The sequence below is a fragment of the Clostridium sp. DJ247 genome (genome assembly GCF_014231265.1).
Genome location: NZ_JABAIW010000030.1, coordinates 1 through 57,671, shown reverse-complemented (window position 1 = coordinate 57,671; position 57,671 = coordinate 1). Strand labels below are relative to the sequence as shown.

Sequence of the window (57,671 nt, the reverse complement as noted above, 5' to 3'; positions counted from 1 at the left end):
TAAATGATAAGTATGGATTTATAAATACTAAGGGAGATATTGTTATAACTGCAAAATATGATTGGGCTGAAAATTTTTATGAAGGATTGGCAGCAGTAGCTGTTGAAGATAAATATGGTTTTATAGATAAACATGGAACTGAAATAATTCATGTAAAGTTTGATAGTGTAGGTGATATTAGCGAAGATTTAATATCAGTAGAAGTAAATGGTAAATGGGGATATATAGATAAAGAATGTAAATTTATCATAGAACCTATTTTTGATGAAGTATCGGTATTTAATAATGGAATTGCAAAGGTTTTGTTTGAAAATAGAACCAGATATATAAACAAAAATGGAGAGTATATCTGGAAAATTTAATAATAGGAATATTAGAACCGCTTTAAAATTGAATTTTAACAATTTTTAGGCGGTCTTTTATATTCATTAGTTTTTTTATATTATATTATCTTTTCAGTAGTAAAAGTATTTTTAGCTATATATCCTGCTAAAAATAGTTAAATTTGATTGTATTAATACAGCAAGAATGAATAAAGTTCACTGGAAATAATTTTTTGTTTCATAGAATAAGTTGACACGAGTAAAATGTTGTGATAAAATTTCAATAAATTATTTGACTGAGAAAAGCAGTTAAATATTCAAAATTTGAGAATGATGACGAAGATAAAACTATTTTAGGTCTAATTCCAGAGGATCGGACAAGCTAAAAACCGGGTTAAGCTCATAGCAATAATCACTTCAGAGTTGTATGACTGAAATTTATAAGTCATAACGTAGTATTGCGTTAACGGACCGTGGTTTAGTAGAAGTAGAAAAGGGCTATTATCTTAAGGTAATAGTGAAGTAGAGTGGTACAGTGTTGAAGGGCCTCTACGTGTATTCTAATGCACGTAGAGTTTTTTACTCTACTAGTTTTTACAAAGGGGGGCAACATGTTTGAAAATTATGATGCATATATATGAATATGGTATTATAATTTTATGAAACTACTAGACGGAGTACATGCCTAGTGGAAGTTATCATAGGGCTATTCATTGGTAGTCTTATATCAAGCAACGTTTAAAAGAAAATAATAACATAAAGGAGAGAATTTAATATGAAAAGAAAGTTATCCTTGCTTTTAGCAACATTATTTGTAACAGGCTCATTAGCAGGCTGTGGCAAAAGCACAAGTGAATCTGCTAAGTCAGATAAAATAAAGGTAGGATTAAACTATGAGCTATCAGGAGCGCTAGCTACATATGGACAAGCTTTAGTAGAGGGAATTGATCTTGCTTTTGAAGAAATAAATAAAAACGGTGGAGTTTTAGGTAAACAAATAGAAGCAATTAAAGTAGATAACAAATCAGAAAATGCTGAATCAGCTAACGTAGCTACAAAGCTTGCTACAAGAAATAAGGTAGTTGCTATGTTAGGAGCTGCTACTTCTGGAAATACAAAAGCAGCTGCCCCAATTGCTGTACAAAACAAAGTTCCTTTAATATCAGCTTCTGCTACTGCAGATGATGTTACAGTAGACAGCAATGGTAAGGTAAGAGAATATGTATTTAAGACTTGTTTCAGTGATTCCTTCCAAGGGGTTGATATGGCTAATTTTGCATATAGCGACTTAGGCAAAAAGAATGCAGCTTTACTTGTAGATAGTACTAGTGATTATAGTAAAGGTCTTTCAAAAAGCTTTACTGAAACTTATAAGAAACTTGGTGGCAATATTGTAACAGAACAAGCATATCAGGCAAAGGATACAGATTTTAAAGCAGTTTTAACAAAAATTAAAGGAACAAATCCTGATGTAGTATTTCTTCCTGGATATTATGAAGAGGTTGGCTTAATTGTTAAACAAGCCAGAGAATTAGGACTTAATGTGCCTATACTTGGCGGAGATGGTTATGATTCACCAAAGCTTTTAGAATTAGCAGGAAAAAGTGCTTTAAATGATGTTTACTATTCAAACCACTATTCTTCAAAAGATACTGCACCAGAAGTAGTGAAATTTAAGGAAGCTTTTAAAGCTAAGTATAATAAAGAACCAGATGCGTTCAACGCTCTTGGATATGATATGGCATATTTATTAGCAGATGCTATAAAGAGAAGCGGAGAAGCAGACCCTGTTAAAATTAAAGACGCTCTTGCATCAACTAAAGATTTTAAAGGAGTTACAGGTACAGTTACTATAGATAGCAAACATAACCCTATAAAATCAATAACTATACTTAAAATGATGAATGGTGAACAGACATTCTTAAAGAAGTTAGCACCACAATAATATTATTTGGGTAGAGGTCTCTCTACCCAAATTTATAATTTTACCCCAAAAGTATTAATTGAAATTCAGTGAGTCTTTAATTTAATATGGATGAATAATTTTTAACTTGTCTTTATAATTGAGCTAATAGATATATTTTTAAGGAGGAAGTGAAAAAAGTGCAACAGTTTTTACAGCAACTTATTAATGGCCTTTCTTTAGGAAGCATATATGCACTAATTGCTTTAGGCTATACTATGGTATATGGGATAATAAATCTAATAAATTTCGCTCATGGTGATATATATATGCTTGGGGCCTACATAGGATTTGCGGTTACAACATCTCTTCATCTAGGTTTTTTTCCAGCATTAATTATATCAATGCTGTTGTGTGCGGTTCTTGGTATTTTAATTGAAAAAGTAGCGTATAAACCTATAAGAAATTCTACTAGAATAGCAGCATTAATAACTGCAATAAGTGTTTCTTTATTTTTAGAGTATGGAACTATGTATTTTGTAAAAGCAGAGACTAGAACTTTTCCACAGGTACTGGAAAATAAAAGTTTAAAATTATTTAATGGGTCAGTAATTTTAAATACTACCGATATTTATATTATATTAATAACAGTTATCTTAATGATAGTACTTCAATACGTAATACACAAAACAAAAGTTGGTAAGGCTATGAGAGCAGTAGCTATGGATAAAGAAGCTGCTCAATATATGGGTATAAGTGTTGACAAAACTGTGTCCTTCACATTTGCCATTGGATCTGCTCTTGCTGGTGCAGCAGGAGTACTAGTAGGAGTATATTATAATTCTATAAATCCTCTTATGGGAGTTGTTCCAGGACTTAAAGCTTTTATAGCAGCTGTAATTGGTGGTATAGGTGTTATACCAGGAGCTGTATTTGGAGGATATTTCCTTGGTATGACTGAAACTATGGTTAGTGCTTATGGAGGCTCTTTATATAAAGATGGTGTGGCTTTCGCAATTCTAATACTAATACTGTTAATAAAACCTAATGGACTTTTAGGTCGTAATGTAAAAGAAAAGGTATAGGAGGGTTAGCATGAAAATACTAAATAAAAATAATATAATTGGGGCATTCATGGTAGTTTTCCTATATATATTAGGACAGGTATTAATAAATGCGGAAATCGTAGATTCATATATTTTACTTAATATAGTAGTGATTGGAATAAATATAATACTAGCAGTAAGTCTTAATCTTATTACAGGTTTCACTGGTCAATTTTCTCTAGGACATGCAGCTTTTATGGCCGTTGGAGCGTACGTATCAGCTGTGGTTACAGCAAAGTTTGGTATGACCTTTGCTGCAGGAATTATTTTAGGAGCAGTGGTTGCTGCTCTAGCGGGTATTATTATAGGAATTCCTACATTAAGATTAAAAGGTGATTATTTAGCTATAGCCACTTTAGGCTTTGGAGAAATTGTAAGAATTGTAATTCTAAATAATGATTATGTAGGAGGAGCTAGTGGTCTAAATGATATTCCTCAGAATACTACTTGGACATGGCTCTATTTTGTTACTGCAGCAACAATTATATTAATAAGAAATTTTATAAATTCTAAAAGTGGTAGAGCTTGTATATCTATCAGAGAAAATGAAATTGCCGCAGAAGCTATGGGAGTAAATACTACTTTTTATAAAGTACTTGCTTTTAGTGTCGGTGCTTTCTTTGCAGGAACAGCTGGTGCTTTATATTCTGGCTATTTTTACTTTATAAAACCAGATGCTTTTGGATTTATGAAGTCCATAGATATACTTGTAATTGTAGTTTTTGGCGGTATGGGAAGTATTATGGGGTCAGTGGTAGGAGCTATAGCCCTCTCTTTAATATCTTTAGTACTCCAAAGCGTACCAGAACTTAGAATGGTAATTTACTCAGTTATATTGTTTGTTATAATGGTTTATAGGCCTCAGGGACTTATGGGGAACTATAAATTAAAATTATTTAAGAAAGGGGAGACTCCAAAATGTTAGCACTGAAGGTAAATAACTTGTCTAGATTTTTTGGTGGAGTAAAAGCTGTATCTGGTGTTAATATGAACATAGAACATGGAGAAATAATAGGTTTAATTGGACCAAATGGTGCAGGGAAAACCACCCTTTTTAACTTGCTTACAGGTATATATGATCCAACAGAAGGAGATATAGTTTATAATCTTGAAAAAGAAACTTCTATAAAAAATATGAAACCTTATGAAATAGCTGCTTCTGGTGTATCAAGAACATTTCAAAATATAAGGCTTTTTAACGATATGACTGTAGGGGAAAATGTAAGAGTAGGATTTCATAAAAACACTAAATATGGACTTTTCTCCTCCTTTTTTAGATTACCTGCTTTCTATAAAGAAGAGAAGGCCGCTGATGAAAAGGTAATGGAGTTACTTAAGGTTTTCAATCTTGCAGATAAGAAAGATGAATTAGCAAAAAATTTACCTTATGGAGAACAAAGAAGATTGGAGATAGCAAGAGCCCTTGCATCAAACCCAAAGGTTCTTCTTCTTGATGAACCAGCTGCAGGTATGAATCCTAATGAAACCAAAGAACTTACAGATCTTATAATGTGGATAAGAGATAAATTCAACATTACTGTTATCCTTATAGAACATGATATGTCTCTTGTAATGTCTGTATGCAGCAGAATATACGTATTAGAGTATGGACAACTTATTGCGGAAGGAACTCCAGAAGAAATAAAGAATGATCCTAAGGTTATAAAAGCCTATCTTGGAGGTGAAGAAGAGGAATGCTAGAATTAGTTGATGTAAATGTATATTATGGAGCTATTCATGCGTTAAAAGGAATAAATTTAACAGTAAATCAAGGTGAAATTGTCACATTAATAGGAGCTAACGGGGCGGGAAAAAGCACAACACTTAAAACTATTTCTGGAGCTTTGAAACCAAAGAATGGCAAAGTTATATTTAAAGATAACGAAATAAATAAAATAAAAGCGCATGATGTTGTAACTCTTGGAATATCCCATGTACCAGAAGGAAGAAGAGTTTTTATGAATATGTCTGTTATGGAAAATTTAGAGATGGGGGCATATTCTAGAAAAGATAAACTTGAGATTAAAAAAGATTATGATAAAATATTTGAAATGTTTCCAAGGCTTTTAGAGCGTAAATGGCAAATGGCAGGAACTCTTTCAGGTGGAGAACAACAAATGCTTGCTATGGGACGTGCATTAATGGCAAGACCTAAGTTACTTCTTCTAGATGAGCCATCTATGGGACTTGCACCTTTAATAGTTAAACAGATTTTTTCTATAGTAAAAGATATAAATGAAAAGGGTACTACAGTTTTATTGGTAGAGCAAAATGCACTTATGGCACTTAAGATTGCCCACAGAGCCTATGTAATACAAAATGGATGCATTGAAATGGAAGGAAATGCTAGTGAACTTTTAAATGATGATAATGTAAAAAATGCATATCTTGGAGCGTAAAGTAACTCTAGTGTTTGAATAAACCCTTTCAGCGTAAAGCTGGATGGGTTTATTTTTATATAACCATGCCCGAAATTTAATAATTTCAATTTTAAATTGCATTATTTCCATATATACTAACATAATATAATAAAATTAATAGAGAATTATATAAAGGAGAAATATATATGAGCGTAGAAATGAAACAAAAAAGAATAAAGGTTGCTATGAAGGATGAAAAAGCGGACTTAGTTATTAAAAATGCTAATATAGTTAATGTATTTACAAAAGAAATAGTTAAGGCGGATATAGCAGTTTCTATGGATCAAATTGTTGGAATAGGAAGCTACAGTGGTGCTAATGAAATTGACGCTGAAGGAAAGTTTGTTTGTCCTGGTCTTATTGATAGTCATGTGCATATTGAATCTTCTATGGTTACTCCATCTGAGTTTGCTAAGGCAGTGCTTCCACATGGAACAACCACTATTATTGCGGATCCTCATGAAATAGCTAATGTATGTGGAGTTAACGGTATTAACTTTATGTTAAATCAGTCAAAATCACTGCCTTTAAATTCTTATTTTATGATGCCGTCCTGTGTTCCAAGTACACCCTTTGAAAATAATGGTGCAGATTTAAGTGCTGAATTAATCGAAGCTTTTTTATCTAATGATAGAGTACTTGGTTTGGGTGAAGTGATGGACTACCCATCTGTAATTAGTGGTAATGAAGCAATGTTGAAAAAAATAGACTTATTTGATAACAAAATCATTGATGGGCATTCCCCTAATTTAACTGGAGCTAAACTTAATGCCTATCGTGCTGCAGGAATTTTAACAGACCATGAATGTTCAACTATAGAGGAAGTAATAGAACATCTTAGATTAGGCATGTATGTACAAATAAGAGAAGGTTCTGCAGCTAAAAATCTAAATAATATTGTGAAGGGATTATTAGCAAATAATATAGGCTTTGATAGATGTATATTTTGTACTGATGATAAGCATCTAGAAGATATAAGAGAATATGGACATATAAGTTATAATGTAAAAAAATCAATATCCTGTGGAGTTGATCCAATTGAGGCTATATGCATGGCTACTATTAATTCAGCTCAATGCTATAAGCTCAAGAGACTTGGTGCCGTTGCACCTGGATATTCAGCTGATCTAATACTATTAAACAGTCTTGAAGATTTTGATATTGATAAAGTGCTATATCGTGGGAAAACCGTATATGAAAATAAAAAATTATGTATAGATATTTCATCAAAAATAGAAGATAGGAATGTTTTTAATACGGTAAGAATTCCAAGCATTACTACAGATGACTTAAAAATAAATTTAAAAAGCAATAAAGCTACAATTATACGGTTAACATCCAATGAACTTATAACGCAAAAGGAAGTTTCAGAAGTTAAAGTTGTTGATGGAGTCTTTGTACAAGATGAACATTTTTCAAAGATTGCTGTTGTAGAAAGGCATAAAGCAACAAAAAATATAGGTCTTGGCATAGTAAGCAACTTTAATATTAAAAATGGAGCTATAGCAAGTACCGTAGCGCACGATTCACATAATCTTATTGTTATAGGGGATAACGATGAGGATATGCTAATTGCAATAGAAGAACTAAAGAGAGTAAATGGTGGGTACACAGTTGTAAGTAATGGAAAGATAATGGGTACACTAGAGCTGCCAGTAGCAGGGCTTATGAGTGATAACACTGCAGAGTTTGTGGAATATACTCTAAAAAACATGCTTGAACAAGCTAAAAGCCTTGGAATTAATGAGAAAATAGATCCGTTTATTACTTTATCATTTCTAGCATTACCGGTTATCCCAGAAATTAGAGTTACAGATCAAGGGTTGTTTGATGTTACACAGTTTAAATTTATAGAATACTAGATTTAAATTTATATTAATATAAGGAATAGGAGTAAAACCTATTCCTTATATTTTTTTGTTTAACTGGGTTTAAATTAAATACAGGCAGAGAAAGTTAGAGTGGAATAAAAACTAACATATAGAGAAAAATAAATATAATTATTTATAATAAGAACAAGGCTAACACAAAATAGAGAGTATGTACTTATAAACAATAAAAGTTCAGTGTTTGTATAAGTGTAATTTGTAGGAGGAGGCAGCCAGTAAAATGGAAGGACCAACAAATGAGTTTCCAAGTAATACGACAACATCCAATCAAAATGACAATTCTATAATAAATCAAATACTTAGCGGTAATTTAACAAATGATGTTCAACAATTGAAAATAATTTTTGATAAAACCTTCGATGTGGTGTACAGGGAAATTGAAATTGGCGGCTCAAAAAAAGGAGTGCTCATTTTCATAGATGGACTTGTGAATATCGAATTGATTGACTCAGATATATTAAAACCTTTGCTGAATTATGGCAAAACTGCAATACAACCTGAAAATATTCAGGTAGGTCAAATACAAAGTTTTCTCCAAAATCAAGTAATTACAACATCAAATATAAAATTAGGTATAAATATTCAGGATGTTGTAGAATGTATACTCTCAGGGGATACTGTTTTATTGATTGATGGAGAACAGCAAGCAATTTCTATGAATTTAAGAAAATTTGATAAGAGGAATGTAGAAGAACCCACAGTAGAACCTCTTATTCGAGGACCGCGTGATGGATTTACGGAAGATTTACGTACTAATATAAGTTTGATAAGAAGAAGGTTAAAAACCTACAAGTTAAAAATGGAGAATATGAAGGTTGGGCGTTTGTCAAAAACTGATATAGTAATTACTTATCTAGACGGTATTGTAAAAGATTCTTTGGTGGAGGAAGTACGACAAAGAATCTCTCGAATTGACATAGATGCAATACTTGAAAGTGGATATATTGAAGAACTCATAGAAGACAATTCCTTTTCAATTTTTTCTCAATTTGGAGTTACAGAAAGACCTGATAGACTGGCTGCTGGCTTACTTGAAGGGCATGTGGGGATTCTTGTAGATAACACACCTATGGCACTAATTACCCCAGAGACCTTTGTTGAAATGATGGAAGCCACTGAAGATTATTATGGTAACTATATATCAGCTTCATTTATTAGATTTATACGTTATTTGTTCTTAGGGATAGCGTTGCTTTTACCTTCTTTTTATATTGCTCTCTTAACCTTTCACCAAGTAATGGTAGCCAGACCTTTATTGCTTAGTATAGCTTCTTCGCGGGAAGGTGTGCCCTTTCCATTATTTGTTGAAAGTTTGCTTATGGAGATTTTTTTCGAAGGATTACAAGAAGCCAGTACTCGTTTGCCACGAGTGGCGGGGCAGACCGTGAGTATTGTTGGTGGATTGGTCATAGGTCAGGCTGCTGTACAGGCTGGTATTGTGTCAGCAGCAACGGTTATCGTTGTTTCAATTACAGGTATTGCAATTTTTATTATTCCCAGATTTAATTTAACACCAACTATCCGTATGCTTCGTTTCTTTATGATAATCCTTAGCGGTGCATTGGGGTTATATGGAATATTTATAGGACTTCTTATAATCTTGATCCATATGGTTAAACTTCGTTCTTTTGGTATTCCTTTTTTATCACCAGTGACTCCTTTAAGTTTATCTATTATTAAAGATACTCTTGTGCGAGCACCTTGGTGGGCTATGATTTCTAGGCCTGAATTCATGGAAACTAAAGATTCTCAACGCATGAAGAAAACTTTGCGTCCCCGTACTCCTAAACGTAATAAGTAGATTTTATTTATAACTAGGAAGGAGGATGTTTATGAGAAAGAAAGATATCTATAAAAAGAAGAAGTGAAAAATATAAATAATTTACTGAATGTTATTGCTAATGTAATCTATAGTATTGTGAACAAGTTAAAATTTATAGGTATCAAACTCATGCATATTTTTAAAAATTGTGTCTATAAATATGATCTATGGATATGCTTATAAATATATTGTGGTATAATTTTAACAGTAAGTTATTTATAAACAGAGGTGAAGTCATTGATAAATAAAGCTTTAAGAGCTCTACAGAAATACTATGGATACAAAGAATTTAGGAAAGCTCAAAAATCTGTAGTAGAAAGTATATTAAATGGAAATGATACTTTGGCTATAATGCCAACAGGTGGAGGAAAATCTATTTGTTATCAGATTCCAGCATTATTGTTTGATGGAATAACCCTTGTAATATCTCCGCTAATTTCTTTGATGAAGGATCAAGTAGATAACATAAAGGACTTAGGAATAGGTGCAGCATATATAAATAGTTCACTTTCACAAAGTGATATTTTAGAAATACTGTCTAAATTAAAATCAAATGAAATAAAAATCTTATATGTGGCTCCAGAAAGATTGGAATCATTAGAATTTTGTGAGTTAATGAAATCATTAAATATATCACAGTTAGCTGTAGATGAAGCACACTGTGTCTCACAATGGGGGCATGATTTTAGAACAAGCTATAGATATATATCAAAATTCATAAAAAGTATGCCTAAAAGACCTGTAATTACAGCTTTTACTGCTACAGCTACAGAGGAAGTAAGAGAAGATATTGTAAGACTCATTGAATTAAATAATCCTAGCATTTTTGTTTCAGGCTTTGATAGAGAAAATTTAAAGATTAATGCGTTAAAGGTGGGAGATAGATTTGGATATATACTTAACTACATAAAGGAAAATAAGGAGCAATCAGGTATTATATATGTTTCCACAAGAAAAGAAGTGGATAACCTTTATGATAAGTTAAATAAGGAAGGCATATCTGTTACTAAGTATCATGCAGGTTTATCTGATAACGAAAGAAAAAGTAATCAAGAAGATTTTGTTTATGATAGAGTAAATCTTATAATTGCTACTAATGCTTTTGGAATGGGTATAGACAAATCTAATGTGAGATATGTAATACATTATAATATGCCTAGAAATATTGAAGGATATTATCAAGAAATAGGGAGAGCAGGTCGTGATGGAGAAGTAAGTGAATGTATACTAATGTTTTCACCACAGGACGTAATTACACAAAAATATTTAATAGAAACTAGTATACAATCACCTGATAGAAAAAATAATGAATACAAAAAGCTTCAATATATGATTGATTTTGTTCATTTTAATGGATGTTTAAGAAAGTATATACTAAATTATTTTGGTGAAAATGTAGAGTATGAAGAGTGTGGAAACTGCAGCAACTGCATGAATGAAGGAGAATATGTTGATAAAACTATAGATGCTCAGAAGGTGTTATCCTGTATCTATAGAATGAAGAGAGATTTTGGGGTAAATATGATAGTTGATGTTCTAAGAGGGTCAACCCAAAAAAAGGTTTTACAGTATAAATTCAATGAACTATCTACTTATGGTATAGTAAAGAATTATACAAAAGATGAATTAGCAAGTTTTATAAGTACATTAATAGCTCATGGGTATATTTCCTTAAGAGAAGGAGAATATCCAACGGTTGTATTAAATGATAGGTCTGTAAAAGTTTTAAAAGGTGAAGAAAAGGTGATACTAAAAGAAGCTACTAAGGCTAAAAAGATATCAGCTAATAATGATTTATTTGAACAGTTAAGAGCAGTAAGACGAGAAATAGCATCGGCTGAGGGAGTACCCCCTTACTTTATCTTTGGTGACGCTACTTTAAAGGATATGAGTACAAGATATCCAGTAACTAAAGAACAAATTCTTGATATTTCAGGAGTTGGAGAATTAAAACTTCAAAAGTATGGTGAAAGATTTATTGAAGCTATAAAGAAATATGTGGATGAAAATAATATTGAAACTAATTGGACTACAAATAAAAAATCTAAAACATCCGCTCATATTGAAGAGGTAAATACTCACAGTGAAAAGCTTAAGACTCATGAAATAACCATAAATATGATAAAACAGGGAATAAGTATAATTGAAATTGCTAAACGTAGAGGATATACTGTATCTACAATAATAGGACATATGGCTAAGTACTTAGGGGAAGGTGACTCCATAGATTTCAGTGTTGACTTTCAGGAGCTTTTTAATAAAGAACAGGAAGATAAAGTTATAGAAGCTATCGAAAAGGTTGGAAGTGAAAGGTTATTACCCATTAAGCAGTTAGTTCCAGATGAAATTACCTATGATATTATAAGGGCAGTAATATTAAAAAATTATGTTTTAAATTGAGAAACATAGTAATTTGTATTTCTATAATGTTAGGAAAGGGATGAATATGAATAGAGAATTTAAGTTCAGAGCCTGGAGTATAAGAGAAAATAAGTTTTATTACCATATACAAAATATAGTTGAAATGGAAGAATATTTTAAAGAAAAAGATAAATTTGTGGTAACACAGTACACAGGATTGAGAGATAAAAGTAATAGAGAAATATACGAAGGGGATATTATTGCAATAAATAATGAAACAAGTTCTGTAAAGTTACCTGTTAAGTTTGGAAAATATGCTTTTAGAAAATATATTGGGGAATGTGGAGAATTTAGCGATTCAAATGAAATATATGGTTTTTATGTAGAGAATGAGTATTTATATATTCAAATGATTAATAAAAATGTAATTATAGTAGGAAACATATTTGAGAATCAGAAAAAATAGCTCGTAAGTTTAATACCAGCTACTTTTTAGAGAACAACATAAATTAATAATTTGGAGAACTATGATTTATTAGTATATTATTAATTATATCCACATTATAGAATTTTAAACATACCAGTATAGATACCCACAGCTTAAATTTAACTTATACGTAGGAATATGCTGCCAAAACTGAAGGCACATTTAAAAACTTTTTATCAGTCTTAGTGAAGTGTTTTTGAAAATATTAGGAGCTTTGATATGGTTGAAAGCCTGAATGGCTTTCAACCAGCGACTTATCAATGGTAATTGATAAGTTGGTCCGGACTGAGGTACGAGTTTATCAAAGCTTCTTAGATTTATAATGAAACTACTCTTCCTTCCGTCAGAGTAGTAAGCGATTCGCACAAAATCTCAGATTTTGGCTCTCTGCTTAAACACGAACTTTAGACTGATTAAAAGTTTTTAACGTGCTGAAGTTTGGAAGCATATTCCGGAGTATAAGTTAAATTCGGGCATGGCTATCTATAGTGAAAGTGTTATAATCTCTTTCCCACAATGATTAAATCTCTTTCAATGCCATCAAGTTCAGCTACATTAGGTAATATTCCCCAATCACTAAATCCGAAACTGTGAAACAATTTTAGGCTTGGTAGGTTATGACCGAATATAAACCCTAGTAAGGTTTTTAATCCTAATTCAGGGCACGTATCAATAGCTTTTTGAAGAACAATACGTCCTAGACCCATTCCTCTAAAATTTTCAGAAATATAGATACTCAATTCCGCAGTAGCATTATAAGCTGGTCTACCATAAAAGGACTGAAAACTGAACCACCCACAAATTTCACCTTTATATTCAATTACCCAAAGAGGTCTAAACTTTGGACTATGTTCGTAAAACCATTTTTCTTTACTTTTAACAGTTGCTGGCTCTAAGTCAGCTGTTACCATTCTACTTGGAATTGTAGAATTATAGATTTCCACCATTTTAGGTAAATCTTCTATTAAAGCATCTCTATAAGTAATATCATGTTTATTAAACATAAATTTTCCCCCTAACGTATAAACAATATTTAAACCCTAGTTATTATAAAGTGAAACTTGAATCAGATGGGATTTGTCTTACGACTCCAGGGACGTAACCGCTCTTTACTCCCAATTAAGCAGAGAGCCAAAATCTATGATTTTGATATGGTCGCTTACTCTGTGAGTACTCATCTGACCTAATGAAGATGAGTTTCATATAAAAATGGGAGTATTAGAGCGGGTAGTCATCGGATAAATAGTAAATGTATAATTATTATAACTATAATATTGTACTATAAACTTGTATTGGGACCTAAAGTCAAATTTTATAGATAGGAGTGTTTCAGTTTTAGAAATATAATAAATTACTTACCAAAGCTTAATAGAGGTAGTATCGCATACTTACCTCTCTATATCAAGAATTATGATTTTTTTGGAGCTAAAATCATAATCATATTATTACCTTCTAGTCTAGGTGGTTTTTCAATAGTTCCTATATCACCTATTTTAGAAATAAATATGTCAAATACCTTATTTCCTACACTAGTATAGTTGTTTTGTCTCCCTCTAAATCTTATGGAAACCTTAACTTTGTTCTCGTTAGATAGGAACTTCTTGGCATTATTAGCTTTTATATTTATATCATGTTCTTCAATATTAGGACTTAATCTTATTTCTTTAATATCAACAACTTTTTGATTCTTCTTATTCTCTTTTTCTTTTTTAGCTTGTTCATAAAGAAATTTACTGTAGTCCATTATTTTACATACAGGTGGATTAGCTGTTGGTGAAATCATAACCAAATCCAAGTCTTTTTCTCTAGCGAGATTTAAAGCTTCTCTAGTATTAATAATTTGACTACCTTCTTCACCGAGCAATCTAATTTCCCTTTCCCTTATACTTTCATTTAAATTAAAATCTTTATTAATAACACAACACCTCCGAATTTTTTGCTTAAAATTATAAATTATATATAATATATTAGTATTTAACATTCTAAAACGTTTTTATTCTATTAACAAATAATTTATGATTTATTTTAAAATATTAGTACGATTTTATTATTAGCTTGTTTAATCTTAACATTATTTTTACAAGAAGTCCAATATTTTTTCTTTCCAAATAGATTATAGAATACATAATAAAGTGAAACTTGAATCAGATGGGGTTTGTCTTACGACCCTAGGGAAGTTTCTTATAGCCGATTACCATGGTTAAACTGCCCGTTAAATGCCATTTAGGCATTTTTACCCCCCACCTGATTCTTAGTTGAACGAATCCAGAGATGTAGCAGCTCTTTACTCCCACTTAAGCAGAGAGCCAAAATCTGTGATTTTGTGCGAATCGGTTAAGCAGACATACAAAATCTGTGATTTTGATATGGTCGCTTACTCTTTAAGTACTCCTCTGAAGAGGAGTTTCCTATAAATATATGAGTATTAGAGCGGGTAGTTATCGGATAAATTTGTTTTGACTATAATTATAGTATCCAAACTACTTGAAAATGTATACTAAAAATTAAATAAATGCTATATAATTAAAAAAAAATTGTTATTTTTAAATTATTGTGATATACTAATAGAATAATTTAAAAAAACACTTTTGATGTAAAAATAATATGTCAATAATAATGTGTTTATCTTTAGGAGGACAATTAATGAAAATTGGAACAGTAAAATGGTTTAATTCAGAAAAAGGATTTGGTTTTATAACAGCTGAAGGAGAAAATGATGTTTTTGTTCACTTCACTGCAATCCAAGGAAATGAGGCTAGAAAGAGCCTTGAAGAAGGAGAAAAAGTTCAATTTGAAGTGGAAAAAGGACCTAAGGGTCTTCAAGCTACTAATGTTGTAAAACTGTAAATGTTTAGCCATATTAAATTTTAAGAATTTTAATATACAGCAAATGTTATGCCACCTTCATAAAGGTGGTTTTTTATCTCACTTAAACAGTATAGGTTCATATAGCAAGTACTATGCTTAAAATCACGTCTTCATAAGTCAAAAACTAATTAATACTACAGATGAATTATCTTAACAAAATGTTGGTAAGTTAGAACTGCATAGCGTATAAATTGAATTTCAACATGTAGTATTAAATTAAGGATAGATAAAAAAGAATAATTAAAAGGAGAATATTTATAGTGAAAAAAAATTATAAGATGAAAAGGACAATATCAATAAAACAGTTTATTGCAGAATTTGGAGAGAATTTTTCCAAACACATGAAGAAAAGACTTTTAGAACTTGAAGTAAGGACTGTATTAGTGAGAAGAGAACATAGCTATATACTAGACTTAAAACATGTGGAGCACACAAAATACTGTTGTAATTTGGATGATTGTTCAGTTAAACAAGAAAAAGAATATGCATATGGGCAATTTATAGTTATTGATGGAATATTATATTTTTCAGAAAGATGCATGGAAAATAATGAAGTAATGCAGGCACCGATTGTAAACACTATATATAGTCATCTAGATAGTGAAAATATAATTTTGGATGAGGAGAATAGTGGGAAAGTTATAGATGATAGTAATATTGATTTTGTTATAGATAATATACTAACAGTATGTCCAGAGGTATCTGAAGCTTATATGAATATTGTGCAGGAAATGATTTCACGATCAGAAACTAAGTCAAAAAATACTGTTTATAGTAAGGTTTATAAATAATGCTTTGTGAATAGTATATTTATAATATGATTTTTTATTAACTTAAGCATAACAATTTAATATACTAAAGTATATTTTCAATAAAAATAAATTGTGCTTTAACAAATAATAAGATATATTTTAAAGTGTGAATAAAATAAATTTTATTTCTTGTAGAGAAGTTGCAGAGTATAATTTGCAAAATCAAAGTTGTTTCAAATATTAGAGTTATAATAAAATTAGAAAACTGACGAATCTTTTATTTACAATTCTTGAACTCACTATTTCAATATTCTAATTTAATTCCTAATTTTTAAAATTTTCTTCAAGGTTTATACTAAGTACTTTTTTAATAGTATACTTTTATTTTGTAGCATTTCTATAGGGATTATTTAGAGGTATTTAAATGAACGTTGAAGAAATATTCGTAACTACAGAAGAGGTTATAAAAGAATGTTTAGCTGAATGTCTAGAAAAATAATGTTAAAAAGATATTATTTTCATTTTAGTTGTTGCATATTATTTATATAACTGTTATACTCTTAATGTGATCAATAAGGATTTAATAAGATTATAGACATTTCCTCTTAATAAGAAGTTATGTAAATCAGTTTAAATCTTAACTATAAAAAGGAGGAATGTTGAAATGGCAGATAAGACTTTAGTTTGTAAAGATTGTGGAAAAGAATTTGTTTTTACAGAAGGCGAGCAAGCTTTCTATAAAGAAAAAGGTTTTGAAAATGAGCCACAAAGATGTGCTGATTGCAGAAGAGCTAGAAAACAACAAAACAACAATAGAGAATTCAGAAGATAATTCTATTTGTGGATAAACTCTATGAGAGATAACTCTTATAGGGTTTTTTTATTGTTATTAATTTTGTGGAATTTATAGGTTAAACTAAAAATATATGTTGTTGAAATATAACAATACTTAGAAATGTTTTTATTAGTGTATATATTTGAATATAGGGTTAAAACTTTATATAGTACACATAAATAACAGTTTAATTTGTAATGAAGTAGATTAAATAATTTATTATGAGTTTTTATAATAAACAAATAATATTATTCAAAAGAAATAATTAATTGAAAGAAGGAATGTTAATGGAAAATAAAAAGTTTTATGATTTAGGTCTAAATGAAAACATATTGAAGGCTATAGATGATATGGGATTTGAAGAACCCTCAAAAATTCAGGCTGAGGTAATACCTATTCTCCTAGAAGGTCATGACGTTATTGGTCAGGCACAGACAGGTACCGGAAAAACTCTTGCTTTTGGAGCTCCGGTTTTAAATAATATAGGTGAATTAGGTGGAAAAATAAGCAGTATAGTATTAACGCCTACAAGAGAATTAGCAATTCAGGTAAACGATGAATTGAATCGTATAGCTAAGTATACAAGAGTAAAGCTGCTGCCTGTGTATGGTGGTCAGCCCATTGAAAGACAAATCAAAGCTCTAAAAAAAGGAATAGATATAGTAGTTGGAACTCCAGGTAGAGTATTAGATTTGATAAGAAGAAAGGTTATTAATCTTAGTGCTATTAGATTTTTTATACTTGATGAAGCTGATGAAATGCTAAACATGGGATTTATTGATGATATAGAAGAAATTATTAAAAACTGTAATAAGGATAGACAGACATTATTATTTTCAGCAACCATGCCAAATGAAATTAAAAAATTAGCTAAAGGATATATGAAACCTGATAGTAAGCATGTATCAATTGTAAAAAATGAAATGACAGTAGCTACTGTGTCTCAATATTATTATGAAATTAAACAAAAGGATAGATTTGAATGCTTATGTAGAATATTAGATGCTGAAGAACCTACTGCAGCCATAATTTTCTGCAAGACAAAACGTGGTGTAGATGAATTAGTAGATACTATGCAGGCAAGAGGCTATAATGTAGAAGGCATGCATGGAGATATGAGCCAAAATCACAGATCAAACACTTTAAAAAGATTCAAAGAAGGTAATTTAGATTTCTTAGTAGCTACTGATGTTGCAGCAAGAGGTATTGATGTTGAAAATGTATCTCATGTTATTAATTATGATCTTCCGCAGGATATAGAATCTTATGTTCATAGAATTGGTAGAACTGGAAGAGCTAAGAGAGAAGGAGTTGCGTATACTCTTGTTACCGCTAGAGAATATATGACTCTTAAACAGATTGAAAAATATACAAAAAGTAAAATAAAAAGAAAAGAAATCCCAACAGTTGATGAGATATTTTTATCAAAATATAAGAGTATAGTTGTGAAAATAAAGGAAACACTTGAAACTGAAGACTATAAAAAGTTTGTTCCTTTGGCGGCAGAATTGGATGAAGAATTCAATTTAGTTGATGTAGCAGCTGCTTTATTAAAAATGATTTACGAAAAAGAAATAAGCTACGATTATACAGAAAATCTTATAGGATCAACATCTAATTTTACAAGATTATTTATCACCGTAGGACGTATGGATAGGCTTAACCCTAAACAGCTAATCCAGTTTTTAAATGATAATGTTACCAGTAGTAGAGTAGATATAGGTAACATAGATATTCTTGAAAAGTTTTCATTTATTGATGTAAATGAGGATTCCGTTGATTCCATATTAAAGTATTGCCAAGGTAAAAATTTATGTGGAAGAAAAGTTAAAATTGAGATATCTAAAAAAAGATAAGGATATAAGGTTAACGAGGTTGTCTACAGGAAACCTATGTCTATAGAATATAATAACCACCAGTATGACGTCATATATACCAGTCTGGTGGTTATATGTTATTAATTACTGAAAATCTATGGTTATATATTTAGAATTATTTAGTTCGTCATTATAGCTAACCCAACTAAATTTTCCACCTCTTTTTAAAGCATCATAAGCTTTACTAACGCACTGTTCTACATCATAGATATTTCCATCATAATTTAAAATTTTTATACTTACACTAGTAGTACTATTACCAAGAGCATTCTTTATAGTCTTATAAAATTCACTATAATTTTTAACTACAGTTATAATGTTTCCAGATTCATCTTTTTCAACTAAGTTTAAATTATTAAAGTTATACTGAGTATTTATGCATTTAGGATATTTACTTCTATCCCATCTATGATTTTTACTAATCTGTTCATCTGTAACGTTAAAATAAGAATGCCTAAGATGATTTGAACCATCACGGGTAGTAGGATCATCCCAAGTTGTATCTAGGTGATAATATTCACCACCTATTTTAACTATATTCCAAGCATGGCTAATCCAATTTTTACTGTCATTAGCATCACCAATTACTAGTATAGATTCAATACCAACGGCTTTCAATAGCATGTCCATAGCTTCTGCATATCCTTGACATACACCAATGCCTTTTATTAAGATACCATAAGCTGTATTAGATTCTTTGGGCATATTACCTGTATAGAATCTGTTATCGTATTTAGAGTTATTTATTATATAATCATGAAGAGCTGCCTCTTTTTCATAATCTCTCATGCCCGGTTTAATTACACTATTTACAATTTGTTGAATCTTTTCATGTACTATCTTGTCTTTACTCTTCAGATTTTCTTTACTGTCAATGTACTCAAAATTTATTATTAACTTAATAGGAATAGAAAATTTTACTGTACTTGAAGCTTTTATACAAATACCATTTAATTCAGGAGTACTCTCTAAAATTTTATTAAATACATCAAGGTTATATATTTTCTTATTATAATTTTTTATTCTAAGAGTTATGCTGCTATCATAGTTACTCATAGCTTTCTTAACTGCATTATAATAATCATCATAATTACTAATAATTGTATTATTTACTTCAGCACTATTGTTAGTTGATGAATTGTTAACAGATTTGGATATTTTTCCATTAACACTATAAGATAAAAAAGAAAAAGTTAATATTGAAAGTATAGTAATTCCTAAAAAAATTTTAAAAGGTTTATTATTAAACATAGTATCTCCCTTTTCTTATATCAGCTTTAAATTTTTAAAATTATTTTAACTTGTCAGCTTTGCAAAGACTTAAGAATAGAGCAATCCCTGTTGAATCTATAATAGATTATTTAAAGCAAATATTACAAATAAAACGTAGTTATACTAATAGTATTCAATATTATTAGTATCATAGTTTATAAATAAACACAATGGCAATGTAAATACAATTGGGGAATTTTATGTAAAGCTCCTTATTGGAAAGGTTAAGAATGTATTAAAATTAATTTATAACAAAATATATTGATTATTAATTACTGTTTTGTTATAATAAGGTTAAGTGAATATGGAACTTCTTATCAAGAGAGACTGAGGGATTGGCCCTATGACGTCCAGCAACCTGAACTTTGTTTCAAGGTGCTAATTCCAACAGGTGGTGGTAACCTGAAAGATAAGGAACTAGAATGATATAATCTTCTTGTAGCTTATCTACAGGAAGATTTTTTATATTTGTATATGTAAGAAGTTCCCCATATAATATCAATTTAGTGAAAGGAGAATAAAAATGGGTATGGATAGTGTTATAAATCATTTTTTAAGCAGGGGACTTGAATGCTCAGTTACAAAATTCTTAAATAATGAAAGTGAACTTTATAATGAACATAAGGAAAGAACATTGGAAACAGAGTGTGTTGGAAAAACTTTAGCTTTTAAAGTAAGAAATGATAGCATATTAATTGTAGTATCAGAAGATTTGAAAATAAGCAGTAATAAGTATGAAAATTATTTTAAAGTGAAACCGAAAATATTAACTAATAATGAAACTATAGATATAACAGGGCATCCTTTGGAAGGGCTAAGTCCCTTGGGGCTAAAAAAACCACTAAAAGTTTATATTGATGTTTCTTTGAAAAAGATTAGTTATATATATATATGTGCTGGATTGAAAAACTTTGTTGTAAAAGTTGCACCTAGAGAGTTGATGGATTTAACTGATGGACAATGGCTTGATATTTGTCAACATGAAAATAGTTATGCCTACCATTAAGGTGGCAGCTTATTTAATAAATAAAAAATATATAGTAGTAGGAGTGTAATCTAAATGATAGAAAACATAAAATATAAAAATTTAATCAACTATTTGAAAAAATTAGAAAGTGTAGTTGTGGCTTTTTCAGGTGGTGTTGATAGTACCTTTGTAGCTAAAGTAGCAAAAGAGGCTTTGGGAGATAAAGCATTAGCTTTAACCGTAGTGGCACCTTATATACCTAAATGGGAAATTGAAGAAGCAAAGATTGCAGCAAAAGAAATAGGTATAAAGCATGAACTTTTAGAAGTTCCTGTAATTATAGATGAAATAAAATTTAATCCATCTGATAGATGCTATTTATGCAAAACAGCTGTTTTTACAAAAATAAAAGAAAAAGCAGCTGAAGAAAATTTTAAATATGTAGTAGATGGAACTAATGCAGATGACACTAAGGATTATAGACCTGGACTTAGAGCTTTAAAAGAACTTGATATAAAAAGTCCACTTTTGGAGAATGGTATAGTAAAGGCTGAGATTAGAGAGTTTTCCAAGGAATTAGATTTAAAAACTTGGGATAAACCATCTTATGCTTGCTTGTTGTCTAGGATCCCATATGACGTGGAAATAAAGATAGAAGAGCTAGATAGGGTAGAAAGGGCAGAAAAATATCTTATTGATTTAGGCTTTAGAGCAGTAAGAGTTAGAAGTCATAATAACTTAGCAAGAATCGAAGTTCCAAAGGAAAACATAGTAAAACTTTTCAATAATGATTTGTTTGAAACTATATCAAAACAATTGAAGAGCTTTGGATTTAAATATGTTACATTAGATTTGGAAGGATATAGAACTGGAAGTTTAAATGAAGTATTGGAATTAAATAAATAACTATAGATAACCATGCCCGAAATTTAACTTATACCACCGAATATGATACCAAACTTCAGCACGTTAAAAATTTTTAAAGTACCATCAATTTTGGCAGCATATTCCTACGTATAAGTTAAATTTAAGTTGATGATATCTATAATACTACAATCTTCTTTATATTTACAAATAAGTATTATATACTGGAGATGCGGTAGAAATAAAGTGAAACTAAGTAGCTAGTAAAATATATTCCCTTTAAGTAGACAACAGTTTATGGTGGCTACTTAAAGGGTAAATTTCTGCGTTTTAAAACATATTTAAGATGAAATGATGTGTTTATAAATTGTAGAATATTCAATATTTAATTATAACAATTTCAGATTTATCTAGCTAATTCATCATTATCTATAATATAAGCCTAATTGTATAAATTCTCTATATGAATACTACTATTTTTTTCCTTAATAGCTTTAATAATCATTGAAATATCTCTATCTGAAAAGCAGCCAAGTGGAATTCTTAGGGTTTTAGGAGTAGCTTTTAAGCAACCTAATCTTTCTTTTATAACTACATAGCCAAATAATTCTCTATAACCCTGTGACTTGCATATAGATTCTATGCACATTATATCAAGTATCTGTATTCCGAAGGGTCCCCTAAAAATTAAGTTATCAGGTGTTAACTCTATATAGATTCGTTTAATCTTAAAAGCTACTATTATTATTAGGAAGTAGCATGAAATTATAATTGGAGTTAAAAGAAAAAGAGCTAAGGGAAATACTAACAGTGAATCTAATATCATCTCATTTTCTATTATTGCAGCAGCTAGTGGTAAGCAAACAACAGGTATAACTATAAATATACAGAGAAAAATAGAAATTAAATACTCAATAAATTGCTTAGGGTAAAAGATACTTGGTTCTTTATTTTTAGTAAACGTTATCTTTTCTTCCATAGATAGTCTCCTTTCAAATAATATTATTGGAGAATATGTGATCAAAAGCTAAGATTAGTAAATATCATGCATGTTTAACTTTAAGTTTTATTATTTAGCTAGGTTTATAAAAGTATTATAAGAATATGTTATAATGTACAATTGCTATGTTTAAGAATTGATTACTAAATATAATATATGAAAAGCTCTTTGCACTATTATAGTATGGAAGGATGTTTATTCTGTTGCGTAAATTTTATTCATTAATATTTTAATTTGAACAATATTAAAAATGATTTGTTCAATATATAGTTAACATAAAAATATTAGAAGTACTGTACTCTTTACCTCCTTGGATTTTAATTAAGCTCCTAATATAGGTCTATTCAATTAAAACAGATATTATTCCAAGTTCTTTAAATAATACATCTCAATACAATGTCTAAAGGTATAATAAAAATATTAGTTTCATGATATCATCTCCTCTCGATTATTGTTAACTTATAATAATATTTTGGTAATGATTAAAGTATGCAGTCATGAAAATATATTGTCAGGATAATGTTACTTAATTTTGAAAAATTATAATAAAATGGTATAATTTAATAAAAACTTATGGTAATATATTGTAAAATTTAATTAAATACTATGTATAGTAGGATTCTTTCAAAGGAAGGTGAAACCATGTATTTAACTCCTAGAGAAATGGAAAAGTTAATGCTGCATTATGCTGGAGAGCTAGCAAAAAAGAGGAAAGATAGAGGACTTAAGCTTAACTACCCTGAAGCAGTAGCTCTGATATGTTCGGAGCTTATGGAAGCTGCAAGAGATGGTAAAACTGTTACTGAGCTTATGCAATATGGAACTCAGATACTTAAGGAAGAGGATGTTATGGAAGGCATAGCTGAAATGGTGGAGGAAGTTCAAATTGAAGCTACTTTTCCAGATGGAACAAAACTAGTAACTGTTCATAATCCAATAAGGTAGGTGTTAATGATGATACCAGGAGAAATTATTGTTAAAGACAGAGATATTGTATGTAATGTGGGGAGAAAAACAGCAAATATAATAGTGGCTAATACTGGAGATAGACCTGTTCAAGTTGGTTCACATTTTCATTTTTTTGAAGTAAATAAATGTCTTAAATTTGATAGAGAAAAATCCTATGGAATGAGGTTGGATATAGTATCAGGGACTGCTGTACGCTTTGAGCCAGGCGAAGAAAAAGATGTAGTGCTTGTAGAACTAGGTGGCAAGAACACTGTACATGGTTTAAATAACTTAACAGCAGGTCCAGCTACTGAAGATAACAAAAAAACAAGTATTTTAAAGGCTGCAGAACATAAATTTAAAGGGGTGAGCAAAGATGAGCTTTAAAATTTCTGCAAGAGACTATGCTAATATGTATGGACCTACTGTAGGAGATAAAGTTAGGCTTGCTGATTCAGAGCTTATTATTGAAGTAGAAAAAGACTATACTGTTTACGGTGATGAGTGTAAGTTCGGTGGAGGAAAAAACTTAAGAGATGGCATGGGACAGTCAGGTATATCTTTAAGATCGGAAGGAGTACTTGATTTAGTTATAACAAATGCTTTAGTTGTGGATTATACAGGTATTTTTAAGGCTGATATAGGTATAAAAAATGGTAAGATTGTAGGAATAGGCAAAGCAGGAAATCCTGATATTATGGAAAATGTTGATTCTAATATGATTGTGGGGGCTTCTACAGAGGCTTTAGCGGGAGAAGGTCTTATACTTACAGCTGGGGGTATTGATACTCATATTCATTTTATATCACCTCAACAAATAGAAACAGCTTTATACAGTGGGATTACTACCATGATAGGTGGTGGAACAGGGCCGGCAGATGGTACTAATGCAACTACCTGTACACCAGGTGCTTTTTATATGGAAAGAATGCTTGAAGCAGCTGAAGCCTTTCCAATGAATTTAGGATTTCTTGGAAAAGGAAACTCCTCTTCAGAGGAAGCTTTAAAAGAGCAAGTAGAAGCAGGAGCATTAGGGTTAAAGCTGCATGAAGATTGGGGAAGTACTCCGAAAGCCATAGATACATGTCTCAAAGTAGCTGATGAATACGATGTGCAGGTAGCTATACACACAGATACATTAAATGAAGCAGGTTTTGTTGAAGATACTATAGAAGCTATTAATGGAAGAACCATACATACCTATCACACGGAGGGTGCAGGTGGAGGTCACGCACCCGATATAATGAAGATTGCGTCCTTTTCTAATATACTTCCATCTTCAACAAATCCAACAAGACCATATACTGTTAACACTATAGATGAGCATCTTGACATGCTTATGGTATGTCACCACTTAGACAGCAAAGTTCCTGAAGATGTTGCTTTTGCAGACTCAAGAATAAGGCCTGAAACTATAGCTGCAGAAGATATACTTCATGATTTAGGAGTTTTTAGTATGTTAAGTTCAGACTCACAAGCTATGGGAAGAGTGGGAGAGGTTATCATAAGAACTTGGCAAACTGCAGATAAAATGAAAAAACAGAGAGGTTTTTTACCTGAGGATAAAGGTGGAAATGATAATTTCAGAGTAAAGAGATATGTAGCAAAGTATACTATAAATCCTGCCATAACTCATGGAATATCAAAGCATGTAGGTTCTATAGAGGTAGGAAAATTTGCAGATCTAGTGCTATGGAAGCCTTCTATGTTTGGTGTTAAGCCTGAGATGATAATAAAAGGTGGAGTAATAGCAGCAAGTAAGATGGGGGATGCCAATGCATCTATTCCAACTCCTCAGCCTATTATTTATAGAAATATGTTTGGTGCCTTTGGAAAAGCAAAATATAATACCTGCATTACCTTTGTATCCAAGGTTTCTTTAGAGAATGGGAACATCGGTAAGCTGGGATTAAATAAAATAATTCTTCCAGTGGAGAACTGCAGGAACATAGGCAAGAAGGATATGATCTTTAACTCAGAAACACCGAATATTGATGTAAATCCTGAAAACTATGAAGTCAGAGTAAATGGAGAACATATCACCTGTAAGCCTATTAAGGAAGCTGCACTAGCTCAAAGATACTTTTTATTTTAAGTTAAATTTCAAGCCTAGAACCATATATAGGTACGGAACTTTTAAATTAAATTTATTCCACATAGGATATTACTAGATTAAGCCACTAATAAATAGTTTAAGAAAGTCTAAGCCTCAAATTAGCAGAAAAGCTAAGAACTTTGATAAACTCGCTTAGGCTCAAACAGTATCAAAGTACTAAGCTTTTCTACTAATTTAAGACTAAGACTTTCTAATAAACTATTTAAATGTGGAAGAATCTGGTAATATCCTATGCTCCATAAATTAAATTTAAAAGTTCCACATCTATAGGGTGGATTAAGTTTATAGAGAGGATTTGTTTAACATGATAGTGGAAAGCATTTTAGGGCATTTGAATGATTTTGATGTATATGGTAGAGAAGTAGATTATGTTGATGTAGAGTGGTATGAGGTAAGTAAAAAAGTATTGAAGAAAGATAGTAAGGCGGGAAAAGAGATTGGTATTAAGCAAAAAGGAGAACAGAGGCTAAATCATAACGATGTGCTGTATTATGATTCAGAAGAGATAGTTATAGTAAATATACCTGAATGCGAAGCTATCCTTATAAAACCTAAAACTATAGAGGAGATGGGAAGAGTATGTTATGAAATAGGGAATAAACATGTACAGCTATTTTTGCATGATAATGAAGTAAGAGTACCCTATGAAGAGCCTCTCATGAAATTATTAGATAAAAAAGGATTTAATCCTAAAAAAGTTACTGCAAGGTTAACTAATGGATTAGAGTGTCATAGCCATGAACACTAGAACAGAATTTCTTACGCTACTTCAAATATCAGATTCTATATTTCCTATTGGTTCATACACTCAATCCAATGGACTTGAAACTTATGTACAAAAGGGAATAATTAAGGATGTTGAAACCTCTAAAAAATACCTTGAAAAAATGCTGCTTCATAATATGAAATATGGGGACATTTTAGCTGTTAAATTGTCTTATGAGGCAGCCAAAAATAAAGATTTATATTATATAACTACTATAGATAACTGGGTTTCTAGTTCAAAAACACCAAGAGAAATTAAAGAAGGTAGTACTAAATTGTGTTTTAGGTTCATAAAGCTTGTTGAAAAATTAAAACCTACGGAAATTATTGAAGAATATGAAAATTTTATTAAGGTAAAAAAGTGTTGTGGTCAGCATAGTGTTGCCTTTGGTATATTTGCAGCAGAGTGTGGTATAGAAAAAAAGGAAACTTTGATGGCATATGTGTATAATCAAGCATCCTGTATAGTCAACAACTGTGCAAAGCTTATCCCATTAGGACAAATGGAAGGGCAAAAAATACTTTTTGAAATGCAGGATACAATGAATAACGTGATTGAAGATTTAGATGAGCTTTCTATAGAGGATTTAGGACGCTGCAGTATAGGATTTGATATTCGGGCAATGCAGCACGAAGATCTCTATTCAAGAATGTATATGTCTTAGAGATAAAGGGTTTTAAGGTGAAAACTTATATAATTTAAATTTCGACTCTAGATAGAACCCTATAACAAATAATATGAAAGTTGAAGAGAGGAAGGAGATGCTGATTTTTAATCAGAAGTAATATGTATGGGTTACGTAAAGATAGGAATTGCAGGACCTGTTGGGTCAGGGAAAACTGCTTTGATTGAGAGATTAACGAGAGAGATGAATAATGAGTATAGCATAGGTGTAATTACAAATGATATTTATACTAAAGAGGATGCGGAGTTCTTGGCGGCTAATAGTGTACTGCCTAAGGAAAGAATAGTAGGGGTAGAAACGGGTGGATGTCCACATACTGCTATAAGGGAAGATGCTTCAATGAATCTTGAGGCTGTTGAGGAGTTAACTGAAAATTTTCCGGATATTGAAATACTATTTATAGAAAGTGGGGGAGATAACCTATCTGCAACTTTTAGTCCTGACTTAGCAGATGCTACTATATATGTTATCGATGTATCAGAGGGGGATAAGATTCCTAGAAAAGGGGGTCCTGGTATAACAAGATCTGATCTTCTTGTGATTAATAAGATAGATTTAGCTCCTTATGTAGGCGCAAGTCTTGAAGTTATGAAAAGAGATTCAATAAAAATGAGAGGGGAAAAACCTTTTATCTTTACTGATTTAAACAAAAGGCTTGGATTAGATGAAGTCATAAGTTGGATTAAAAAGAATGTGTTACTAGAGGGATTATAATGATAAACAACTATCAAGAGGACAGTTTTTTAAAAGTAAAAACTCAATGGAAGAATAATAAAACAGTTTTAAAGGATTGCTATTTTACAGCTCCACTTAAGATAACAAAACCATTCTATGATTATGAAAATAATACTATGAAACTATGTGTTATGAATACATCACCAGGAGTACTTGAGGGTGATAGATATATAATTGAGTTTAATTTAAATGAAAACTCCAGACTTCATGTTTATTCTCAATCCTATAACAAAATATTTAATATGAAAGAAGGATATGCCTTTCAAAAACTTAATATAAATCTCAGCAGTAAATCTAGATTTGAATATTTTGTTCAACCCACTCTTCCATTTAAGGGAGCGAACTTTAAAGGTAGCACAGATGTTAACATGGATGATGACAGTACCCTTGTTTATAGAGAAATAATATCTTGTGGAAGATATAGAAGAGAAGAAATATTTGAGTTTAAGAAATATAGTTCTCTTACAAAGATATCTTATAATGGAAAACTTATATTTTTAGATAATACTGTACTTGAACCTGAAAAACAAGAACTGTGGGATATTGGATTCTATGAAGGATTTACACATCAAGCTAATGTTTTTATTGTAAGCAGCAATGTTAACGAAGAGCTGAGAGAAGGAATAGTAAGTTACTTAAATCATAAGAACAATATTGTTTTTGGTGCCAGCATAAGCTGCCCTAAGGTGCTTATTATAAGAATGTTAGGGAAAAACTCCGAAGAACTCTGTAAAATAACAGAATATGTAAGAAATATGGATAGTGTTCTGAAACTATAAAAGTTAAATATAATATCAAGTTTTATGCAAAATGCTATGATATATATGTTATTATTAACCATGATAGAAAATAGAGGAGGACATATAAATGGATTTAAATTGGAGTTTAAAAGAACTTTATAAATCCTTTGAAGCAAATGCTTTCAAGGAAGATTTAGAAAAATGTGATAAGTATATTAATAACTTTAATAAATGGGTAGATGATGTTACAAAGAATTATGAAGATGTTTTAGAAAAGTTGGAAGAGTATATAAAAAACATAAGTTATAAAGAAGAATTATTTAGTAAACTTTTTGCTTACTGTGAGTTAACTGTAAGCGTAGATACAAATAACAGTATTGCATTAAAAAACCTAGAAAATTTGGAAGAAAAATCATCATCTTTAGCAGAAGCCAGTGCAAAAATAGAAAAATGGATAGGGGAAATTAATAATTTAGAAAGTATTATTAAACAATCCAAAATACTTAACGAATATGATTTTTACTTAAAACAAATAAAGAAAAAGAGCCAGTATTTGCTCGGTGACAAAGAAGAAGCAGTGATAGCAAAAATGAGAAATACAGGTTCTAGTGCATGGTCAAAGCTAAGAGATCTGTTAACCTCTACATTAAAAATAGATATAGAATTAAATGGAGAAAAAAAGCAACTTCCACTTACAGTTATAAGAAACATGGCTTATGAAGAAGATGGAGAGCTAAGAAAAAAAGCTTATGAAGCAGAAATTGCTTCTTATAAAAAAATAGAAGATGCTGTAGCTGCTTGTTTAAATGGTATTAAAGGTGAAGTAATTACTATAGGAAAGATTAGAGGATTTAAATCGCCATTAGAAGAAACTCTTATAGATTCAAGAATGGATAAAGAGACTTTAGAAGCCATGTTTGCTGCAATGAAAGAAAGCTTTGCTAGTTTTAGAAAATACTTTAAAAGAAAAGGAGAATTACTAGGAAAACAGAACGGAATCCCTTTTTATGATATGTTTGCTCCTATAGGCAGTGTTAACCTAGAATTTCCTTATGAAGAAGGGAAAAGGTTTGTTTATAAAAATTTTAAAACCTTTAGTGATAGATTAGCCGAATATGCTGAAAAAGCTTTTGATAACAGCTGGATTGATGTGAAACCAAGAGAAGGTAAGGTTGGAGGAGCATTTTGTCATAATATTCATGCCATAGGAGAAAGTAGATTTATGCTTAACTACGGAGACAAATTTAGTGATGTAGTCACCCTGGCTCATGAACTGGGACATGGGTATCATGGAGAATGTTTAAAAGAAGAGCATATACTTAATAGTGACTATCCAATGCCTATTGCAGAAACTGCATCAACCTTTTGTGAAACTATAGTAAAAAAGGCAGCAGTAAAAGCTGTATCAAAAGAAGAAGCTATTTTAATTTTGGAAACTGAAATAAGTGATTGTGCACAAGTAATAGTTGATATATATAGTAGATTTTTGTTTGAAAGTGAAGTATTTGAAAATAGAAAACATAGCTCCTTAACCTCTTCAGAGATTAACAATATAATGATAAAGGCTCAGAAAGAAGCTTATGGAGATGGTTTAGATGAAAATTATCTACACCCTTATATGTGGATATGTAAGCCACACTATTATGATGCCAACTACAATTTCTATAACTTCCCATATGCTTTTGGCTTGTTATTTTCTAAAGGGTTATATGCTGAATACTTAAAAAGAGGAAAGGAATTTTCTAAAGACTATGATAAACTTTTAAGTTTAACAGGTAAGATGAATATTGCAGATGTTGCCAATGTTATGGAAATTGATGTCCATGATGTGGATTTTTGGAGAGGTTCTTTAAAAACTATAGAGGAAGATATAAATAACTTCCTTCAGTTAACTAAATAGAAAAATGTATAATGCATCTAACAGTCATTAGATGCATTATACAATACTTTACCTATCTTTATGTATACTTCTTTTATTAGAATTATTACCTATAGTAGGTTTACCCTTTTTATTAAAGCTATGTTTATAAGTTGGCTTTCTCATACCTGGTTTTATTAAAGTACCCTTGTAGATTTCTTTTTCTTCTATTTCTATATTGAATTCTTTTTCATATTTCCTTATAAGTGATAGTTCTTTTTCTGTAACTATGGAAATTGCAGTTCCGGACTTACCAGCTCTTCCTGTTCTACCTACTCTATGTAAATATTCTTTTGGGATCTCAGGTAAATCCAAATTAAATATATGAGTTACACCTTTTACATCTAGTCCCCTAGCAGCTACATCAGATGCAATTAAAAGTTGAACTTTTCCACTTCTTAATCCTTCTAGTGCTTTTTTACGTTCCTCTTTAGAGGCACTACCATATATTCCATAAGCTCTTATATGATGATATTGAAGCTTTAATGTAGTCAACTCTGTTTCCTCACTTTTATTTATAAATACAATAGCTCTTTCAGGTTGAATTGCAGCAATTAATTTTCTGAGAATCTCAATTTTATCTCTTTGTTCTGAAACTAGATAAAGGTGATTGATATTAGGGTTAACCTGTTCTTTTTCCTCAATTTTTATAATTTCTGCATCTTTCATTAGCTCTTTTGCAATATCAAGAGTTTTTTCACTAATTGTAGCTGAAAAGACCATTAATTGCCTATCTCTCATAGTAGTTTTAATAACATCTTTAACCGCAGATAAGTTGTGTTGATCCAGAAGTCTATCTCCTTCGTCTATAATAATAGTTTTAATGGTATGAGCAGTGATTTTTCTCTTCTTTATAAGTTCAAGTATTCTCCCAGTTGAACCTACTATTATATGTGGCTTTTCTTTTAATTTTTCAATTTGTCTAGTTACGTTAACTTCCCCGATTATAGCAGCAGAAGTCACTGAAACTGAAGAATTTAAGGCTAACAATTTTATTTCTTTATCTATTTGTATTGCTAGTTCATGAGTTGGGGCTAGTATAATAGCCTGCATCTCTTTTTTACTACTATCTATTTTTTCAAATATTGGCAGTAAGTAGGCTAAGGTTTTACCACTACCTGTTTGAGATTGACCAACAATATCCTTATTTTCTAATGCTAGTGGAATAACCTTTTCTTGAATAGGAGTAGGTTCAGTTATATCTTCTTTTTTTAGACCTTCTATTAAATGTAAATTTAAACCTAATTTATCAAATGAACTTATCATAGTTATCTCCTTTAGATATGATTTTGTATAAAAACCTTTATAAACAGATTTCTTAGCTTTAGAGGGAGCTTAGAAATCGTTATCCAGGGACGTTAGCCGCTCTTTACTTTCATCTTTGAAAAAGATGAGAGTATTAGAGAGGGTAGTCATCGGATAAATTCTATACTTAGTGTGGCTTTTTGTCAATTATTTTATATCAGTTCTAACTACTTTTATTTTCATTTATGTAACAAATTAATTACAATATTAATTAAAAATTATTAACGCAGAATTAAGAACTATTGTAAACATATACTTTATGGATAAAAAATTTAAATTCACTATTGATTGTTGTCAAATAGTGTGATACTATGTAATAGTTGAAATGTTAAAAACTTCAACAAGCAGAGATTTAAACATGAAGAACATTTCCTCTTTTAAGGAATATATGTTATCGGTTTTTAAATCTTAATATTCGAAAAGGAGGAATGTTGAAATGGCAGATAAAACTTTAGTTTGTAAAGATTGCGGAAAAGAATTCGTATTCACTGAAGGCGAGCAAGCTTTCTATAAAGAAAAAGGATTCGATAACGAACCACAAAGATGTGCTGATTGTAGAAGAGCAAGAAAGCAACAAAACAACAATAGAGGATTCAGAAAATAATATTGTTGATTTATTAACCCTATAAGATTAATCTTATAGGGTTTTTACATTTCTTAATATATAGATAACCATGCCCGAAATTTAACTTATACCACCGGATATATTACCATGTTTCGTCATGTTAAATATTTTTAATTAGTCTAAAGCTTAAATTTAAGCAGAGAGCCAAAATCTGTGATTTTGTGCGAATCGGTTAAGCAGACATACAAAAACTGTGATTTTAATATGGTCGCTTACTCTGTGAGCACTCCTCTGACGTAAGGAAGAGGAGTTTCATTAACCTAAGAACTTTGATAAACTCGTACCTCAGTTCGGACCAACTTATCAATTACCATTGATAAGTCGCTGGTTGAAAGCCATTTAGGCTTTCAACCATATCAAAGCTCCTAAGATTTTCAAAAACACTTCGCTAAGACTGATAAAAAAATATTTAAATATGACTTCAACATTTGTAATATATCCCTACGTATAAGTTAAATTTAAGTTGTGATTATCTATAATATTAAACTTATTAAAATGAAGAAAGTGTTTTAAATAATTTGCGTACATTTTTTATTTTAACTTTGCAAATTATAATAATGAATAATAATATATGAGGTAAAATTGATATGAATAAATTAAATTTTGAAGATTTTAATATAGATAAAGAAATACTTAACACATTAGAAAAACTAGGTTATAAAAAACCTACAGAAGTTCAAGAACAGGCAATACCTCTAGTTTTAGAAGATAAAGATATTATAGTAAAATCACAAACAGGTAGTGGAAAGACTGCAGCATTTGCAATTCCCATTTGTGAAAAAACAGAATTAGAACATAGAGAGCCACAAGCATTAATACTCACCCCAACTAGAGAATTAGCAATTCAGGTTAAAGAAGATGTAACTAATATAGGAAGATTTAAAAAAATAAGATGTGCAGCTATATTTGGTAAACAACCATTTAATGTTCAAGTTAATGAATTAAAGCAAAGAGTACATATTATATCTGGTACCCCAGGAAGAACCTTAGATCATATAAATAGGGGGACTTTAAATGTAAATAAGATAAAGTATTTGATATTAGATGAAGCCGATGAAATGCTAAATATGGGATTTATAGATCAAGTTAAGGCTATTATAGAATCTTTGCCTAAATATAGGGTAACTATGTTGTTTTCTGCAACTATGCCAGCTGAAATAGAAGCGTTGAGTCGTAATTACATGAATAATCCTACTAAGATTGAGATTGAAGCCGAAAGTCTTGCCGCTGAGAGAATTGAACAAGTATATTACGAAATCGAAGATAATAAAAAAATTAGTCTTTTAAATAGAATAATTTATACAGAAACACCAGATAGTTGTATTATATTTTGCAGCACCAAAGAAAATGTAGGAAACTTAAAAGAAAAAATGAAAGATAGAGGTTTTTCTTGTGATGCAATTCATGGTGGAATGCTTCAAAATGATAGAATAGATATAATCAATAAATTTAGAAGAGGAGAATTTACTTTTTTAATAGCTACAGATGTAGTGGCTAGAGGAATTGATATAGAGGATGTAACTCATGTTATAAATTATGATATACCTATGGAAAAAGATAGTTATGTTCATAGAATAGGAAGAACAGGACGTAAGGGTAAAAAAGGAACAGCTATAACCTTTGTAAGCCCAAATCAATATAGATTTTTACATGAAATAGAAGAATATATTGGATATAGTATAGTTCAAAGAGATATACCTTTAGATAAGGATGTAGAGGAAGGTAAGAAGCTCTTCAAGGAAAAAGCAAGTATTAAACCCAAGTTAAAAAGTGATAAAAGTGTTGAGTTGAATAAAGAAATAATGAAGATTTATATAAATGCTGGCAAGAAAAAGAAGATAAGAGCAGGAGATATAGTTGGAGCAATTACTAGTATTGAAGGTATAAATGCCGAAAATATAGGTATAATAGATATACAGGACAATTATACTTATATTGATATACTGAATGGCAAGGGCAAAGTAGTTTTAGAGGCGCTTCAGCATACGCCTGTAAAGGGGAAAACTGTCAGAGTTCAAAAGGCAAAAAAATAAAACAACTAGAAATATAATAATTTAATTTAACATAGTGAACCACATTTCCTCTTTTTATAATCTCATTGCTATCAGTTCAAAATCTTAGTTTAGAAGGAGGAATGTTGGAATGCCTGATAAAACATTAGTATGTAAAGATTGTGGAAGCGAGTTTGTATTTACCGAGGGAGAACAGGCCTTTTATAAAGAAAAAGGATTCGAAAATGAACCACAAAGATGTGCAGATTGCAGAAGAAAGAGAAAACAGCAAAATAGCGACAGAGGATTCAGAAGATAGTTGTATTGTCCTAAAAAACCTATAAGGAGGTCCTTATAGGTTTTTTATTATAAGATCAATACTAAAAGATTCAAAAATATAACCAATTAAATATTTTTGTAGAATATTATTGCTTTTCATCATAGTTGATTAGTCAACTTAGTTATGATATTTTAATATTGGTATTGAAAGGAAGCGTAAAGGATGAAGCACGATAAAACACAACTGATTAAACTGGTTAATCAATTATATAGATGTACACAATCTCATATTGATGAAGCGTTAACAAAATTCAATTTAAGTAGTGGTACATATCCTTTTCTTTTAGTTTTAAATCGTAATGAAGGTATTAGTCAAAATTTTATAAGTAAGGAGTTAAATAGAAATGAAAGAGGAAGAGCATAACGAACATTCTACTTTATGGACGATAACATTTTTTGTAGCTATATTATCTATAGGAAATGGATTATTCCAATCACCTAATAACTCTTTAGTAATGTCAATGGTACCTAAAAATAAGCTAGGTATTGCAGGAAGTATAAATGCTTTAGTTAGAAACATAGGATTAGTATTTGGAGTTTCTTTAGCTACAACACTTTTATATAATAGAATGAGTTATAAAATGGGATACCGTGTAGTAGATTACGTGGTTGGAAGAGATGATGCATTTATTTATGGAATGAGATATGTATATATTGTAGCAGCATTTATATGCGGAATGGGAGCTGTTTTCACGGCATTTAGATTGTATAATAGGAAACAAAGATCAGACAAAGTTGTTAAAAAAACAGCAGTTTAATTGGTAATATATACTTAAGTATAAGTTAAATTTAAGCTGCGGGTATCTATACAGGGATTTACAGTGGAAAATTAAATTTTTATAAAACACTTACTTGATTATATGATATATAATTAAATATAATATAAAAATAATTTTTATAAAAAGGGAGTGTTGTTAATGCCATTAGTTACCTTTATAGATGAAGGTATAGAAATAGAGGTTAAAGAAGGTATAAAGCTCAGTGACTGTATTAGAAAAGCAGGACTAAAAATTGAAATGCCCTGTAGTGGAAGAGGAAAATGTGGCAAATGTAAAGTTGAAGTCTTTGGAGATTTATATCCAAAAAGCAATAAGGAAGCAGAACATGCAAAGAAAGATAATATAAGAATTGCTTGTATGGCTAAAGTAAAAGGCCATATACAGGTGAAATTGCTAGGGAAGAGTAAAAAGTTGAAAACTATAAACAATGAAAAATCCGTAGATATTCAAGTAGATAGCAGTATAAAGAGAATAAAGCTTCTTGAAATTAATGAAAAAAGTAATTTTCCATATAAAGATAGCTTGGTATATAAGGTTAACAATATTAATTTACTTAGAACTATAGGTATATTAGAGAGAAAAGAAGCTAAGGAAATTTATGGTGTGCTATATAAAGATAAGTTGTTGGATATTAGAGAAAAATTAAATGGGATTCTCGGAGTAGCCGTGGATATAGGAACTACAGGTGTTTCTGCACACCTTATAGATTTAGAGAGTGGGGAAGTAGTAAATAAGATATCTGGTTTAAACCCACAGACGGAATTTGGTGCAGATATACTATCTAGAATAACTTTTTCCATGGAACAAAAGGATGGAATAGATATTTTAAGTAAGTGCATAAGAGAAAAAATAGATTTAATGATAAAAGAATTAATTGAAGAAAAATTTCATATTAAGGATGTCTACAGAGTAGCTATTGCTGCTAATACTACTATGCTTCATTTATTGCTAGGCACTCCTGCAGATACAATTGCTAATGCACCCTATAGACCAGTATTTTTAGATAAACTTAATGTTAAAGCCAGTGAATTAGGTATACATATTAATACTGAAGGTATAGTAACAATATTACCTTCAGCCTCTGCATACATAGGAGCTGATGTTATTGCAGGCATTATGGCTGTAGATTTTCATAAAAAACAATATCCTTCCATTTTTATTGATATTGGTACTAATGGTGAAATAGTAGCTTTGTATAATGGTAGAATCGTTGCATCATCAACCGCTTCAGGTCCAGCACTAGAGGGTGTGAATATTGAGTGCGGTATGAGAGCAGAAGAGGGAGCTATTGATACTTTTGGTATAGATGATGATTATAATGTAAAATATTCAACCATAGGAAATGAAACAGCTAAGGGAATATGTGGAAGTGGAATTATAGATATTGTTACGAATTTGTTAAAACACAATGTAATTCTTACAGATGGTAAATTTAATAATCAGTTACCACAAAAATTAGAAGAAAAAATTAAAGATAAAAAGTTTTATGTATCTGAAGAAATTTATATTTCACAGAAGGATATAAGAGAAATACAACTAGCTAAGGGAGCTGTAGCTACGGGAATAAATATGTTATTAAAAGAAATTAGTTGCAGCATTGATAAAGTTCAGGAAGTAATTATTTCAGGAGTTTTTGGATATCATATAAATCCTGAAAGTATAAAGATTATAGGATTAATACCTAAAGAATTTTCAGGGAAAATAAGTTTTGTAGGAAACTCCTCTGTAGAAGGAGCTAGAATAGCACTGATAAATGATAAAAAGCTAAAGCTTATGAGTGATATTAAAAAGCATATAAAAATATTAGAGCTTTCAATGAGAGAAGACTATCAAGAAAACTTAATTAAATCACTGAACTTTTAAAGTAAGCATAAATGTATAGATAACCACGCCCGAAATTTAACTTACACGACCGAATATGCTGCCAAACTTCGGCACATTAAAAACTTTTAATCAGTCTAAAGCTTGTGTTTTAAGCAGATAGCCAAAATCTGTGATTTTGTGGGAATCGGTTAAGCAGACATACAAAATCTGTGATTTTCATATGGTCGCTTACTCTGTGAGTACTCCTCTGACGTAAGGAAGAGGAGTTTCATATAAAATCTAAGAATCTTTGATAAACTCGTACCTCAGTCCGGACCAACTTATCAATTACCATTGATAAGTCGCTGGTTGAAAGCCATTCAGGCTTTCAACCATATCAAAGCTCCTAAGATTTTCAAAAACACTTCGCTAAGACTGATAAAAAAGTTTTTAAAAGTGCCATCAGTTTTGGCAGCATATTTCTACGTATAGGTTAAATTTAAGTTGTGGGTATTCATAGAGTTCTTGAGTGGAAACTTGTTGTAGGATTTTAGAACATAAAGTTAAGTTATGCTAGGCAAGAGTTCGCTGTGGTAGAGCAACTATCTGATGTAAGTTTCCTTTATATTCTTGGAGGGTTCAGGATGTATTAAGATGTTAGAATCAGGAAAAACCTGTTTTATATCCTTCTCAATATGGATACATAAATTATGAGCTTGAATTAGTGAAAAATTGCTGCTAATCTCTAGATGAATATCTATTTCTCTGTTAGTACCATTTCTTCTAGTACGCAATTTGTGAAATCCCTTTATATCAGTATGAGAGCTAATTATAGTTACGATTTTATTAATGTCCTCGTCAGATAACTTACTATCTACTAAGTCCTTTATGGATTTTTTTGTTAAGTTTATAGAAGTTTTAAATATTAGTATAGAAACTAGTATTGCTGCTATAGGATCTATAATTCGTAGACCAGTGATTTTTACTAATAATAATCCAGTAAGTACACCTGTGGCTGTAAGCACATCTGTTAGTAGGTGCATAGCATCTGCCTCTAGAGCTATAGAACCTGAATTTTTTGCTACTTTCATTAGTATAAATGATATAATCAGGTTAACTGCAGCTGATATAAACATCACCAGTAGACCCATATTTATATTATCTATGCTAGAATTAGAAAATATTTTTTTTATAGCTTCAAACATAATTAGTACTGAAGCAAAAAGAATTAGGATAGCTTCAGCAAAACCAGATACATTTTCATATTTACCATGGCCAAAGGGGTGATTATAGTCTGGTGCTTTGGAAGCTTTCTTTATAGAAAAATAAGCTATAAAACTGGCCAATAGATCTACAGAGGAGTGAATTGCTTCTGAAATGACACTTATAGAACCCATAGACAATCCTGATATAAGTTTAAATATTATGAGTAATGAATTAGATACTATAGAAAGTAATGCAGCATTATTCTTATTCATTTTGCGGCCTCCTAGCTATATAAACAAATAATTATTTCACATAACTTTGTATGATAATCGCTTCAATAAATAGTCTATGTTCAATTGATAAAAATTGTGATATTTGTTTCAATAGCTAAATGAAGCTTATCATTATCAATTGATAATGATAAGCAAATATATAAATGTAGATACTCTTGCATTTATAAAATTACTCACATGGGTATCTATATACCAATTTTAGTGCCAATTTTATAGCCAATTAGACCTAATAGTATGGACATAGTTATATATGTAAATGCATTTAGTTTCTTATTTTCCTTAAAAAGATTAAAACCTTCATACATAAAAGTTGAAAAAGTTGTATAAGCACCTAGGAATCCATCTCCAAAAAACAGATATGTATTTTTGCTAATAGATATAGAACTTACTATGCCTAATAGAATGGCTCCTGTGATGTTTATAGTTGCAGTTCCTATAGGGAAAGAGCACTTGGAATGTTGAGAAATAAGTTTACCAAGGGAAAAACGGGTTATACTGCCGAGTATTCCCCCAATACCTACTATTAAAAAATTCATAATTTACACCTCTTAACGTGATTATTCTATAATTCTATTAATTATATTTATTCTTTCTTATACGTTTTGGTACAATTTTTCTAGCCAAAACTGCACCTAGGTAAGCTGCTCCTAATCCTAAGAATACTGAAGTGGTTATGTAATAAATAAAAGAAACATAACTACCATTATCTAATAACACCATACCTTCCTTACACATGGTAGAAAAGGTAGTATATGCACCTAAAAAGCCTGTACAAATACCTAAGCGTAAATCATTATCCATATGAACTATTTCAATAGCCATAGTACTAATTAATGCAAGAATAAAACTTCCTGTTATATTAATAAATAAAGTATTAATAGGTATAATTCCAGTATAGTTTTGAATGGGCATGGTTTTAATCCATAATCTTAATATAGCTCCGAAAAAACCACCTGCACCGATGAAAAGATATTTTTTCATTACAACACCTCTTATATAAATTATACTAATTTATCCATTGGACTACTGGCCATAAGCCTGTCAACTAGACAAACCCACATCTGATGTAAGTTTTACTTTATAATTATACAACACTTTCAATAGTACAACTATATTTTATTTTTGCATTAAAATGTATGAAAAATTACTATACAGTGTATTGAAAAAAGCTTATTAAACGATAAACCTATAGATGAAAGAATTTTAAAAAGGTATAATATATAAAAAAGTATATTTAGAATAGCTTTGGGAGTGGTACTAATGAAGATAATACACACAGGTGATTGGCATATAGGTAAAATAGTTCATCAAATTCATATGACAGAAGATCAAAAGTATGTTTTGGAGAACTTTGTAAGCCTCATAAAAGAAGAAAGTCCTGATGTTATTGTAATAGCAGGAGATTTATACGACAGGTCTGTTCCACCAGTAGAAGCTGTAGAACTGTTAGATAACGTGTTTTCGGAAATTTTAATAGAATTAAATACTCCAATTATAGCCATAGCAGGAAACCATGATAGTCCAGATAGAGTAGGATTTGCAAGTAAAATTCTAAGGGATAAAGGATTTTTCATAGAGGGAAAGCTTAGAAAGGATATACAGAAAGTTACCATTAAAGATGAATTCGGTGCTGTAAATTTTTATTTAGTCCCTTATGCGGATCCAGCCTTAGTAAGAGGTCTGTTTCAAGATGATAGTATTCATAGTCATGATGATGCAATGAAAGCTATAATACAATACATCAAAAGTAGTCTTAATAAAAGTGAAAGAAATGTAATAGTAGCACATGGTTTTGTAATTGGGGGAGTATCCAGTGAATCGGAAAGACCTTTATCCATTGGAGGTACAGAGTTTATTGATGTAAGTTATTTTGATGACTTTAATTATACTGCACTAGGTCATTTGCATGGTCCACAAAAGATAGGCAGTAACAAAGTGAGGTACTCGGGATCTCTTTTAAAATATTCATTTTCAGAAGCTCGTCAAAATAAGTCTGTAACTATAGTAAATATAGATGAGTCAGGTAATTTAGATATTGAATTAAAACAGTTATCCCCAGCTAGAGATATGAGAGCAATTAGAGGAAAACTTGAGGATTTATTAAATCCAGATATATATAAAGATACTAACTTTGAAGATTATTTATATGTTGAACTTGAAGATGAAGGTGAACTTATAGAACCAATGAGCAAATTGAGAGCTGTATATCCAAATGTATTGAAGCTCACAAGAAGTTCCTTTAATAGAAATATTGAAGGAAATAATTCCGCTGGGGATGACTTTAATAAAAAATCTATGTTGGAGCTGTTTGAAGAGTTTTATACAGGTATTACAGGAAGGGATTTTTCTCATGAGAAAAAAGAAGTGCTAGTTAACATACTAAAAGAAGTGGATAAACAAGAGAGAGGAGAATAGAATGAGACCTTTAGTACTAAGCATGAATGCCTTTGGTCCTTACGCCAGCAATGAAAAAATAGATTTCACAATTCTAGGTGAAAGAAACATTTTCCTGATTACTGGTCCCACAGGTGCAGGCAAAACAACAATTTTTGATGGAATATGTTACGCAATATATGGTGAAGCCAGCGGACAGGATAGGGATGGAGAAAGTCTTAGAAGCCAATTTGCAAATGCTGATACGCTGACATATGTAGAGCTAGAGTTTGAACTGAAAGGAAAAAGATATTATATAAAAAGAATACCTAAGCAATTTAAGAAAAAGGTACGAGGAGAAGGCTTAGTAGAGCAAAAAACTGATGCGGAAATGAAAGTTTTTGATGAAGCTGGTGAAGCTAGGATTATTTCTGGAGTAAGTAACGTAAATGAAAAAATAAATGAAATTATGGGTATTAATTATGATCAATTTAAACAAATAATGATGATACCTCAAGGAGAATTTAGGAGACTTCTAGTATCAGAAAGTAAAGATAGAGAAAAGATTCTCCAAAAGATTTTTGGTACACAAGCTTATAAGTTTCTAGAAATAAAGCTTAATGATAGAGCTAAGGATATTAGAAAAGTAATAAATGAGTTAAATAATAAACAAGGTGAAGTTTTAAATACTATTGATTGTAATGATAATATCATACTTCAACAATTAATTAATACTGAGAATAAAAATATAGATGAAATAGTAAATATTTTAAAGGAATATATAAATACTGATAACAATAAAAGAAAATCCATAGAAGAAGCAATTGAAAATAAAAGTAAAAAGTTAGAGGAAAATCAAAAATATATATTTGAAGCACAAGAAAATAATAAAAAATTTCAAGAGAAGCAAGAAATTGAGAGGTACAAAATTCATTTAGAAAGCCAAAAAGAATATATTGAAAAAGAAGCAGATAGGCTTTCAAAAGGTAAAAAAGCTGTAAAAATATTAGCAGTAGAGGATAACTATATAGAGAGATGCTCATCAATAAAAACTAAAGAAGAACAGTTAAATAATGTAGAAAAATCTATAAATACAGCTGCAGAAAATTTAAAAAAAGCTGAACAAGCTTTAAGTTTTGAAGATTCAAGAGAAGAACAGAGAAAAAAAATTATAGAACACATAACAGTTTTAAAAGGATACATAGAAAAAGTAAAGATCTTTGAAGAGAAGAATATTAAAAGTAAGAACATATACAGTGAATTAAAAAATGCTGAAAAAAGTAAAAATATAAAAAAACAAAATATAGATAAGTTAAAAATAGAGCTAAATAATCTGTCTCATATGTTAGAAAAGTCCAGGAAGTCAGCAATAAATTTTATAAAAGTAAATGCTGAAATTGAAAGAGCTACTAATATATATAATAAAGTACATAAATTAGACTTAGAAAATAAAAAATTAATAAAGATAAGAGCGGAATATTTGAAGTATAGACATGAAAGCAATGAATATAAGAAGGCATTTGAAAAATTAGATAATGAATTTAGAAATATGGAACAATTGTTTAGAGAGGGTCAAGCGGGGATTTTAGCAAAGAATTTAGAGGAAGGAATGGAGTGCCCAGTATGTGGAGCTATACACCATCCTAAACTAGCATCTCTTGAACAGGGTGTTCCTACTGAAGAAGAATTAAAAAATAAAAAAATATTACTAGAAGAAGCAAAAAAGAAATTTGAAGACAGCAATGAAAAATATAGAGAAGCTGATGTGTGTGGCAGATCTCAAGGAGACACTGTTAACCGCATAATGGTTGAATTAAATGAATTATTGGATGAGGATATATTGATACTTTTTAAAGACGCCTTAACTGAATTTATAGAAATAAAGCTTGGTGAACTTGAAAAACATATACAAAATGCTGCTTCTACATTAAAGGCGTTAGAAAAAGAAAAAAATGAAGAAGAAAACATAGAAAAAAAATTGGAGCTAAATAAAAATTTACTTGAAGAAGAAGAAAAGTTATATGAAAAGCTGAATGAAGAGTATAATGCAAAGCTTACAGAATTAGAGAGTGAAAAAGCAATTATTAACCAATTAATTACTGAAATACCGGAGGAATATCGTTCACATATAAAATTAATAGAAGCTATAAAGATACATGAAGATGAATTACAATCCTTAGAAAAGGCTGTAAAAGAAGCTCATGACTTATATAATGATTTAAAACTGAAATATGAAAGATATATCACTGAAAAAGAAACTATAGAAAAAACACTAAGAGAAGCTGAACAATCACTGGAAATTTCTGAAGATAGATTAAAAAAAGAAATATTCAAGGCTGGATTTATAGATGTAGAAGATTATAAAAGTGCTAAACTTACTCAGGAAGAAGAGGAAAGGTTAGAAAAATCTATAAATAATTTTAATGAACAATTAAGGTTAACAAATGACAGATATGAAAAAATATTAGAGAATATAAAAGATTTAAATATAGTAAATATTAATGAACTTGTAGAAAAGTGTGAAAGTATTAAAAGTGAAAAAGAATTATTAGAAAAAGAAAATATAGATATTCACACAAAAATTGAAATAAATAAAAATGCTTTACTAAGAATAGAAGAACTATATGAACAAATTAAAAATAAAGAAAGAGAGTATGGTATAGTAGGAGATCTGGCGGAGGTAGCAAAAGGTAATAATATTGAGAGAATGACCTTTGAGAGATATGTTCTAGCTGCTTTTTTTGATAATATTATACAAGCAGCAAATATTAGGCTGGCAAAAATGAGTGAAAATAGATATGAACTAGAGAGAATTAAAGAAAAAGGTAAAGGACTTACTCAAAGTGGTCTAGAACTCCAAGTGTATGATAACTATACGGGTAAATGCAGGCACGTTAAAACGCTGTCTGGTGGTGAAGGTTTTAAAGCCTCTCTTGCATTAGCTCTTGGTATGGCAGATGTAGTTCAATGCTTTGCAGGAGGAATAAGTATCGATACCATGTTTATTGATGAAGGCTTTGGTACACTAGATCCAGAGTCCTTAGACAATGCTGTACAGTGCCTAATAGAATTACAAAATAACGGAAGACTTGTAGGAATAATATCCCATGTTCCCGAACTTAAAGAAAGAATAGATGCTAGATTAGAAATAATTCCTAGTGCAGAAGGTAGTACTACAAGATTTAATTTGTTATATAATAGTCATTATTATTAATCAATTCTTTTCTTAGGAAAATCTTTGAAATAAGGTCAAAGTTAAGTATAAAATATTGTAAATGTATTAATAATATAAAGGGTAAAACATTACTAAAATAAATTTATCAGAGGTGATAACATGCCGCATACTTTACCACAGCTTCCTTATGATTATAATGCATTAGAACCACATTATGATGAACAGACTGTAAGGTTGCATCATGATGCTCATCATAAATCTTACGTAGATGGATTAAACAATGCAGAAGCTAAATTAGAAGAAGCTAGAAAAAATAATGATTATGCTTTAATAAAGCATTGGGAAAGAGAATTAGCTTTCCATGGTTCAGGACATATTCTACATACTCTATTTTGGGAAAACCTGAGCCCAAATGGAGGAGGAACGCCTTCAGGTGGTATAGCTGATGAAATCAGTAAAGAGTTTGGAGACTATGAAACTTTTAAGAAGCAGTTTAGTGCAGCTGCTGTAGCAGTAGAAGGCTCAGGTTGGGCAGTATTAGCCTGGAATCCATTGTTCAATAAATTAGTTATTTTACAAGTAGAAAAACATCAAAACTTAACACAATGGGGAGTAGTACCTCTACTAATATTAGATGTTTGGGAGCATGCTTATTATCTAAAATATCAAAATAAGAGGGCTGCCTTTGTAGATGCTTGGTGGAACATAGTAAACTGGAAAGAAGCAGATAACAGATTTGCAAAAATATCTAAATAACTTGAATATGAATTTTGATGGGGCTGTCCTGAAAAGTCAAAATTGAATTTAGTACTGAAAATAATTTTATTTTCAGTACTAAATCCTATATTTTTCAAGTGGCCTAAAAAATATTTCATAAAAAACTATTCTGAAGGCCCCTTTTTGATAGATCATAGGTATAATATTCTATTTTATAGAACTATATTAAGCTGATTGGGCATCTTCAACAGTGATATTGCTTGAACATTTATCATTAATATTCTTATGTATTATTGTTACAAATATTAATGAAACAAGTAAACATACCGGTACTGTATAAAAAGCATTTTTAATACCTATATAGTTATTCAAGTAACCTATAAATAAATTTATTAGCGTACTTAATACTGATGCAAAAGTTATTATAGTTCCTGTTATATAAGAAGTATTTTCTTTAAATACCTTATTTATAGTAAGAATAATTGTTGGAAATGTTATTGCAAAAAATAAGCCTGAAAGTGATATTAACATTACTCCACCTATTCCTAATATGATACCAAAGATATATATAACCACTGCAACTAAAAGTGATACTTTAACTGAATTTAGATATCCTAGCTTTTCAACTATAAATCCTCCAACAAATCTTCCTATAGCAAATGTAGTAAAGAAAAATGCTGCATAGTAAGAACTCATATTCTCTTGAAAATTAAATACTTTAGAAGTATAATTTATAAACCAGTTTCCAGTAGACCATTCTGCTCCTATATAAAAACCTAAAGCAATTATGTAGAAGTATATTAATTTATTGCTGAAAATTTCTTTTGTATTAATTTTTTTATTCTTAGTTTCTTCATGTACACTTGGCACTTTAATAAATAAGAACAAAATGAGTACTACTGCTGTAGCAACAGCAACGATTAAGAATATGTTTTGCCAATCCATTCCGTTACCTATCATTAACCCAACGAACCTTTGTCCTGCTGCAGAGCCTAAACCATAACAAAAATGTGTTAAGTTCATTAGTACAGCTTGATAGCTTATGAATAGAACTGGAGCAATAGTGTTAGCACCTATACCTATAAGTGAAACACCACTTGAATTAAAAATAGTACCGATAATAATTATAGTAAATGTAGAAGCTTTAGATAAAACTATAAGTCCTACTATTATAAATATAATTCCCAGTATCATTACTTTTTTCTGTCCGATTTTTTCACATAAAAAACCGCCTATATAAGTAAATGTTATATAACCTATAGATGCCAAGGTAATCATAAAACCTATTGTTACATCATCCACAGAAAATATTTTTTTGTATGTAGGTACAAAGGCTCCTTTCATATTGTCAGTTACTGCCATTAAAATCATTATTAAAAATACGAATGAAATGGCAGGGATATTCATTGAGTTTTTATTTTGTATTTGTTCCATTAAAAGTCCCTCCTATATCTTAATACATTCATTAAATTATATTATGCATCCAGTAAATTTTCAAGACAATTTACCTTATTTTAAATATATAGAATAAATCTCTAAGAATACTAGTTGTTATCCTATACATTAGAAGAAATAAAATTAAATTATGATGTTTAAAATGATGAAACTAAGTACAATAAAAAATGCATTTATTATAATTCTATTGGTAATAAGTACAGAATAAACATAAAATAAATAATATATATAATATTTATAAGTTTTTGAAAAAATAATAATAAGGTGCATATTATTTATTGAGTTTACATAAAAACTTAACGAGGAATACGCTATAGAATGAAAAAATTTTAACGCTGCAATCTATATTAAAGAAATTTAAAGATTATAGAGGGAGAGTAATATTATGCATAGTATAACCTATGGAGAAGTATCCTTTATTGGTATGTACAAGATAATTAAGAACTACATGTTAAAAGATAAAGAACGTGAATATAAGATTACTGTAGGCACTGACTCCCAAAATTATGACGTTACTAAAATAGTTGTAGTAGTAGCAGTATGGAGGGTAGGTGGTGGAGGAATATTTTTTTACGATACAAAACGAGTCAACAAAATATCAAATTTAAGACAAAAAATATTTTATGAAACCAGCCTAAGTATTGAGTTAGCAGAAAAACTTTTAAACAAATTCAATGAAGAAAATTTTCCATGTGATATGAGTATTCATGTGGATATTGGAAATAATGGAGCAACATCACAGATGATACCCGAGATAATAGGGTGGGTAAACAGCTGTGGTTTTAACTGTAATATAAAACCTTATTCCTACGCAGCATCTAGTATTGCTAATAAATATTCAAAATAAGGATAACTTAATATTAAGCAGAGGACAGTTATAGAGCTTGAACTTTTAAATTTAATTTATTCCATAAATTTAATTTATTCCACATAGCATATTACTAGATTATGCCACTGATAAATAGTTTAAGCAAGTCTAAGCCTCAAATTAAGCAGAGAGCCAAAATCTGTGATTTTGTGCGAATCGCTTACTCTCAAACAGTATCAAAGTACTAAGCTTTTCTACTAATTTGAGGTCAAGACTTGCTAATAAACTATTTGAATGTGGTACAATCTAGTAATATGCTATGCTATATAAATTAAATTTAAAAGTTCCATAGCTATAAAAAGTACCTATGCTTAATATTATTAAAATAATATTTTCAGTAAAGTTTTGGTAAATAATTTTATAAACATGGAAATTTATGAATAAATAAATATGATATTGGGGAAACAAATAACATGTATAAGTGTTAATAATATGAGTTAACACAAGAGTTTAGTTAAAAATTAAGAATTTTTAGAGGATTTTATTCTACTTTATGGAATAATTTATATATAGATTAATTAAAACAAAAGTTTCAAAAGGTGGTTTTAAAATGGCATATGGAATTAAGAAAACTGTAGGAAATAATGATGAAGGTATCACGCTAAAAAAAGTAAGTATAAGTGGGAACATTTGTGGTAGTTATGCAGAAATTACCATAAATCAAGTTTATTTAAATAATGGTAATGATGATATAGAAGGATTTTATGTTTTTCCTATACCAAAGACAGCAATAATTTCAGGTTTTGAAGCAGAAATAGGGGGAAGAACCTTAAGAACTATCGTTGAAGAGAAAGAGAAAGTATCACAAATATATGAAAATGCGAAAATTAGAGGGGAAAATACATTTCTATTAGAAGAATTTAAACCACATATTTTTAAAATAAGTATCGGGAAAATTATCACAGGAGAAACAGTAAAAATAAGGTTATCATATATAGATGAATTAGAATACAAGGATAACACATTAAAGCTTTCAATTCCTGCTGTTTTTGAGCCAAGAAGAATTAATGGTAGTTTGAATATTACTAAGTTGAAAAATAATGTAATTAATAAAGTTTTAGGGAAAAAAGTAGAAGATAACATTGAGTTTGAATTTAAAACTAACATTTTAGTAGAATCTTTATGCAGACTAGAATTTTCTTCGCCTAGCCATGGCTTGAATGTAGAAAGGCAAGGAGATACTATCTCTAAGATTACACTTGATAGCGAAAGTAATTACATGGATAAAGATTTTATACTTTTAATGAAAGAGGAAGAGCAATTAGAGGCAGATGGTTTAATTTATGAGTATAAAGAGGGCGAGGTAGAAAAAGGAATAGTCTTTTTAAGGATGATTCCAAAGCTTGATTGCTATGAAGAAGAGAAAGATGAAGGGTTTATATTTTTAATAGATATATCAGATACTATGGCAGGTGATAAAATAGAGCAGGCTAAGAATGCACTACAGCTTTGTATAAGAAATCTATCAGAGGGTGATAGATTTAATATTATAGCAATGGGTGAAAGTTTAAAATATTTTTATATTGAGGATATGGCAGAATATAGCGCTGAGAATTTGAAAAAAGCTTCCATATGGATAAATAGTTTAACGGTAGAAAATGATGCTGATATATTTGAAGCTATAAAACGTAGTTTAGAAAATGAATTCGAAAATAATACAATACTTATATTTACTGATGATCAAGTAGAGGAAGAAGAAGAAATATTATCTTATGTAAAAGATAATATAAAAACTAACAGAATATTTGCTTTTGGTATAGATTCAGCAACTAATAATTATTTTTTAAATAAACTTGCTCATGCAAGCTCCGGTAAAGCAGAATTTATTAATAAAGGACAAAGAATTGAAGATGTAGTGTTAAAACAATTTAAAAGAATACAAAATCCACAAGTAGAAAATATTCAAATAGATTGGGGTAATCTCAAAGTTGAAGGTACATATCCTAGAACAATAAGTTATATGTATAATAGAGAGCCATTTTCAATATTTGCAAGTGTTCTAGGAGAAGTAAGTGGTGAAATTGTCATAAGAGGAAAAGTTGGCAATATGGATTATACAAAAACAGTAAATTTAGATAACTTTAATACAGAAGAAAATGCAAGTTTACTAAAGAAAGTATGGGCACGAAAAAGAATTAAGTCTATTGAGCTTAGCATGATGGCTGAAAGAGGAGAAAAAAGAGAAGCCATGAGAAAAAAAGTAATTAAGTTATCTAAAAATCATGGACTTATAAGTCCTGAAACTACATTTATATTTATGGAGTTAAGAGAAGAACCTGTTTTGGGTATTGAACTTAAAAATATAATTCCAATGATGGTAAAAGAGAATACCTTAGCTGATAAGATTAGCATGGAAGAGTTTACAAACAATGAAAAGACAGGTTTTGTGTATAAATCTCATGAAGAAGATACGCATAAAGGATTTATAGAAACAATAAATCATAATGAATATTTAGATAGAATGTATCCAAGAGAAAAGAACTTGAGAATTATTGCAAAAAATCAGTTTGCTGATGGTGCCTTTGTTGATTATGAGGATAGCAGCACAGAAGATAAAATAGAAACTACTGCTATGGCTTTAATAGCTTTTACTATAGGAGAAGAAGACATCGATATTTATTTTAATCAACTAGATAAAGCTATTAGGTATATTTGTAATAATTCTATGTCTACAGACCTAAAGTTTGAAGATAAAGTAATAAAAATGATTATTCTTGCATTAAATAAATCTATAGAAAAACAAGTGGCTAAGGAAAAGACTATAGAGAGAGCACAGTCTGCAGTAGATTATTTATATAAGTTGTTAAAAGAAAAAAGAAATAATGAAAATATTATAAATGATTTGAATGAAAAGTCATTTACAAATAATGTTATTTCACTTTTTAATATTAACGAGGATGGTAATGCAATAAGCGAAAAAATAACTATAAGAAATGAAAATAATTCTATATTTAGTTTATCAAAGCTTTCTATATTAAAAGCTTTAAAAAATCATAATTTTTAATATAAATTAGGGGTTGTCTCAAAAGTCAAAATTGATGAAAGATTTGCCTAAAAACTTGTAATAATTTACATAAAAATAGGATTTAGTACCGAAAATAAATTTACTTTCAGTACTAAATCCTTTATTTTTCAAGTGGCATAAAAAATATTTTATGAAAAATTATTTTGAAATGACCCCTTTTCTTAAATTTATTTATTTTTTTAGCAGCTATAAAATTACCACATCTCTACCTACAGAAAATGAATTACTTAATCCTATTATGCTGTGTAAAAGGATTAATGGGCACTGGATTGGTTCACCTATTAAATTGTGTTATATTTATTATATAGAGATATTAATAAACCAATAAAGTAAATTATAAGAATAGTAATAATAAAGATTTGGAGGTAAGTAATGTTAAAACTAACCAATGTAAATAAAAGTTATAATGGTAGTATAAAAGCGGTAGATAACCTAAACTTAAATATACCTAATGGAGAGATATTTGGATTTTTAGGGCCAAATGGAGCAGGAAAAACTACTACTATTAAAATGATCACTGGTATTATAAATCCAGACAGCGGAAATATTAGTATAAATGGAGCAGATATAAAGGAACAGCCTATAAAAGCTAAAAAACAATTTGGATTTGTGCCAGATAGTCCAGATATGTTTTTAAGACTTAAGGGAATAGAATATTTGAATTTTATGGCTGATATTTATGATGTGGAAAGTGAGAAGAGAACAAAAACAATAAAAAATCTTGGTGAAAGATTTGAGATGACAAAGGCATTAGGTGATCAAATACAAAGTTATTCTCATGGTATGAGACAAAAAATAGTTATAATGGGAGCCTTAATTCACAATCCACCTATATGGATATTAGATGAGCCTTTAACGGGACTGGATCCAAAATCATCTTTTATACTAAAGGAAATGATGAGAGAACATTCTAGTAGAGGGAACATTGTATTTTTTTCAACTCATGTTTTGGAAGTGGCTGAGAAAATTTGTGATAAAATTGCAATTATCAATAAAGGTAAAATTCTGTTTCATGGAACTTTTGAAGAATTAAAAGAACAGTTTAGAGAAGACCAATCACTAGAAAAAATATTCTTGGAGATGACTGAAAATGAATAAGTATATGATACTGACAAATATATTGTTAAAAAATGGGAATAAATCTTTTGTGGGAGATATAAGGAAAAGAATTAAAACAGCAGCACTATTTTTTATTTTAGTCATGGCTTTTATTCCAAGTATCATGTTGCTTATTACTTTTGTAAAAAATGCCTATGATGTATTACAAGGTATTAATCAACAAGGCATCATTATTGCTATGGGTATATCTTTTGTTAACATAATCATATTCTTTTTTGGTATCTTTTACTCTAATAATGTATTATATTTTACTAAAGATATAGATAATTTATTGCCATTACCCCTAAAACCCTGGCAGATTTTAGGGGCAAAGTTTACAGTGGCATTATTTTATGAGTATATTACAGAACTAGTTGTGTTATTGCCATTGATTGGTGTATACGGTATTAAGAGTAACGCTGGAATACTATTCTATATATACTGTATAATATTATTTTTAACTATACCAATTATACCTCTAGGTATAGCATCAATAATTAATATGATAATTATGAGTTTTACTAATGTAGGCAAACACAAGGATATATTTAAAATTGCTGGTGGAATTTTAGCTATGTTTTTAGCTGTAGGTTTTAATATATTCATGCAAAAAGCGGCTATTTCAGGAAATCATCCAGAACAGCTTCTTAAAATGTTAACAGAGGGGAATAATTCTTTAGTGATTATGTCTAATAAAGTGTTTCCAGGATCAATTATAGCTGCGAGAGCTATAATTTTAAGTGATAGCTATGAAGGGATAATAAGTTTACTTTTGTTTTTAATAATAACTGTAAGTGTAACCTTTGTATTCCTTGCACTAGGACAAAAATTGTATTTTAGAGGAGTCATAGGAATTTCAGAGTCTTCATCAAAAAGGAAAGAATTAAGTGAACTGCAGCTAAATAAGTCTATGGTTTCTAACTCGCCTCTAAAGTCACTAATAATTAGGGAAACTAGAATATTAGTAAGGACCCCTATATTTTTTATGAATTGTATAATGATGAATTTTTTATGGCCTATATTCTTAATCATACCTTTAGTTACTCAACCAGAGCTTTTAAAAAGTGTAATACAGGTCTCAGCAATAGTTAGAGATCCTAAACTTACAGGCATAGTAGCAGGAGCATCCATAGCTGCCAGTATATTTTTAAGTTCAAGTAATCTTATAGCTGCTACTGCTATATCTAGAGAGGGTCAAAATATTTTTGTTAGCAAATTCATACCCGTTAGCTTTGGTACTCAAATTATGGCAAAAGTTCTTACTGGAGTGTTATTTGGATTGGTTTCTATAGTAATGATTATAGTAATATCTATAATACTAATAAAACCTCCAACTTATTTGATTTTAACAGTATTTATTGCTGCTTTACCAGGAACATTTTTTTCTTCCTTTGTTGGAATTTTCATTGATTTAAATTTTCCAAAACTAAATTGGGATAACGAAGTCAAGGCTGTAAAACAAAACCTTAATGGTGTTATAGCTTTATTTATAGGAATTATTATAGCTGCTATATTAGGATTCTTCATTATAACTGTTAGCAGCAAAGCTATTTTAGTAAGTATGTTAGCTTTTATAATTCTTACAATTATAGATTATTTGCTATACAAGGTTGTTATGAGTAAAGGAGTAGGATTGTTTAAGAATATTGAAATATAAAAATCAGAAGTGGTTTTACTTCTGATTTTTATTTAATTATGTAATAAATCATGATAAATTTGAATAACATTAAATTAAAATAATAAATGGAGGAATTCTAACCCTATGTTTTCATCAATTATAGAAAGGATTGCAGTACCTTTATGAAACATTTAGAGGATTCTAAAAATAAAGATTTGCATGTAAACTTTGAAGATGAAAATCAAAATAAGGAATTCAGAATAATAGTTTTTGGGGACTCTAAAGGAAAAGATAAGGGAGTAAATAAGAAGGTTCTTCATAAAATAATGAAAAGAGTAAAAAAGTTAAATCCTAAACCACAATATATGGTGGTTTTAGGAGATAGTATAGCAGGTCATAGTAACATCGAAATTATGAAGACACAATTAGATACATTTTCAGATTTAATAAAGGATTATAATTTTTTTGATGAAATTATACCGGTTATAGGTAATCATGAAGTTAACAATGAGCCTGAAGATTATAGTAAAGAAACGATTTTTATAGAAAACTTCCCGAATCTTAATGTAGGTGAATTTTTAGATGGTTATAACAAAACTGTATACTATTTGGATGTATTTAATACAAGAATTATAGTGTTAAATACCTATCACTTTGGAGAAATAAACAAAATATGTGGCAGTCAACTTGAATGGTTTAAAAAGGTAACCGCTGACCCTATAAAAAATAAAATAGTATTTTTACATTCCCCAGCATATCCAACTGGAGCACATTTAGGAACTAGTTTAGATTTTTATACTAAAGAGAGAAATGAGTTTTGGAGTGTTATTGATTCAAGTAATGTAGATATAGTATTTTCAGGTCATGAACATAACTATTCAAGGAGAGTTATAAACAGACTATTTAACACAAGTGAATATAAGTTTAAAAATGATATACAACAGGTAATTACTGGTGGAGGTGGAGAAAAGTTAAGAAATGGCTATAAAAGTAAATCAGGTGTAGTAGTTCCACCAAAGGCAGTACATCATTTTGTAATAATAGATTTTGATTTTAACAATATAAAACTTCAGGCTATTACCGCTAAAGGTGAGATTATTGATAAGCTTATAATAGAAAAGTAATTTAGTAGAGAGCTTCTAAATGCTCTCTTTTATAGTTTAATATTTTAACTTGTACTATATTAGCTTATTCTTATTTAGAATATATTGTTATAAATATATATATCTTCGTATTAATTTACATAATTTTAACATTCAATAATTTATATAATATATGAAGATATTGACATTATTTCTGAAAAGATATAAAATTGTTTCGAAAAAAATGACTGGAGGGATTTATATGATAAAGAAAAATGGTAGTATTTCTATTAATACGGAAAATATTTTTCCAATTATAAAAAAGTGGTTATATTCTGATAAAGACATATTTTTAAGGGAACTTGTAAGCAATGGTTGTGACGCAATAAGTAAACTAAAGAGATTGTCTTCAATTGGTGAAGCAAATATACCTGAAGAAACAAAATATAAGGTAACTGTTTTAGTAAATAAAGAAGATAAAACATTAAAAATTATTGACAATGGTATAGGAATGACTGCTGAAGAAATTAATAAATACATAAATCAGGTAGCTTTTTCTGGTGCAGAAGATTTCATCGCAAAATACAAAGATAAAATGGATGAAGCAAACCAAATTATAGGTCATTTTGGTTTAGGCTTCTATTCTGCTTTTATGGTAGCTGATAAAGTTGAAATAGATACACTTTCGTATGTAGAAGGTTCAGAACCTGTGAAATGGATTTGTGAAGGTGGTACTGAATATGAAATAACTTCATCTCAACGTAATGAAAGAGGAACTACTATTACACTATTTATGGGTGAGGACAGCAAGGAATTTTTAGAAGAATATAAGCTAAGGGAAATTATTAGAAAGCATTGTTCATTCTTACCTGTAGAAATATATGTTGAAGATGAAAATACAAAAAATGAAGAAAAAGATAAAGAAAAACAACCACTTAATGATACAAATCCTCTATGGTTAAAAGCACCAAAGGATTGTACTGAAGAAGAATATAAAGAGTTTTACAGAAATGTGTTTTCTGATTTTAATGAGCCGTTGTTTTGGATTCATTTGAATGTAGATTATCCATTTAATTTGAAAGGAATATTGTATTTTCCTAAACTAAAACATGAATTTGAAGCAACAGAAGGCCAGATAAAATTATATAACAATCAAGTATTTGTTGCCGATAATATTAAAGAAGTTATACCAGAATTTCTGTTACTTTTAAAAGGTGTAATTGATTGTTCTGATCTTCCATTAAATGTTTCAAGAAGTTTCTTACAAAATGATAAAAATGTTATGAAAATTTCTAGACATATTGTAAATAAGGTAGCAGATAAGCTAACAACTCTTTATAAAAATGAAAAAGATAACTATAATAATTTTTGGAGTAATATACACATATTTATTAAGTATGGATGTTTAAGAGATCAGAAATTTTATGAACAAGTAAAAGATATAATTATATTTAAGACCATTAGAGGGGAATATGTAACATTAAAGCAATACCTTGAAAATAATAAAGAAAAGCATGAGAATAAAGTTTTCTATGTGAATGATGAAAAGCAACAAGCTCAGTATATTAAAATCTTTAAAGAACATGATTTAGATGCAGTTATATTGAATTCTACAATAGACAATCATTTTATAAGCTTTTTAGAATCGAATGAAAGTGGAGTTAAATTCAATAGAATAGACTCAGATCTTTCTGAAACATTGAAACTCACAGAAATTGATAGCAATGAAAGTGAAAATGAAAAGAAAGAGTTTAATGTAAGTGTAGAAAATATATTTAAAAGAGTATTAAACAATGATAAATTAAAGATCTCTGTAGAGGCACTGAAAACCGCAGATGTACCAGCTATTATACTACTCTCTGAGCAATCAAGAAGGATGGCTGAGATGAGCTCCATGTATGGCAGTATGGATATGATGAATATATTCCCTTCAGATGAAACATTAATTATAAATAAAAATAACATACTTATTAAAAAACTTATTGAGCTGGATAAGGTAGAAAATAAACAAGAAGATATTAACTTCATTTGTCAGCATATCTATGATCTTGCTATGATAAGTCATAAGCAACTTGATGCAGATGCTATGTCACGTTTTATTAGCAGAAGCAACGAATTGCTTGCAAAACTAGCAGGTTAACAGCCTTGTGGGTTCAACCCAGGAGAAACCTAAACCTAAAAAAGGTGATATAGGTGCAGAATAGTATAAGTAAAGAGTAAATGAAATTATATAAGCTGCAAATAATCAGAAACAGTTACTCTGAAAATTTAATGATAAAATATTTAATGCGTTGGTAGAGAAGATAGAATTCTTGAACCAACGCATTTTGTTTTGTTAGCTTTTAAGTATTGTATAAAGCATATTGCACTCAGCTTAGTGTTGCATTATTATAATAGTAACGAAACATTATTAAATTAACGTTAACAATTTATTAGGAAAATTGAGGATGGAGGAACAAGCATGACTTATAAACAAGTAAAAGTTAGGTTAAAAGAAAATGTAACTAATACAGAATTTTGGGAAGCTACTTATAGCAGTAGCTCTAACTTAGGAATAAGACTTGTGAATAATTTCGATAAAATGAAAAAAGAATATTTAAGCGGTAAACTATATAAATATGGCTCCTTAGAAGTGGAAATACCAATATCTTATTATAATAGAGAAAATGAAACAATAGATAACGACGTTATTGAATATGGATATGTTAAGTCTACTAAAGATATATGGGAAATTGTTGAGTAAGTATTATTGTATAAATACTAAAAATAACCATAAAAACATGTTGTAAGTTAAACATTAGTATGTTATACTTATCAAGTATTAAGAGTTAAACAATAATTAATACTTAGATTTGATTAGATGAACACATATCCTCTTTTAAGATTATATTTGTGAATCGTTTTAGATCTTAATCTTTAAAAAGGAGGTATGTTTAAATGGCAGATAAAACTATAGTTTGTAAAGATTGTGGAAAAGAGTTCGTATTCACTGAAAACGAGCAAGCTTTCTACAAAGAAAAAGGATTCGATAATGAACCTCAAAGATGTGCTGATTGCAGAAGAGCAAGAAAGCAACAAAATAACAATGGATTCAGAAGATAGTAAATTGTTTACTTATAACCCTATAGGTTTAACCTATAGGGTTTTTAATTTTTTGTGTGGAAAAGTGATATAGATAACCATGCCGGAAATTTAACTTATACGTAGGGATATATTACCAATGTTGAAGTCACATTTAAATATTTTTTTATTAGTCTTAGCGAAA

General features: G+C 29.8%; 49 protein-coding genes, 1 pseudogene and 1 riboswitch (1 of these 51 running past the window's edge). Of the genes and pseudogenes, 41 read left to right on the top strand and 9 right to left on the bottom strand.

Annotated features, from left to right (window positions below; genetic code table 11):
• The 10 genes from HGI79_RS13135 to HGI79_RS13090 form a co-directional block, all read left to right on the top strand.
• Positions 1 to 362: the 3' end of a WG repeat-containing protein gene (locus HGI79_RS13135; protein ID WP_395939542.1), read on the top strand. Its footprint begins 673 nt before the window's first position; 362 of the gene's 1,035 nt are visible here — the last part of the coding sequence; its start codon lies off the left edge, out of view; its stop codon occupies positions 360 to 362.
• A gap of 736 nt (positions 363 to 1,098) precedes the next feature.
• A complete protein-coding gene (locus HGI79_RS13130; protein ID WP_185651148.1) occupies positions 1,099 to 2,268 on the top strand; it encodes an ABC transporter substrate-binding protein in 1,170 nt (389 codons plus the stop codon).
• Positions 2,269 to 2,426: 158 nt separating this feature from the next.
• Entirely contained in the window at positions 2,427 to 3,311 is an 885-nt protein-coding gene (locus tag HGI79_RS13125; protein ID WP_185651153.1) for a branched-chain amino acid ABC transporter permease, read from the top strand.
• Between the two features lie 10 nt (positions 3,312 to 3,321).
• Positions 3,322 to 4,257, top strand: a complete 936-nt coding sequence (locus tag HGI79_RS13120; RefSeq protein ID WP_185651147.1) for a branched-chain amino acid ABC transporter permease — start codon at positions 3,322 to 3,324, stop codon at positions 4,255 to 4,257.
• A complete protein-coding gene (locus HGI79_RS13115) occupies positions 4,251 to 5,033 on the top strand; it encodes an ABC transporter ATP-binding protein (protein WP_185651146.1) in 783 nt (260 codons plus the stop codon). The genes HGI79_RS13120 and HGI79_RS13115 overlap by 7 nt, the downstream gene beginning before the upstream one ends.
• The gene (locus HGI79_RS13110; RefSeq protein WP_185651145.1) at positions 5,027 to 5,731 is read left to right on the top strand and encodes an ABC transporter ATP-binding protein; all 705 of its coding nucleotides are present in this window, start codon (positions 5,027 to 5,029) and stop codon (positions 5,729 to 5,731) included. Before HGI79_RS13115 ends, HGI79_RS13110 begins: the two co-directional genes overlap by 7 nt.
• Before the next feature lie 167 nt (positions 5,732 to 5,898).
• Positions 5,899 to 7,614: an adenine deaminase gene (gene ade, locus HGI79_RS13105; RefSeq protein WP_185651144.1), complete on the top strand. Its 1,716-nt coding sequence runs from the start codon at positions 5,899 to 5,901 to the stop codon at positions 7,612 to 7,614.
• Positions 7,615 to 7,861: 247 nt separating this feature from the next.
• Positions 7,862 to 9,442 carry a spore germination protein gene (locus tag HGI79_RS13100; protein ID WP_185651143.1) on the top strand — a complete coding sequence of 527 codons (1,581 nt, stop codon included), beginning with the start codon at positions 7,862 to 7,864 and terminating at the stop codon, positions 9,440 to 9,442.
• Positions 9,443 to 9,703: 261 nt separating this feature from the next.
• A complete protein-coding gene (gene recQ / locus HGI79_RS13095) occupies positions 9,704 to 11,863 on the top strand; it encodes a DNA helicase RecQ (protein WP_395939543.1) in 2,160 nt (719 codons plus the stop codon).
• A 46-nt stretch (positions 11,864 to 11,909) separates the two neighbouring features.
• Entirely contained in the window at positions 11,910 to 12,290 is a 381-nt protein-coding gene (locus HGI79_RS13090) for a YopX family protein (RefSeq protein WP_185651141.1), read from the top strand.
• Between the two features lie 518 nt (positions 12,291 to 12,808).
• Here HGI79_RS13090 and HGI79_RS13085 read toward each other — a convergent pair.
• Both HGI79_RS13085 and infC read right to left on the bottom strand, forming a co-directional pair.
• Positions 12,809 to 13,315 carry a GNAT family N-acetyltransferase gene (locus HGI79_RS13085; RefSeq protein ID WP_185651140.1) on the bottom strand — a complete coding sequence of 169 codons (507 nt, stop codon included), beginning with the start codon at positions 13,313 to 13,315 and terminating at the stop codon, positions 12,809 to 12,811.
• 404 nt (positions 13,316 to 13,719) lie between these two features.
• The gene (infC, locus tag HGI79_RS13080; RefSeq protein ID WP_185651139.1) at positions 13,720 to 14,292 is read right to left on the bottom strand and encodes a translation initiation factor IF-3; all 573 of its coding nucleotides are present in this window, start codon (positions 14,290 to 14,292) and stop codon (positions 13,720 to 13,722) included.
• A 662-nt stretch (positions 14,293 to 14,954) separates the two neighbouring features.
• Between infC and HGI79_RS13075 the strand changes: the two genes are divergently transcribed.
• From HGI79_RS13075 to HGI79_RS13060, 4 genes are all read left to right on the top strand, one after another.
• Entirely contained in the window at positions 14,955 to 15,158 is a 204-nt protein-coding gene (locus HGI79_RS13075) for a cold-shock protein (protein ID WP_185651138.1), read from the top strand.
• Between the two features lie 281 nt (positions 15,159 to 15,439).
• Positions 15,440 to 15,970 carry a hypothetical protein gene (locus tag HGI79_RS13070; RefSeq protein WP_185651137.1) on the top strand — a complete coding sequence of 177 codons (531 nt, stop codon included), beginning with the start codon at positions 15,440 to 15,442 and terminating at the stop codon, positions 15,968 to 15,970.
• A 625-nt stretch (positions 15,971 to 16,595) separates the two neighbouring features.
• Complete coding sequence (locus HGI79_RS13065; protein WP_185651136.1) at positions 16,596 to 16,763, top strand: zinc-ribbon domain-containing protein; 168 nt, start codon at positions 16,596 to 16,598, stop codon at positions 16,761 to 16,763.
• A 290-nt stretch (positions 16,764 to 17,053) separates the two neighbouring features.
• Positions 17,054 to 18,622, top strand: a complete 1,569-nt coding sequence (locus HGI79_RS13060; protein ID WP_185651135.1) for a DEAD/DEAH box helicase — start codon at positions 17,054 to 17,056, stop codon at positions 18,620 to 18,622.
• A 105-nt stretch (positions 18,623 to 18,727) separates the two neighbouring features.
• On the opposite strand, the gene HGI79_RS13055 is transcribed toward HGI79_RS13060, so the two are convergent.
• Positions 18,728 to 19,894 (bottom strand): transglutaminase domain-containing protein, encoded by a 1,167-nt coding sequence (locus HGI79_RS13055; protein WP_185651134.1) that lies wholly within the window; start codon positions 19,892 to 19,894, stop codon positions 18,728 to 18,730.
• A gap of 332 nt (positions 19,895 to 20,226) precedes the next feature.
• Positions 20,227 to 20,331, top strand: a riboswitch (SAM riboswitch).
• A gap of 107 nt (positions 20,332 to 20,438) precedes the next feature.
• Here HGI79_RS13055 and HGI79_RS13050 point away from each other — a divergent pair.
• Complete coding sequence (locus HGI79_RS13050) at positions 20,439 to 20,921, top strand: YbaK/EbsC family protein (protein ID WP_185651133.1); 483 nt, start codon at positions 20,439 to 20,441, stop codon at positions 20,919 to 20,921.
• A 54-nt stretch (positions 20,922 to 20,975) separates the two neighbouring features.
• A complete protein-coding gene (gene larE, locus HGI79_RS13045; RefSeq protein ID WP_185651132.1) occupies positions 20,976 to 21,788 on the top strand; it encodes an ATP-dependent sacrificial sulfur transferase LarE in 813 nt (270 codons plus the stop codon).
• 400 nt (positions 21,789 to 22,188) lie between these two features.
• Here the strand turns inward: larE and HGI79_RS13040 are convergent, their stop codons facing one another.
• Positions 22,189 to 22,725: a hypothetical protein gene (locus tag HGI79_RS13040; RefSeq protein WP_185651131.1), complete on the bottom strand. Its 537-nt coding sequence runs from the start codon at positions 22,723 to 22,725 to the stop codon at positions 22,189 to 22,191.
• A 663-nt stretch (positions 22,726 to 23,388) separates the two neighbouring features.
• Between HGI79_RS13040 and ureA the strand changes: the two genes are divergently transcribed.
• The 8 genes from ureA to HGI79_RS13005 all read left to right on the top strand — a co-directional run bounded on the left by ureA (position 23,389) and on the right by HGI79_RS13005 (position 30,636).
• Complete coding sequence (ureA, locus tag HGI79_RS22820; protein ID WP_241428213.1) at positions 23,389 to 23,691, top strand: urease subunit gamma; 303 nt, start codon at positions 23,389 to 23,391, stop codon at positions 23,689 to 23,691.
• 9 nt (positions 23,692 to 23,700) lie between these two features.
• Entirely contained in the window at positions 23,701 to 24,081 is a 381-nt protein-coding gene (ureB, locus tag HGI79_RS22815; RefSeq protein WP_241428212.1) for an urease subunit beta, read from the top strand.
• Positions 24,071 to 25,789 (top strand): urease subunit alpha, encoded by a 1,719-nt coding sequence (gene ureC / locus HGI79_RS13030; protein ID WP_185651130.1) that lies wholly within the window; start codon positions 24,071 to 24,073, stop codon positions 25,787 to 25,789. Before ureB ends, ureC begins: the two co-directional genes overlap by 11 nt.
• Positions 25,790 to 26,114: 325 nt before the next feature.
• A complete protein-coding gene (ureE, locus tag HGI79_RS13025) occupies positions 26,115 to 26,558 on the top strand; it encodes an urease accessory protein UreE (protein ID WP_185651129.1) in 444 nt (147 codons plus the stop codon).
• On the top strand, positions 26,548 to 27,240 hold the full coding sequence (locus HGI79_RS13020; protein WP_185651128.1) for an urease accessory protein UreF: 693 nt from the start codon (positions 26,548 to 26,550) through the stop codon (positions 27,238 to 27,240). The genes ureE and HGI79_RS13020 overlap by 11 nt, the downstream gene beginning before the upstream one ends.
• 126 nt (positions 27,241 to 27,366) lie before the next feature.
• Entirely contained in the window at positions 27,367 to 27,975 is a 609-nt protein-coding gene (ureG, locus tag HGI79_RS13015) for an urease accessory protein UreG (protein WP_185651127.1), read from the top strand.
• Positions 27,975 to 28,775, top strand: a complete 801-nt coding sequence (locus HGI79_RS13010) for an urease accessory protein UreD (protein ID WP_185651126.1) — start codon at positions 27,975 to 27,977, stop codon at positions 28,773 to 28,775. The genes ureG and HGI79_RS13010 overlap by 1 nt, the downstream gene beginning before the upstream one ends.
• Positions 28,776 to 28,863: 88 nt before the next feature.
• Positions 28,864 to 30,636 (top strand): M3 family oligoendopeptidase, encoded by a 1,773-nt coding sequence (locus tag HGI79_RS13005; protein ID WP_185651125.1) that lies wholly within the window; start codon positions 28,864 to 28,866, stop codon positions 30,634 to 30,636.
• A 48-nt stretch (positions 30,637 to 30,684) separates the two neighbouring features.
• On the opposite strand, the gene HGI79_RS13000 is transcribed toward HGI79_RS13005, so the two are convergent.
• Positions 30,685 to 31,920: a DEAD/DEAH box helicase gene (locus tag HGI79_RS13000; protein WP_185651124.1), complete on the bottom strand. Its 1,236-nt coding sequence runs from the start codon at positions 31,918 to 31,920 to the stop codon at positions 30,685 to 30,687.
• 475 nt (positions 31,921 to 32,395) lie between these two features.
• On the opposite strand from HGI79_RS13000, the gene HGI79_RS12995 reads away from it, so the two are divergent.
• The 6 genes and pseudogenes from HGI79_RS12995 (at position 32,396) to HGI79_RS12970 (ending at position 37,556) form a co-directional block, all read left to right on the top strand.
• The gene (locus HGI79_RS12995) at positions 32,396 to 32,563 is read left to right on the top strand and encodes a zinc-ribbon domain-containing protein (protein WP_185651123.1); all 168 of its coding nucleotides are present in this window, start codon (positions 32,396 to 32,398) and stop codon (positions 32,561 to 32,563) included.
• 608 nt (positions 32,564 to 33,171) lie between these two features.
• Positions 33,172 to 34,617 carry a DEAD/DEAH box helicase gene (locus HGI79_RS12990; protein ID WP_185651122.1) on the top strand — a complete coding sequence of 482 codons (1,446 nt, stop codon included), beginning with the start codon at positions 33,172 to 33,174 and terminating at the stop codon, positions 34,615 to 34,617.
• 109 nt (positions 34,618 to 34,726) lie between these two features.
• Positions 34,727 to 34,894 (top strand): zinc-ribbon domain-containing protein, encoded by a 168-nt coding sequence (locus HGI79_RS12985; RefSeq protein WP_185651121.1) that lies wholly within the window; start codon positions 34,727 to 34,729, stop codon positions 34,892 to 34,894.
• A gap of 183 nt (positions 34,895 to 35,077) precedes the next feature.
• The gene (locus tag HGI79_RS12980) at positions 35,078 to 35,278 is read left to right on the top strand and encodes a hypothetical protein (protein WP_185651120.1); all 201 of its coding nucleotides are present in this window, start codon (positions 35,078 to 35,080) and stop codon (positions 35,276 to 35,278) included.
• A pseudogene (locus tag HGI79_RS12975) lies at positions 35,277 to 35,672 on the top strand (MFS transporter); the annotation flags it as partial. The gene HGI79_RS12980 and the pseudogene HGI79_RS12975, both read left to right, overlap by 2 nt.
• A 159-nt stretch (positions 35,673 to 35,831) precedes the next feature.
• Positions 35,832 to 37,556, top strand: a complete 1,725-nt coding sequence (locus HGI79_RS12970; protein ID WP_185651118.1) for an ASKHA domain-containing protein — start codon at positions 35,832 to 35,834, stop codon at positions 37,554 to 37,556.
• 542 nt (positions 37,557 to 38,098) lie between these two features.
• On the opposite strand, the gene HGI79_RS12965 is transcribed toward HGI79_RS12970, so the two are convergent.
• The 3 genes from HGI79_RS12965 to HGI79_RS12955 all read right to left on the bottom strand — a co-directional run bounded on the left by HGI79_RS12965 (position 38,099) and on the right by HGI79_RS12955 (position 39,976).
• A complete protein-coding gene (locus tag HGI79_RS12965; RefSeq protein WP_185651117.1) occupies positions 38,099 to 38,974 on the bottom strand; it encodes a cation diffusion facilitator family transporter in 876 nt (291 codons plus the stop codon).
• Positions 38,975 to 39,180: 206 nt separating this feature from the next.
• Positions 39,181 to 39,531, bottom strand: a complete 351-nt coding sequence (gene crcB, locus HGI79_RS12960) for a fluoride efflux transporter CrcB (RefSeq protein ID WP_185651116.1) — start codon at positions 39,529 to 39,531, stop codon at positions 39,181 to 39,183.
• Between the two features lie 37 nt (positions 39,532 to 39,568).
• The gene (locus HGI79_RS12955; protein WP_185651115.1) at positions 39,569 to 39,976 is read right to left on the bottom strand and encodes a CrcB family protein; all 408 of its coding nucleotides are present in this window, start codon (positions 39,974 to 39,976) and stop codon (positions 39,569 to 39,571) included.
• A gap of 279 nt (positions 39,977 to 40,255) precedes the next feature.
• Here HGI79_RS12955 and HGI79_RS12950 point away from each other — a divergent pair, with 279 nt between their 5' ends.
• The 3 genes from HGI79_RS12950 (at position 40,256) to HGI79_RS12940 (ending at position 45,299) form a co-directional block, all read left to right on the top strand.
• Positions 40,256 to 41,410, top strand: coding sequence for an exonuclease SbcCD subunit D (locus HGI79_RS12950; RefSeq protein WP_185651114.1), 1,155 nt, complete (start codon positions 40,256 to 40,258; stop codon positions 41,408 to 41,410).
• A gap of 1 nt (position 41,411) precedes the next feature.
• Positions 41,412 to 44,582 (top strand): AAA family ATPase, encoded by a 3,171-nt coding sequence (locus HGI79_RS12945; protein ID WP_185651113.1) that lies wholly within the window; start codon positions 41,412 to 41,414, stop codon positions 44,580 to 44,582.
• A gap of 120 nt (positions 44,583 to 44,702) precedes the next feature.
• The gene (locus tag HGI79_RS12940) at positions 44,703 to 45,299 is read left to right on the top strand and encodes a superoxide dismutase (protein WP_185651112.1); all 597 of its coding nucleotides are present in this window, start codon (positions 44,703 to 44,705) and stop codon (positions 45,297 to 45,299) included.
• Between the two features lie 186 nt (positions 45,300 to 45,485).
• On the opposite strand, the gene HGI79_RS12935 is transcribed toward HGI79_RS12940, so the two are convergent.
• Positions 45,486 to 46,694 (bottom strand): sugar MFS transporter, encoded by a 1,209-nt coding sequence (locus tag HGI79_RS12935; protein ID WP_185651111.1) that lies wholly within the window; start codon positions 46,692 to 46,694, stop codon positions 45,486 to 45,488.
• A 406-nt stretch (positions 46,695 to 47,100) separates the two neighbouring features.
• Here HGI79_RS12935 and HGI79_RS12930 point away from each other — a divergent pair, with 406 nt between their 5' ends.
• From HGI79_RS12930 to HGI79_RS12895, 8 genes are all read left to right on the top strand, one after another.
• On the top strand, positions 47,101 to 47,562 hold the full coding sequence (locus HGI79_RS12930) for a ribonuclease H-like YkuK family protein (RefSeq protein ID WP_185651110.1): 462 nt from the start codon (positions 47,101 to 47,103) through the stop codon (positions 47,560 to 47,562).
• A gap of 571 nt (positions 47,563 to 48,133) precedes the next feature.
• Positions 48,134 to 50,587 carry a VIT and VWA domain-containing protein gene (locus tag HGI79_RS12925; RefSeq protein ID WP_185651109.1) on the top strand — a complete coding sequence of 818 codons (2,454 nt, stop codon included), beginning with the start codon at positions 48,134 to 48,136 and terminating at the stop codon, positions 50,585 to 50,587.
• Between the two features lie 393 nt (positions 50,588 to 50,980).
• The gene (locus HGI79_RS12920) at positions 50,981 to 51,706 is read left to right on the top strand and encodes an ABC transporter ATP-binding protein (RefSeq protein WP_185651108.1); all 726 of its coding nucleotides are present in this window, start codon (positions 50,981 to 50,983) and stop codon (positions 51,704 to 51,706) included.
• On the top strand, positions 51,699 to 53,363 hold the full coding sequence (locus HGI79_RS12915) for a putative ABC transporter permease subunit (RefSeq protein WP_185651107.1): 1,665 nt from the start codon (positions 51,699 to 51,701) through the stop codon (positions 53,361 to 53,363). Before HGI79_RS12920 ends, HGI79_RS12915 begins: the two co-directional genes overlap by 8 nt.
• Positions 53,364 to 53,506: 143 nt before the next feature.
• A complete protein-coding gene (locus HGI79_RS12910) occupies positions 53,507 to 54,448 on the top strand; it encodes a metallophosphoesterase (RefSeq protein ID WP_185651106.1) in 942 nt (313 codons plus the stop codon).
• A 220-nt stretch (positions 54,449 to 54,668) separates the two neighbouring features.
• On the top strand, positions 54,669 to 56,546 hold the full coding sequence (gene htpG / locus HGI79_RS12905; RefSeq protein ID WP_185651105.1) for a molecular chaperone HtpG: 1,878 nt from the start codon (positions 54,669 to 54,671) through the stop codon (positions 56,544 to 56,546).
• Between the two features lie 321 nt (positions 56,547 to 56,867).
• Complete coding sequence (locus tag HGI79_RS12900; protein WP_185651104.1) at positions 56,868 to 57,149, top strand: hypothetical protein; 282 nt, start codon at positions 56,868 to 56,870, stop codon at positions 57,147 to 57,149.
• 194 nt (positions 57,150 to 57,343) lie between these two features.
• Complete coding sequence (locus tag HGI79_RS12895; RefSeq protein ID WP_185651103.1) at positions 57,344 to 57,508, top strand: zinc-ribbon domain-containing protein; 165 nt, start codon at positions 57,344 to 57,346, stop codon at positions 57,506 to 57,508.
• The last annotated feature ends 163 nt before the right edge of the window (positions 57,509 to 57,671 follow it).

Excerpts from the sequence above, each read along its gene's own strand:
- HGI79_RS12945 (WP_185651113.1), top strand. The coding sequence starts at position 41,412 with ATGAGACCTTTAGTACTAAGCATGAATGCCTTTGGTCCTTACGCCAGC.
- HGI79_RS12925 (WP_185651109.1), top strand. The coding sequence starts at position 48,134 with ATGGCATATGGAATTAAGAAAACTGTAGGAAATAATGATGAAGGTATC.
- ureA (WP_241428213.1), top strand. The coding sequence starts at position 23,389 with ATGTATTTAACTCCTAGAGAAATGGAAAAGTTAATGCTGCATTATGCT.
- HGI79_RS13060 (WP_185651135.1), top strand. The coding sequence starts at position 17,054 with ATGGAAAATAAAAAGTTTTATGATTTAGGTCTAAATGAAAACATATTG.
- infC (WP_185651139.1), bottom strand. The coding sequence starts at position 14,292 with ATGTTAAATACTAATATATTATATATAATTTATAATTTTAAGCAAAAA.
- HGI79_RS12955 (WP_185651115.1), bottom strand. The coding sequence starts at position 39,976 with ATGAAAAAATATCTTTTCATCGGTGCAGGTGGTTTTTTCGGAGCTATA.
- HGI79_RS12920 (WP_185651108.1), top strand. The coding sequence starts at position 50,981 with ATGTTAAAACTAACCAATGTAAATAAAAGTTATAATGGTAGTATAAAA.
- HGI79_RS13130 (WP_185651148.1), top strand. The coding sequence starts at position 1,099 with ATGAAAAGAAAGTTATCCTTGCTTTTAGCAACATTATTTGTAACAGGC.
- HGI79_RS13020 (WP_185651128.1), top strand. The coding sequence starts at position 26,548 with ATGAACACTAGAACAGAATTTCTTACGCTACTTCAAATATCAGATTCT.
- HGI79_RS13055 (WP_185651134.1), bottom strand. The coding sequence starts at position 19,894 with ATGTTTAATAATAAACCTTTTAAAATTTTTTTAGGAATTACTATACTT.
- HGI79_RS13075 (WP_185651138.1), top strand. The coding sequence starts at position 14,955 with ATGAAAATTGGAACAGTAAAATGGTTTAATTCAGAAAAAGGATTTGGT.
- HGI79_RS13120 (WP_185651147.1), top strand. The coding sequence starts at position 3,322 with ATGAAAATACTAAATAAAAATAATATAATTGGGGCATTCATGGTAGTT.
- HGI79_RS13110 (WP_185651145.1), top strand. The coding sequence starts at position 5,027 with ATGCTAGAATTAGTTGATGTAAATGTATATTATGGAGCTATTCATGCG.
- HGI79_RS12935 (WP_185651111.1), bottom strand. The coding sequence starts at position 46,694 with ATGGAACAAATACAAAATAAAAACTCAATGAATATCCCTGCCATTTCA.
- HGI79_RS13000 (WP_185651124.1), bottom strand. The coding sequence starts at position 31,920 with ATGATAAGTTCATTTGATAAATTAGGTTTAAATTTACATTTAATAGAA.
- HGI79_RS13065 (WP_185651136.1), top strand. The coding sequence starts at position 16,596 with ATGGCAGATAAGACTTTAGTTTGTAAAGATTGTGGAAAAGAATTTGTT.
- HGI79_RS13085 (WP_185651140.1), bottom strand. The coding sequence starts at position 13,315 with ATGTTTAATAAACATGATATTACTTATAGAGATGCTTTAATAGAAGAT.
- HGI79_RS13100 (WP_185651143.1), top strand. The coding sequence starts at position 7,862 with ATGGAAGGACCAACAAATGAGTTTCCAAGTAATACGACAACATCCAAT.
- HGI79_RS12980 (WP_185651120.1), top strand. The coding sequence starts at position 35,078 with ATGAAGCACGATAAAACACAACTGATTAAACTGGTTAATCAATTATAT.
- htpG (WP_185651105.1), top strand. The coding sequence starts at position 54,669 with ATGATAAAGAAAAATGGTAGTATTTCTATTAATACGGAAAATATTTTT.
- HGI79_RS13115 (WP_185651146.1), top strand. The coding sequence starts at position 4,251 with ATGTTAGCACTGAAGGTAAATAACTTGTCTAGATTTTTTGGTGGAGTA.
- HGI79_RS13005 (WP_185651125.1), top strand. The coding sequence starts at position 28,864 with ATGGATTTAAATTGGAGTTTAAAAGAACTTTATAAATCCTTTGAAGCA.
- HGI79_RS13010 (WP_185651126.1), top strand. The coding sequence starts at position 27,975 with ATGATAAACAACTATCAAGAGGACAGTTTTTTAAAAGTAAAAACTCAA.
- larE (WP_185651132.1), top strand. The coding sequence starts at position 20,976 with ATGATAGAAAACATAAAATATAAAAATTTAATCAACTATTTGAAAAAA.
- HGI79_RS12895 (WP_185651103.1), top strand. The coding sequence starts at position 57,344 with ATGGCAGATAAAACTATAGTTTGTAAAGATTGTGGAAAAGAGTTCGTA.
- HGI79_RS12940 (WP_185651112.1), top strand. The coding sequence starts at position 44,703 with ATGCCGCATACTTTACCACAGCTTCCTTATGATTATAATGCATTAGAA.
- HGI79_RS12970 (WP_185651118.1), top strand. The coding sequence starts at position 35,832 with ATGCCATTAGTTACCTTTATAGATGAAGGTATAGAAATAGAGGTTAAA.
- HGI79_RS12990 (WP_185651122.1), top strand. The coding sequence starts at position 33,172 with ATGAATAAATTAAATTTTGAAGATTTTAATATAGATAAAGAAATACTT.
- HGI79_RS12985 (WP_185651121.1), top strand. The coding sequence starts at position 34,727 with ATGCCTGATAAAACATTAGTATGTAAAGATTGTGGAAGCGAGTTTGTA.
- ureG (WP_185651127.1), top strand. The coding sequence starts at position 27,367 with ATGGGTTACGTAAAGATAGGAATTGCAGGACCTGTTGGGTCAGGGAAA.
- HGI79_RS12965 (WP_185651117.1), bottom strand. The coding sequence starts at position 38,974 with ATGAATAAGAATAATGCTGCATTACTTTCTATAGTATCTAATTCATTA.
- HGI79_RS12950 (WP_185651114.1), top strand. The coding sequence starts at position 40,256 with ATGAAGATAATACACACAGGTGATTGGCATATAGGTAAAATAGTTCAT.
- ade (WP_185651144.1), top strand. The coding sequence starts at position 5,899 with ATGAGCGTAGAAATGAAACAAAAAAGAATAAAGGTTGCTATGAAGGAT.
- HGI79_RS12910 (WP_185651106.1), top strand. The coding sequence starts at position 53,507 with ATGAAACATTTAGAGGATTCTAAAAATAAAGATTTGCATGTAAACTTT.
- HGI79_RS12995 (WP_185651123.1), top strand. The coding sequence starts at position 32,396 with ATGGCAGATAAAACTTTAGTTTGTAAAGATTGCGGAAAAGAATTCGTA.
- HGI79_RS13040 (WP_185651131.1), bottom strand. The coding sequence starts at position 22,725 with ATGGAAGAAAAGATAACGTTTACTAAAAATAAAGAACCAAGTATCTTT.
- HGI79_RS13090 (WP_185651141.1), top strand. The coding sequence starts at position 11,910 with ATGAATAGAGAATTTAAGTTCAGAGCCTGGAGTATAAGAGAAAATAAG.
- HGI79_RS12930 (WP_185651110.1), top strand. The coding sequence starts at position 47,101 with ATGCATAGTATAACCTATGGAGAAGTATCCTTTATTGGTATGTACAAG.
- HGI79_RS12900 (WP_185651104.1), top strand. The coding sequence starts at position 56,868 with ATGACTTATAAACAAGTAAAAGTTAGGTTAAAAGAAAATGTAACTAAT.
- ureB (WP_241428212.1), top strand. The coding sequence starts at position 23,701 with ATGATACCAGGAGAAATTATTGTTAAAGACAGAGATATTGTATGTAAT.
- HGI79_RS13050 (WP_185651133.1), top strand. The coding sequence starts at position 20,439 with ATGGGTATGGATAGTGTTATAAATCATTTTTTAAGCAGGGGACTTGAA.
- ureE (WP_185651129.1), top strand. The coding sequence starts at position 26,115 with ATGATAGTGGAAAGCATTTTAGGGCATTTGAATGATTTTGATGTATAT.
- ureC (WP_185651130.1), top strand. The coding sequence starts at position 24,071 with ATGAGCTTTAAAATTTCTGCAAGAGACTATGCTAATATGTATGGACCT.
- HGI79_RS12915 (WP_185651107.1), top strand. The coding sequence starts at position 51,699 with ATGAATAAGTATATGATACTGACAAATATATTGTTAAAAAATGGGAAT.
- crcB (WP_185651116.1), bottom strand. The coding sequence starts at position 39,531 with ATGAATTTTTTAATAGTAGGTATTGGGGGAATACTCGGCAGTATAACC.